Genomic DNA, 55,567 nt, shown 5'->3' with positions numbered 1-55,567 from the left:
TGGAACGGGGCCAAGCAGATCTCTTCAATTCGGCCTCGGGCCTTGGCCGCGCCGCGGCCCGTGCGGGCAAACGGGGTCAGCACCATGCGCAGGCGCAGCTGCAGGGCCGATTTGCCCTCCGGCGCCGGCAGTGCCATCGCCGGTACCGGCACGGTTGGACTGGGCAGGCTTGCTTCAATGCGGTCCCGGGCAAACGGGTCACGCCCGTCCAGGTAACGCATGGCCGACTGCACATCGCGCCAGCCCACGTACTCCATCAAGGCCTTCATGTCCCAGCCTTGGTCGTTGGCCCAGCTGGCAAAGCCGCGGCGCAACGAATGGCTGCTGTGGAGCCCCGCATCGGCAAAGCCTGCACTGGTCAGCAACTCGCGCAGCAGGCGCACCAAGCTGTTGGGATGCAGGCCTTCGGCGCTCACCTGGCCCCATTGGTTGACTGCCCGAAACACCGGCCCTTCTTGCAGGTCGGCCGCCTGCAGCCACGCCTGGGTCGCCTCCACCGGACATAACCGCGACAGCGCCGGCACCTTGTAGGTGACGCCGGCTGCTTGGCGATCACCCTTGCTGCGTGGCAAGAAGCAGGTCATCCCCTGTCCCGGCACCAGCGTGAGATGGGCCACGTCCAGACGCAGCAGTTCATCGCCACGGAATCCCCGCCAGAACCCGAGCAGCACCAGCGCTCGGTCTCGTTGATGGCGCAGCGCCGCCGGCCCATCGCCCCGGGCATGTGCCGCAGCGATCGCCGCGGCCAGCCAGTCATCGAGCTCGACCAGCCGCCGAATCTGGAGCGGCGCGGCTTGCTTGACCTGGCCCGGGTGCAGGGTCTGGATGCCTTTGAGCACCTTGCGCACCAGCGGCGATCGGGTCGGGTCGACAAAGCCGTGGTCGCGGTGCCAAGAGGCGATGGCCGCCAGACGTTGGCGGAGGGTGCTGGTCGCCAAGGTCTGCGCATAAGCGGCCAGGTACCGGGCCACGCTGTCAGGTGTCGCTGGGAGGTGGCCTTGCCATTCAACCTCGAAGTGCCGCAGCGCCGACGCATAGCTGCGCACCGTGTTCTGGCGCGTGGCCGCATCGAGGTAGCGGTCCAGTTCGGTCACTGGCGCGTGGCCTCCACCGAGGTCGTCTGGCGCAGCGTCGACAGGATGGTGCATTCCGCCCGCTGCCCGCCATGGCAACTGGCAATCACCCGTTCCAGCTCGCTGGCCATGCGCTGCAGGTCGGCCATGCGGGCGCGCACGTCGGCCAGATGGCTGCGGGCCAACCGGTCCACGTCCCCGCACGAAAGCTCCTCATCGCCGGCCAGCTGCAGCAGGCTGCGGACCTCCTCCAGGCTGAAGCCCAGGTCCCGGCCACGCGCAATGAAGCGCAGCCGCTCGATGTCGGCCGGGCCATAGACCCGGTAGCCGTTGCCCGTGCGCCCCGGGCGCGGCAGCAACCCGATCCGCTCGTAATAGCGAATCGTCTCCAAGTGGCATCCGCTGGCGTCGGCAGCCTCACTGATTTTCATTCGTAGTACGCTTGACTCCGTAGTAGCTACGGACTTTACGCTGAACCCGTATCCGCCGCCACTCCGGCCGCGGCGCTGCATGTGACGACCATGCCACTGCCCATCGCCTTGATTCGCTACTGCCTGATTGCCTTGCTGATCGGCTGGGTTCTGCCCGCTTCTGCTCAGGCGGAGCCTGCCGCAGCAGACCTGCGCCAAACCTGGCAGATGCTCGATTACATCGCGGTCGACTACCCCGGCGCGGTCCAGGCCGGTCGCGTAATTGCCCCCAACGAATACGCCGAAATGAGCGAGTTTGCCGGCGCCGTGCGCAGTCAGCTGGCAGCATTGCCCAGTGGCCAGAACCAGCAGGAGCTGACGGCCCAGGCCGACCGCCTGGTCCAGGCGGTGGCAGAGAAGGCCGACCCGGCGCAAGTGGCAACGTTGGCGCGCGGGCTCGGCACGACGCTGTTGGCCCGCTACCCGATCGGCGCTGTTCCGGCGAGCGCGCCGAAGACCTCCCAGGCCGCGTCCATCTACAGCCAGCAGTGCGCGGCCTGTCACGGCCCCACAGGTCACGGTGATGGCCCCGCCGCGCAAGCGTTAAGTCCGCCGCCGATCGCGTTCACCGATGCCACTCGCGCCGCGCAGCGAACGCCGCTGTCGTTGTACGAGGTCATTTCCCAGGGTGTGCCGGGTACCGGCATGGTCAGCTTCTCTGGGCTGTCAGAAAGTGATCGCTGGGCGTTGGCATTCTATGTGGGCAGCTTGGGGTACTCCTCGCAAGCCAAGGCTCAAGGTGAGGCGTTATGGCGCACCAGTGCCGAGGCCCATACGCACATTCCCTCGCTCGAAGCGCTGACACGCACGCGAGAGGCCGATCTTGCCACCACGATGCCCGCCGATCAGGCAAACGCGATCATCGCCTACCTGCGTTCGCAGCCACAGGTAGTAAACGAAGCGGTACCAGGAGCCGATCGCTTTGCGGTGGCGCGGCAGCGACTGGCCGCCAGCCAGCGCGCTTACGCTGATGAGGACCTGGCTCAAGCCAAAAAGCTTGCGCTCTCGTCCTATCTGGATGGTGTAGAGCCGCTTGAACCCACGCTGGCCACGCGCAATCCGTCATTGCTGCGAGAGATCGAGACGGCCATGGCTGGCTACCGCGCGCAGCTGGATCAGCATGCGCCCGCGGCTGACGTTGCCGGGCAGGCAGCGCAAATTGCCCAGCTGTTTGATCGCGCGGACGTGGCGCTGCAGGACACCCGAATAGGCGCCAGCACCGCGTTTCTAGGCAGCTTTACCATCTTGGTACGCGAAGGACTGGAAGCGCTGCTGATCGTGATTGGTATCGTGGCGTTCTTGCGTAAAGCCGAGCGGTCTGATGTGTTGCCGTATGTGCATGCGGGTTGGATCTGCGCGTTGTTGGCAGGCGCAGCTACCTGGGCGGTGGCCACTTACTTTGTTGATATCAGCGGTGCGAACCGGGAAGTCACTGAGGGCGTCTCGGCCTTGTTCGCTGCCGCTGTCCTGCTCAGCGTAGGCATCTGGATGCACCAAAAGAGCCTTGCAGGGCGGTGGCAGGAGTACCTGCACGCCAAGCTGACGACTGCGCTGACACGGCGCTCGGCTGTTTTCCTGTTCATGCTGGCCTTTGTCGCGGTGTACCGCGAGGTGTTTGAGACGATCTTGTTCTACATCGCGATGTGGAGCGATCAGGCGTCCACCGCCATCCTCGCAGGCCTGGCGGCGGGAATCGCGGTGTTGGCTGCGGTGGCGTACTGGATGCTGCGCATGAGCAGGCGGCTGCCGATTGGCCGGTTCTTTTCGATCAGCTCGATTCTCATCGCGGTGATGGCGGTCATCCTGATCGGTAAAGGCGTGGCCGCGTTGCAGGAAGCGGGCTGGATCTCTCAAACACCGCTCGCGTTGCCGCGCATCGAGTGGATCGGCCTGTATCCCACCTGGCAGTCGCTGCTGGCGCAGGTATTGGTAGGCACCGCCGCCATCGTGGGGTTCCTCGCCAATGCCCGTTCCGGTGTGCGTAGACAGCCAGGCGCAAACAAGCAATGAAACAACACAGCAGAGGACCAAGACATGAGTGATTGCGGGTGCCACCACGAAGCCAAGAACAAGGAGGAGCGACGCATCCTCTGGATCGCCTTGGTCCTGAATGCAGCGATGGCCGTGATCGGCGGCATTGCCGGCTGGATTGCCCATTCCACCGGGCTGCTGGCTGACGCGCTGGACATGCTGTCTGACGCCACCGCCTATGCCATTGGCCTGGTCGCTATCGGGCGCACGGCGCGCTTCAAGGCCAACGCCGCGTGGGTCAGTGGCAGCGTGCTGCTGGTGCTGGGCGTAGGCGTGCTGGTCGAAGTCGGCCGCCGGGTGATGTACGGCGCCGAGCCGGTCAGCGGTTGGATGATCGGTACCGCTCTGGTCTCGCTGGCCGTGAACCTGAAGGTGCTCCGTATGCTCGCCCCCTTGAAGTCTGGCGAAGTGCATCTGCGAGCGACCTGGCTGTTTACCCGCGCCGATGTGGTGGCCAACGTTGGGGTGATTCTGGCCGGCCTGTTGGTGTGGTGGCTGGCCAGCCCCTACCCGGATTTCGTGATCGGCGCCCTGATCGGCCTGTATGTGATCAAGGAGGCTTTCGAGATCTTGGGTGATGCTCGCCGGGCGCGTGCCGACGCGCGCAAAACGCCTGCATGACAGCGCTTGGCCGGCTGAGCTGTGGCCTGCGCTGGCTGCTGCTGGCGCACTTGGCCGTGGGCCTTGTGACGCAGCCGGTGCTGGCAGTGGTTGGCGAGCTCCATGCTCAAACCCATCTGGCCGCGGCCGACCATGACCCGGCAGTGGCATCACCAGCTTCCGAGCGTGGCGTAGACGCCGCGCTGCACCGGCTACAGCAGCTGGTGCTGTGCTGTAGCCAGGCCGCGCCGGCTCCAGAAATAGTGTTGGCCATTGCTCATATCGGCCGGCATTGGCCGTCGGCGACAGCCCATGCGGACAGATATCGGCATGAGCACCTGCTCGCGCCGTTCCGGCCGCCGATCGCAGGGTGATGCGCGCCGGCGTGCGCCGGATCCCTGTTGGCTATCGAAAATTCTGGAGTACTTCATGCATGTGCGATTGGCGGCCCTGGCCGCGTGGCTACTGTTGAGCGCGGCGGCAACGCCGGCGACAGCAGAAGAGCTGATGACCTTGGACGACGCGTTTGCACGCGTGGCCCAAACCCACCCCGAGCTGCGCCTGGTCGATGCGCGAGCCACGGTGCTCGCTGCCGAGCGCGACCAGGCCGTGCAGCGGCCACCGTGGACGTTGGGGGCGGAGGTTGAAAATGCGCTGGGCACGGGCGCGGCCCGTGGCCTGGACAGCGCGGAGTTGACCTTGAGCCTGAGCTCGGTCCTGGAGCGCGGCGGCAAGCTCGACGCCCGCCGCACCTTGGCCCAAAGCCGGATTGATGCACTGGCCGTGCAGCGCGAGACCAGGCGGCTGGACCTGCTCGCCGAGACGGCGCAGCGCTATTTGGCCGTTGTCGGTGCCGACCGGCAACGCAGCCTGACGAACATGGATGTCGGCCAGCGCCAGCGGACCGTCGCCGCTGCCCGGCAGCGCCTGCAGGCTGGCGCGTCTCCCGAATCGGTGATGCTCACCGCACAAGCAGCACTGGCGAGAGCAGAGTTGACCCGTGATCGGGCCGAGCAGCAGCGCATTGCCGCCCGGCAGCACCTTGCTGCCCTCTGGGGCGAACGTGCTCCGAGCTTCGAGGTGGCCGCGGCGGATCCCATGACCCTGCCGGCGATCGCGTCCATGCAGTCGCTGGCCGAGGAATTGGAGCGCACTCCCGAGTTGGCGCAGTTTGCCGATGCCCGCCGGATCGCGCAGGCACGACTGCAGCTGGCGCGTTCGGCGGCCTCGCCGGACTTGTCGTGGCAGCTGGGCGTGCGCCGCCTGCAGGAGACTGACGACACCGCGCTGGTGGCCAGCCTGTCCATGCCACTGGGCAGCCGCAGCCGCGCGCAGCCGGAGATCCGCGCCGGCGAAGCCGAGCTGGAGGTTCTGACGATCGAGCGCGAGGCCAAGGGCCTGTCGCTGTATTCCACGCTGGTCGAAGCCCATGGTCGCTACACCGTGGCGCAGGCCGAGGTGGCACGGCTGCAAGGCGAGGTGCTGCCGAAGTTGGCCCGGGCTGAGAAGGCCGCCGAGCGCGCCTATCGCGCCGGCGCGATCAGCTACCTGGAATGGGCACAGCTGCAGTCCGAACGCACGGCCATGGCCCAGCAGCAGCTGGACGTGGCGCTCGATGCGCAGCGCGCCCTGATCGAAATTCAACGCCTGACCGGCCAAGCGCTTGTCGCGCCGCCGGCGGCTGCTTCCACCGGAGAGACCCCATGAATCGCTTTTCTTGGACCGCACTGGGCATGGCCCTGATGATGCTGGCCGCCTGCAACGCGTCGGCCCCCAACGAAGCGTCCGAAGGCGGCGCCGCCGCTGAGGGCGAAGAGCACGGCGAGCACGAGGAAGCGCCGCTGGAAACCAAGATTGCCGCCAAAGCTGCGCAGGCAGCGGGTATCCAGGTCGCACCGGCAGGCCCCGGTGAGATTGCTGACGAGCATGAGGTGCAAGGGCTGTTGACCCCGATTGACGGTCGCATCGCGCAGGTCACGGCACGCTTCCCCGGACCGGTCCGCTCCGTGCGTGCGGGCGTGGGTGATCAGGTACGGGCCGGCCAGGCACTGGCCACGGTAGAGAGCAACCTGAGCCTGACCACCTATACCGTCACCGCGCCGATCAGTGGCGTGGTCATGGCGCGCGCGGCCGCCGTAGGCATGGCCGCCGCTGAGGGCGCGCCGCTGTTTGAGGTCGCCGACCTGTCCACGCTGTGGGTGGACCTGCACATCTTCGGCGCCGACGCCCAGCACATCGGTGCTGGCGTGCCGGTGACGGTTACCCGCTTGAGCGATGGCGTCACCGCACAGACCACCTTGGAGCGCGTCCTGCCCGGCACCGCCACCGCCAGCCAAAGCACCATTGCGCGCGGCACGGTGGCCAACACCGATGGCCTGTGGCGGCCGGGGTCGGCGGTCAAGGCGCGGGTCACCGTGGATCGCCAATCGGCAGCGTTGGTGGTGCCGATCACGGCGCTGCAGACCGCAGAAGACCAGGACGTGGTCTACGTGCAGCAGGGCGAAACCTACCACACCCGGCCGGTGAAGCTGGGGCGCCGCGACGCCGAACGCGCCGAAGTGCTGGAAGGCCTCAAGGCCGGTGAACAGGTGGTGGTGGCCCAAAGCTTCCTGATCAAGGCCGACATCGAAAAGTCCACCGTGGAAGAAGAATGAGGCCCGCCATGCTCGAACGCCTCATTGGGCTGTCCATCCGCCATCGCTGGCTGACGCTAGTGCTCACCGCTGCGCTGGTTGCGCTGGGCGTGTGGAGCTACCGTCACCTTTCCATTGACGCCACACCCGACATCACCAACGTCCAGGTCCAGATCAACACCCAGGCCCCGGGTTACTCGCCGCTGGAGGCCGAACAACGGGTCACCTTTGCCATCGAAACGGCCATGGCCGGTCTGCCCAAGCTGGACTACAGCCGCTCGCTGTCGCGCTACGGGCTTTCGCAGGTCACCGTCGTCTTCAAGGACGGCACCGACCTGTACTTTGCCCGCCAGCAGGTCGCCGAGCGCCTGCAGCAGATCGCCTCCCAGCTTCCCGAAGGGTTGGACCCGGAAATGGGGCCGATCTCCACCGGGTTGGGCGAGATCTTCATGTACACCGTGGAGGCCGAGCCCAACGCTCGCAAGCCCGACGGCACCCCGTACACGGCCACGGACCTGCGCACCCTGCAGGACTGGGTGATCCGGCCGCAGCTGCGCACCACGCCCGGCGTCACCGAGGTCAACACCATCGGCGGCTTCGAGCGGCAGATCCACATCACTCCCGATCCAGCTCAGTTGGTGGCGCTGGGCTTCACGTTGAACGACGTGGTCGCCGCGGTCATGCGCAACAACCAGAACATCGGCGCCGGCTACATCGAGCGCAACGGACAGCAGTTCCTGGTGCGCGTGCCGGGCCAGCTAGCCAATCTGGAGGCAATCGGCAACATCGTGCTGGACCGGCGCGATGGCGTGCCCATTCGGGTGCGCGACGTCGCTAGCGTGGGCGAAGGCAAGGAGCTGCGCACGGGCGCGGCCACCCAGAATGGCCACGAGGTCGTGGTCGGTACCGCCTTCATGTTGTTCGGCGCCAACAGCCGGGAAGTCTCCCAGGCGGCCGCGGCCAAGCTGGATGCCGCCAACGCCAGCCTGCCTGCCGGCGTCCATGCCAAGGCCGTCTATGACCGCACCGCGCTGGTGGATCGCACCATCGGCACGGTGTCCAAGAACCTGATCGAGGGCGCGCTGCTGGTGGTGGTGGTGCTGTTCCTGCTGCTGGGCAATGTGCGCGCCTCGTTGATCACCGCGGCGGTGATCCCGTTGGCGATGCTGTTCACCATCATCGGCATGGTGCGTGGCGGCGTGTCGGGCAACCTGATGAGCCTGGGCGCGCTGGACTTCGGCCTGATCGTGGACGGGGCGGTGATCATCATCGAGAACTGTCTGCGCCGGTTCGGCGAGGCGCAGCACGCGCTAGGCCGCCAGCTCAACGATGAAGAGCGCTATGACCTGACCGCCTCGGCCACCGCCGAGGTGATCCGTCCCAGCCTGTTTGGCCTGGGCATCATCGCCGCGGTCTACCTGCCGATCTTCTCGCTGTCCGGGGTAGAAGGAAAAATGTTCCACCCGATGGCGATCACGGTGGTGCTGGCCCTGACCGGCGCCATGGTGTTGTCGCTGACCTTCGTGCCGGCGGCGATCGCCAGCTTCCTGCGCGGCCGTGTGGCTGAGCACGACAACCGCCTGATGCGCTGGTCGCGTGCCCGTTATACGCCGCTGCTGGATTGGGCCCTGCGTCGGCGCGTGGTGGTGCTGGCCGGCGCGGCCGTGCTGGTGGTGGGCTGTGGCGTGCTGGCCACCCGCTTGGGTTCGGAGTTCGTGCCGAGCCTGGATGAGGGCGACATCACCTTGCAGCCCATGCGTATTCCCGGCACCAGCTTGGAGCAGTCGGTGGCCATGCAGGAAACGCTGGAGAAGCGCCTGGCCCAGTTCCCGGAGGTGGCCAACATCTTCTCAAAGATCGGCACCGCCGAGGTGGCCACCGATCCTATGCCGCCGTCGATGGCCGACACCTTCCTGATGCTCAAGCCCCGCGACCAGTGGCCCGACCCGCGCAAGCCCAAGGCCGAGCTGGTGGAAGAGCTGGAGGCGGCGGCCAAGGAAATCCCGGGCAGCAACTACGAGTTCACCCAGCCCATCCAGATGCGCACCAACGAGTTGATCTCCGGCGTCCGTTCGGACGTGGCGGTCAAGGTCTACGGCGACAACCTTGACCAGTTGACGCGCCTGGCCAGCCGGGTCGAGCGGGTCATGCGTAGCGTCCCCGGCGCCGAAGACGTCAAGGCCGAGCAGGTCTCCGGCCTGCCGCTGCTGACCATCACGCCAGATCCGGCGGCATTGGCACGGTATGGCCTGAACCCGGGCGATGTGCAGGAAACGGTGGCCACCGCCATTGGGGGCAGTGTTGCCGGCCAGTTGATCGAGGGCGACCGCCGCTTCGACCTGGTCGTGCGCCTGCCCGAAGCGCAGCGCCAAGACCCCGCTGTGCTGGCAGATCTGCCCATTCCGCTGCCGGCAAGCACCAGTGTCGATGAGTCCAGCCGTCTGGCCGCCGGCGCCAATGGGGGGCCTCGCACGGTGCCGCTGCGGGAAGTGGCGAAGATCCAGGTAGAGCGCGGGCCCAATCAGATCAACCGCGAGAACGGCAAGCGCCGCGTGGTGATCACCGCCAACGTGCGCGAGCGCGATCTGGGCGGGTTCGTCGGCGAGTTGCGCACACGCATCGGCCAGGATGTCGCGCTTCCAGAGGGCTACTGGATCGATTACGGCGGCACCTTCGAGCAGCTGATCTCGGCCACCCAACGCCTGGGCGTGGTCGTTCCGGTGACACTGGCGTTGATCTTCGCTCTGCTATTCATGGCCTTCGGCTCGGCCAAGGATGCGGCCATTGTGTTCAGTGGCGTGCCGCTGGCGCTGACCGGCGGTGTGCTGGCACTGGCTCTGCGCGGGATTCCGTTGTCGATCTCTGCCGGCGTGGGCTTCATCGCGCTGTCGGGCGTGGCCGTACTCAACGGGCTGGTCATGATCGCCTTCATCCGCCGTCTGCGCGAACAGGGCGATCCGCTAGACGACGCTGTGCGCGACGGCGCCCTTGGACGCCTGCGACCGGTGTTGATGACCGCCCTGGTAGCCTCGCTGGGCTTCCTACCCATGGCCTTGAATGTCGGTGCTGGCTCGGAAGTGCAGCGGCCGCTGGCCACTGTCGTCATCGGCGGCATCGTCTCATCCACCGCATTGACCTTGTTGGTGCTGCCGGTGCTCTATCGTTGGCTGCATCGCGACCGAGCTCCCCGCGCCGGTAGCACTGCTTTGGAGTCCCCATGAACGAGCTCAACCTGGAACAGGTCCGTGCGGCGATGTTTACCGACCCGGGCGTGAAAGCGGTGGACGACCTGCGCCTGGTCGCCGGTGAGCATGGCCGTGCGATCGCGGCCACCATCACGGTCGCGGCGCCCTCGGTCGACCTGGACCTGGTGCATGCTGTGATTGCCCAGGTCCTGGCCGATCAATTCGGCATCGATCAGATCATGCTGTGTTTCAACGACCCGGGCCCGGTACCGCCGCCGCCCACCGCGGCGCCGTTAAAGAAGATGTGATCGCAGCCCCTGGCTCTATGCGTCTGCGCTGGCAGGCGCATAGAGCTGATGACCCGGCAACGCGCACGCGCCGGCATACACAAAGGCCACGCTTTGCCGCGCCCGGGTGAAGGCCACGTAGTATTTCGGCGGCGCGGTGATACGCGCTGCATCGGCCGTGCGCAGGTACTGCGTCAACGGCCCGTTCGGAAAGATGAGGACCCGACTGTAGGTGCGGCCCTTGCACTGCCCAAAGTTCACCGCCGGCAGTCCGTCGCACGCCTGCCGCCGGTCATGCCGGAGCACGGTGGGGGCGAACTCCTGCATGTACGCGGCCACATCCCCTGGAGCGACGAGGTAGATGCCATCGTGTCCGGTGACCTCGCCATTGCCTGATTGGGTCCGCGGCATCTGCGGATAGAGCGTGTCAGCCATATCGCACAGGGCCTGGACGCAGCGCAGACTGGTGAGGCGGTGATCCAGCCGGCATAAGCCGTCGGCCTCCCAAATCTGAAACAGCGCTGCCAGATTCGGACCACGGTATTGGCTGTACCTTTGCGCATAGTTGGTCGCATACGTGGCTTGGCGCGTATCGCCTACCAACGTGATGGCAATCTCGCTCTTCAACAGCCGTTCGACCAGATCCAGATCAAAGCCGGCCAGATCCTGGACTTCGTCGATGTAGAGCTCGTCGTACATCGCCGCCAATCGCGCCACGACCTGGCCTTGGGTCAGCTCATCGCAGCGCACAGCGAAATCGGCCGCTCGGTCCGAATACATCCGGTTGCCCGCCAGGTAGTGGCGCGCCACCTGGGTGCGTGGGGCGCGGTTGTTGGTGACACCTTCTACGAACAGGATGGTCTCGATGCGAGGCTCAGGGCAAAGCGCAGCCTGGTACGGGCGAATGCACTGGCGCAGCAGAAAGCCATACCAGCTGTGCAAGGTGACATGCGCGGGGACCGCGCCTGCGTGGGCCTCAAACGAGCGCCGGATCTCTTCCAGGTTTTCCAGCGTGTAGGTGACAATCGCGATGCGGCGCTCAGGTCGCTCCAAGGCCTGCCGGACCAGCAACGTGGTCTTGCCCGAGCCGGCTGCCGAGAGCAGGACCCGGTTAGGTGATGGCACGCTGGACATAGTCCGGGAACCTGATCGAGTGCGGGCTATTGAAAATCGCCAAGGCCGTATCGGTCTTATGGCCCTTCATGTACTTGAGCAGCGCCACCTCATCGGCAAAGGCCTTGCCCAGCACGGTATTGAGTTCGGCCAGCGAGTTGGCTTTGATCAGCTGCTCTTCCAGCGAAGGGGCGCTCTCGTCGGAATCGTAATAGATCGCGTTGATGTGCTCGGCATAGCGCTCTTGCACAACTGCGATATCACCGTCGTTGTCGGTGATCACCTTGGCCTGAATCCTCAGTCGATCGGCAATCTGCAAGAAGCGTTTGAATGCCAACGACTTGACCGAAATGATGTCTACGCCGTGAGCCATCGGCGCCACGCCGTGATGGTCACTGTAGGCACGCTGCACGATCAGTTCGTCGGAAGGGCCTTCCACCAGGATCGCCTGCTTGGCCAGGATCAACCGCAGCGTGTCGTGGCCCGGCAGCTTCATGAAATAGTCGTGGGTATCGCTGGGCAGCTGGTCCAGCTTCATCTGGCCTTGCGCGCTGAACAGGATCACGTTGTCCACGCCCAGCTTGTTCAACACGAAGCTGCTGTGGGTGGCGATGATCACCTGCTGGGCGGTGGAGAGGGCCGCAATCTTGTCGATCAGCTGGGTCATGCTGGAATAGGACAGATGGTTCTCCGGCTCCTCGATCAGCAGCACGTGAGCCGCGCCGGCCGCGTGCATCGCCAGCTTCATCTTCACCGCGCTTTGCTCGCCCTTGCCGGCCTGGGTGAACGGGAGCTCATCCAGGTAGGGTGACAGGCTGGTTTCCCACGTTGAGCGCGGCGATGTGTCCACGCCTACCGTCAATGCCCTGTGGCTGATGTCCCCGGTGTGCTCGGTCAAGTAGGCATTGATCGCTGCCACATCCGCTTCTTCGGAAAAGCTCTGCCGCATGCGGCGGAAGCTCAGCGACAGCGAGACGCGCTGCGCAGGCGTCAGTGCCTGCTCGATGATGCCGGCGATATAGCGATCGGCACCGGACAAGGTCTTGATGCCGTGCGTGTCGATGATGGTCGAGTCGAACGGAATACTACGGGCGGTGACGCCATTGTTGGCGAAGGAGTACCAGCGCACCGTGTAGTACTCCACCGGCAGGCTGACCGCGCCCTGGTGCTGCTGCAGGTAGGCGTTGAACTCCTCGCGGTAGTCGTCGTTGAGCTCGACCAGCAGCCGGATGCCGGCGGTATCCAGACGCAGGGAGTTGTTGGTGCCGCGTAACGACGCCAGCGCGGCGTCGGCGCCCAGATAGGCTTCGATGGAGATCCGTGGCGGCGAGGCCGGCGTGCCCGTGGCAAGCGCTCCCAAGTACTCCTGCACCGTGGGCTGGTGGAACAGGTAGGGCGTGAGCTCGTAGGCAAGATTGCGCCCATGCAGCTGGCCGGTGACCACCGCGTGGATGGCCTCCAGCAGGGTGGATTTACCGACCTCGTTGTCGCCCACCACCAGGTTCATGTGGGCATTGAGGGGCAGGTCCAGATGGCGAAACGACTTGAAGTTGTCGATGACGATACGTTCGATCGGCATGCACAGTCCTATGATGGCCAACGGGCTCGGTGGCGGAGCCTGCCTGCACCCTGGCTGGCCTCCTTTCCGCTCTGGGCCATACTACCCAGCGATCGCCGGCCCTGGGCGGTTTCGTACTGCTTGGGACGCCGGGAAGGGTCAGAATCCGCCTTACGCGGGATAATTCAATATTATCCCGTATAACTATTTTCGCCGACGAGCGGTCGTCTACCTGCTTTAATAGTATGTAATTACATGGTATGTAATACATTACGAAATAAAGTGAGGTGGCACGATGGCGCGCGCAGGACTCTATAAGAGTGACGTCCAGAAGGCGCGCGACGCGCTGCTGGCCCAACGCAAGAAGCCGTCAGTCGACGCGGTGCGAGTGGCCTTGGGCAACACGGGCTCCAAGACCACGATCCACCGCTACTTGCGTGAACTGGAAGGAGAGGAAGGCGGCGGTCCGGCGAGGACGGTAGCCGTTAGTGATGCTTTGCAGGACTTGGTTGCGCGCTTGGCCTCGCGGCTCCAGGAGGAAGCAGAGGCCATCCTCACCCAGGAGCGTGAGCGCCATCAGGCTGAGCTCCACAGTCGGCAACAGGCGCTTTCCGGTGCCCAAGAGGAGGCTGCCGCCTTGAGCAGTCGGCTGCAGCGCACCGAAGCAAGCCTGCACCAAGAGCAAGCTGCTCACGCCCTCCTTCAACAGAATCTAGGTGACAGGATCGCGGAAATCGCCCAGTTGAACGAGCGCATCGCTGGCATGACGGTGCGGCTGGCTGATCATGAGGCGCATACGCGTTCTCTGGAGGACAAGCATGCCCATGCCCGGGAAGCGCTTGAGCACTACCGCACTTCAACCAAAGAGCAGCGTGAGCAAGAGCTTCGCCGTCACGAGCATCAGGTCCAAGAGCTGCAAGTAGCCTTACGTCAGGCCAATGAAGCCTTGGGCGCGAAGAATCAGGAGCTGTTGGTGCTGAACCGCGACAATGGTCAATGGCTGGAGCGCCACGGGCGGATTGAGCGTGAGCTTGCCCAGCTACGACAGGCCCACGAAGGCCAACACAGCGAGGTCGTGGCGTTGCGCCAGACCGCGACGGACTATTTGGCACTGCAGGAGCGCTGGAAGACTGACGCCAAGACCTTGGATACCATGCGCAACGAGCTAGCTCAAGTTCAAGACACCCTTGCGCGGGAGCGTGAGCGCCGCGAGAGCGCTGAAGCCGATGCGTTGCGTGCCAATGCACGTCTTGAAGCGCTAGAGCCTCTACTGAATCAACTGACGCCAGCACAAAATGCGGTGAAGAAAACTCGGCGCGGCCATGCGCAAGATGGGGGAGCCGACTGACGAGGCTGCTCGTTTGTCTGCTAGCGGCTGGGGTGGCGCTCACCTGTCCAGTACGCCCATTCCATAGGGACGACCCAATCTACAAACAGTTTGGCTACTGAGGACTCCGGTGCCAAATGATAGGGCTTGAACATGCCTTGCTCGGGCGAACTGGTCATCAGGTAGCGCAGGCGCTTCTGGACCTCCTGAAAGATGGCTTCCCGCACATGGGCGCTGTCGTGCACGCCAAGACGCATCGCCACCGAGGCACCTTGGCGTACCGCCGCCCAGCAGCAGTAACGCCACCGCGCGATCGGCAAGCCCCGCGGTCCGGATTGAAAGACGAACCCCACATCACGTGCCCAGCCTGGGTCGAAGTGATGTTTGAGCAATTGCTGCTCCAGAAACTGCTCGGTCTCCCAGAGTGCAAGTTCATCCCACAGCTCCAGTTTCGCGTCCGCCAAGTCTACATCGTGTGCCATATCGCCGAGTTGGTCTTCCAGCACCGGGAGCAGGTGCCTGCGCTCGTGGGTAGACCAGGCGAAAGCCCATTGCAGATCTTCGATGGGCGTGACCTCGGCATCGGGGCGGATCTGCCATCGATCCGCTGGCCAGGGAACTTGGATCAAGGCCAAGTCTCGCAGCGTGTCCAGCACCAGCAAGGTGGAGCGGCGTGTGGGCGCCACCGGTAGGCGTCGTAGCTGCGCGGCTAACAGTGCGGCTAGGAAAAGGGTGCCACGAAGGCCCAACTCCTCGATGCTGGCGACCCCAGATGGCGTCATTGACGAGGTTCCGGGCATGCGGTTTCCGGGGATGAGGGAGCGGCGTGGCTCCTGGGGGGGGGGGGGCGGCGCTACCGGTGTCGCCGGTTGCCTCAAAGCTAAGAATATCTTAGTATGCAAGGCTGGGTACATCCGCCATCCTTATGGGGTCTCCATGGGGTGCGCGCGTGACTTTGTCCGTCGACTCAACACCGACCTTCGCTCGACGCCTCAAACAAGCCCGCCTGCACACGGGTTTGTCGCAGAAGGAGTTGGGCATCCGGGCCGGTCTGGATCCTCACGTGGCCAGCCCCCGAATCAACCAGTACGAGCGTGGCAAGCACGAGCCCATGCTGGAGATTGCTGAGCGGTTGGCCCAAGCGTTGGGGATCCCCGCCGCCTTCCTTTACACCGACGATGATCTGCTGGCCAAGTTGCTCCTGCGCTGGGGCTCGCTAAGCAAGCAGCAGAAGCGCGAGTTGGTGAAGCTGATCGAGGCCACGCCCGAGAAGTAAACCGAACAAGCGCTCGCCCTATGGGCAACTCTTCGCCTCAACCCGCCCTTTGGGCGCTTCTGGAGGGAGCTGCAGTGTCCGCGGCTAGTGCGACTGACAAGTCGCGACATCTCAGGCTTACTTGAGATTTTGTTCACGACCGATACACACGCGCCTTGTCTAAAGTGATATACCATGTCGCCCGTGTCAGCCTCCTCACTTCTACTGCGACTGTTCCTGATCGCCATGCTCGTGCTTAACGGCGCGTGGTCGGCGTTTGCGTCCGTCAGTATGAACCCGGTCATGGAAGAGCAGGCCAGCGAAGTGGCTGCCGCGGTGCAAGTCGACGAAGACTGCTTCGCCCATCACAGTGCTGAGCATCATCCCGATGCCACATCGATTGAAAAGGCTGGCACTGGGCATGGCGACCATGCCGGTCCCGACTGTTGCAAGTCTTCTGCGTGCCGGTGCGCCTGCGTACACGCTTGCGCGAGCGCACTTCCTGCGCGCCTGCATGTTTCGGTGCAACTGGCCTTGGGCCTGGATGTCATGCCGCTGCCCCTAGGGCATGCGGCACCTGCCTTGCCTCATCTGATCCGACCACCGATCGGCTAAGCGTCCCTAGGCGCCGCAATGGCGCCGTTGGTGTGGCTTGCATGCCTGTTTAGGCCAGCCGCCCGCTCTGTACCACCGCCCGCCGGTGGCAACACGACGCTTGGAGCATTTTCATGTCGCATGATGATTTTCGTGGTCCACGCGGTGGACCGCTGCTGCCTTCGCGGCGGCGATTTGTCCAAGGCTTGGCCTTGGGAGGCGCAGTCGCAGGATTAGGTTTCTGGCCCAAAGCCAGTTGGGCGCTCAAGGGGCCGGGACAACCCAACGTACTATCGGGCACTGAGTTTGACCTGACCATTGGCGAGACGCCGATGAACTTCACCGGCAAGACCCGCACCGCGATCACGGTCAACGGGTCCGTTCCGGCGCCGTTGCTGCGGTGGCGGGAAGGCACCACGGTCAACTTGCGCGTCTCTAATGCATTGCCCGCTAACTCCATCCATGGCGCGGACACCTCCATCCATTGGCACGGCATCATTTTGCCGGCCAACATGGACGGCGTGCCGGGTCTGAGCTTTGACGGTATCGGACGTGGTGAGACCTACCACTACCGGTTCACCCTGCATCAGGGCGGAACCTACTGGTACCACAGCCACTCAGGGTTCCAGGAACAAGCCGGGCTCTATGGCCCGATCGTCATCGACCCATTGGAGCCGGAGCCCTTCAGTTTCGATCGCGACTACGTCGTGATGCTGAGCGATTGGACAGACCTGGACCCGACGGCCCTGTTCGATCGTTTGAAGAAGATGCCGGGCCATGACAATTACTACAAGCGCACGGTCGGCGATTTTGCGCGCGATGTGAAGCGCAACGGCCTGTCGGCCACGTTGGAAGATCGCAAGATGTGGGGCGTGATGCGGATGACGCCCACGGACCTGTCCGACGTCAACGCCAACACCTACACCTACCTGATGAACGGCACGACCTCACTGGGCAACTGGACCGGTTTGTTCCGCAGTGGCGAGAAGGTGCGCCTGCGTTTCATCAATGGCTCTGCCATGACGTACTTCGATGTGCGTATTCCGGGGCTGAAGATGACCGTGGTGGCGGCAGATGGCTTGTATGTCCATCCGGTTTCCGTCGACGAGTTCCGCATCGCGGTAGCAGAAACCTTCGATGTGATCGTGGAGCCCTCCGGGCAGGACGCATTCACCATCTTTGCCCAAGACTCCGGTCGCACCGGCTACATCAGCGGCACGCTCGCTGTGCGCGAAGGATTACGCGCGCCCGTTCCGTCTGTGGATCCCCGGCCGCTGCTGACGATGGCAGACATGGGCATGGATCATGGGTCGATGGATATGTCTGGCGGCAGCAAGGGCATGGAAGGCGGCTGTGGTGCGGCCATGGGCATGCCTGGCATGACCCCACCTGTCAGCGGTAACGCGACCTCGGCCCATGCAGGCCATGCGATGCCCGCCGCCGGCGATGGTGCCATGGCAGGCATGCAGCACGGGGGCATGCAATCACACCCTGCTAGCGAGACCAACAATCCCCTGTTGGACAACCAAGCCATGAGCGTGAGTTCGCGCTTGGATGATCCGGGCAATGGCCTGCGCGATAACGGCCGTCATGTGCTGACGTATTCCATGCTCAAGAGCACCTTTGAAGACCCTGACGGACGCGACCCCGGTCGCGAGATCGAGCTGCATCTGACCGGACACATGGAGAAATTCTCCTGGGGCTTCAACGGTCAGAAGTTTTCCGATGTCGAGCCGCTGCGGCTGAACTACGGCGAGCGTATGCGCATCGTATTGGTTAACGACACGATGATGACCCATCCCATCCATTTGCACGGCATGTGGAGTGACGTGGAGGACGACAACGGCAACTTCATGGTGCGCAAGCACACGGTGGATATGCCGCCAGGTAGCCGACGCACGTATCGCGTGCGTGCCGATGCGTTGGGCAGCTGGGCGTTCCATTGCCACCTGCTTTATCACATGGAAGCCGGAATGATGCGCACGGTGAGGGTCGACGAATGAACATCAATAGACGCGATACCACCCTGACTGCGCTGACGGCTATCTCGCTGGCCCTGGCCAATGCGGCCAGCGCCCAATCTATGCAGCACGGCTCCATGCAGATGGAGCAGGGCGCGCAGACCCAGACTCAGGATCACTCTGCACATCAGGCACCGACATCAAAACCTGCGCCAGCCCAAAAGCCTGCAACACCGGCCAAGACGAGCGAAGCGACGATCGATCATGCGGCGATGGGCCACGCCGAGCCGCAGGCTAACGCAGCCGAGCCTGCCATGCAGGGCATGGACCATTCGCAGATGGGGCACGGCTCGCCCGCGAGCACACCTGCGGCGCCCACAGCGCAGGCGCAGTCGATGCAGGGCATGGATCACAGTCAGATGGCACAGCCCGCTGCAGCCGACACCTCCGGCACGGCCACGCCTGCGATGCAGGGGATGGACCATTCGCAGATGGGCCATGATTCGCCCGCGCCCGCTACACCAGAAGCGGGAATGCAATCGATGGAGGGCATGGACCACAGTCAGATGGGACACGGGCCTGCAGCGCCAACGCAGCCGCGCACCCCGATTCCCGCGGTGACGGACGCGGATCGCAAGGCGGCCATCGCGCCGGAACACGCGCATCCGGTGCATGACAACTCGATCAAGAGCTACGTGCTGCTCAATCGCCTGGAAACCTGGGATGCCGATCCGGGCACCGGGCTGGGCTGGGAGGGCCAGGGCTGGATCGGTACGGACCTCAATCGCGTCTGGCTCCGCAGTGAAGGCGAACGCACGGATGGTCAGACCGAGTCGGCTGATCTGGAAGTGCTTTACGGCCGCAGTATCTCCACGTGGTGGGATGTGGTGGCCGGTGTGCGTCATGACTTCAAGCCTGGGGCATCGCAGAACTTCGCCGCTATCGGTGTACAGGGCTTGGCGCCGATGAAGTTCGAAGTGTCCGCCACAGCCTATCTCGGCGAAGGGGGCCAGACTGCCGCCAATGTCGAGGCCGAGTACGAATTGCTGCTAACCAACCGGCTGATCTTGCAGCCGCTGGTGGAAGTCACCGCCTATGGCAAGAACGATCCATTGCGCGGGATAGGTTCGGGTCTGAGTGCCGCTGAGGCGGGGCTACGACTTCGCTATGAGTTCACCCGAAAGTTCGCTCCCTACATCGGCGTGGTGTACGAGCGCGCGTTTGGCAATACCGCAGACATGCGACGCGAGCATGGCGAGTCCTTTGAAGACACGCGCTTGGTCATCGGCCTTCGTACCTGGTTCTAAGGGGAACTGACAATGAAATCCAACAAAAAGATGTGGGTATGGCTCGGTGCCGGCGTGGCATTGGTTGCGGTGGTCGCAACCGCCACGCTCTCTCTGGGCGTGTACAACGTGGCCGCCGACGATCCGCATAGTCGCCCGGTGTATGCGCTACTTGAAACGGCGCGCGAGCGTTCCATTGAGGTGCGCGCCGCCAAGCTTCAGCTACCCACGAACCTTGATGATCCTGAGCGTATCCGCCAGGGTGCGGGCAACTACAACGCCATGTGCGTGACCTGCCATCTTTCACCAGACGCGGCGGCCAACGAGATGAGCAAGGGCCTGTACCCCGCGCCACCGAACCTAAGCAAACAGCCGGTCGCTCCAGCTGAGGCGTTCTGGGTGATCAAGCACGGCATCAAGGCCAGCGGCATGCCCGCTTGGGGCGGCAGCATGGACGATGAGTTCATATGGAACATGTCGGCCTTCCTGCAGAAGTTGCCCACGCTGGACGCGACTGCGTACAAGGAACTTGTCGACAGCAGCGAGGGCCATTCGCATGGCGGCGGCGAGACGCAAGGCCACCATGACGACGAAAAGGCCGAGGATCACCCTGCCTTATTCGAGCCGGGCAACAACTCCATGCCGCATGCGCACCCGCCGGGCGTGGACGACGATCACCACGGCCCGACACCCAGCGACACGGAAGTCGGGTTGGTGAGCCACGGCCATCCCGACGGCAAGGTGGAGTCGCACCCTGCACCACACACGCCCGTGGCCGATGACGGCCATGCGCACCCCCATTGATCTTCTTGGAGCCCACGCAATGAACGCAACAGCAATCTCGTTCACCCTCGCACTGGCACTGGCCGTCGTGTCCCCCGCAATGGCGCAGGCGACACAGCCGCACGCACATCACCCCGCTGCCGCGGCATCTGCGGACGTCGACGTCCCAGTCACTGCAGAGGCCGCGGTCGCCGTAGCGGAGCGTTTCAACAGGGCCCTGTCTAGCGGCGATCTGGCCACGGTCGAAGCCCTGCTCGCTGCCGACGTTCTCATCCTCGAGTCCGGGGGCGCCGAACGCAGCCGCGAGGAATACATGGGCCATCACGCAGTCAGCGATGCGGCGTTCCTCAAGGGCGCCCATCGCCAGCTGCTCCGTCAGCGCGCACGAGCCGCTGGCGAGTTCGCGTGGGTCGGAACCGAAAGCGAGTTGCATGCCCAGAAGGACGGCCAGCCACTGACCGTCCAGAGCGACGAGACGATGGTGCTGAAGGAGACCGCGGACGGCTGGCGGATCGTCCACATCCACTGGTCCTCGCGGACCAAGCGCTGAGTCGAGAGATTGAAATGACTACGCTCACATTGCACCGTCTGACTTTTGTGGTCCTTGCCGTGGCTGGTCTGGGTGCTTGCACCCAGGATGCTTCATCCGCGCAACCCACAACCTCGCCCTCCGCACAGGTTGTCGTCCAATCAGCCGACGCGACTCCAGCAGCCCTGCCACGCATGACCGTCCACAAGACCCCGACCTGCGGGTGCTGCGGTGTCTGGATCGACCACGTGCAGAAGGCGGGATTCACCGTGGATGTGCACGACATGGATGACCTGGGTCTGGTCAAGGAGCGGTTGGGTGTCCCCTATGCAAAGGGCTCCTGCCACACGGCCGAGATCGGCGGATACGTCATCGAAGGCCACGTTCCGGCCGCGGACATCAAGCGTCTCCTCGAAGAAAAGCCGAACGCACGCGGCCTGGTCCTCCCAGGGATGCCGCTTGGTTCTCCGGGCATGGAGGTCCCGGAGGGACGCCAGCAGCCGTTCACGGTCGAGCTGATACATCGCGACGGAACCACTGAACCGTTCGCACAGCACTGATCCGTCGCAGCAACAGGGGACGGTGTTGCGGGCGCGCCGATTCTCGCCCGCGAGGAAGAAGGAGAACTACATGACTCACCATTCCGCAGCACACCGGCCCCAGGCCATGAACGAGTGCATCGACAACTGCACGCAATGCCATGCGATCTGCCTGGAGACCATCAACTACTGCCTGACCAAAGGAGGTGTTCACGCGGCCCCGGAGCACATCGCCCTGTTGGCGACGTGTGCCGATACCTGCGCAACCAGTGCCGACGCGATGCTGCGCGGTGCCAGCGTTCACGACGTGGTTTGCGGTGCCTGCGCGGAGATCTGCCGCCAGTGCGCCGATGCATGCGACGCCATGAACGACCCTGAGATGACGCGCTGCGCCGAAGTTTGTCGCCGCTGCGCGGAAAGCTGCAGCGCCATGGCAGCGTAATGCGTCGAGGATCCCGCCTGAGCCGGTGGGATCCTCGTCTCGCGAAAGCGGAAGTATCAAGAAAATCCGACAAATCGTGGTTTCAGTGACAGTCCGACATCTAACGCTTGTCGCATCGAACACAGCGCGGCCCCTCCCGAACGGGCTTTGCATCACATTCCAATGAGGATTTATCCATATGAAGTCGTCCAACGTCATTCGCTCCTTCGCGCTCGTCCTCGCAATCGCGGCCGGGCAGTTTTCGCTGCAGGTCGCGCACGCCCACGCCGCGCTGCAGCAGTCCACACCGGCGGCAAATGCGGTGGTGGCCTCGCCAGGCCAGATCGATCTCGTGTTCAACGAGACATTGATTCCGCGGGCGTCGCGTCTCAAGTTGCTCATGAAGCACGGCAGTTCCACCATGCCGATCGAGAATTTCACGACCGAGATCGTCAACAACGGCAAGACCCTGCGTGCCAAGTTGCCTGGACCGCTGGCTCCGGGCGTCTATACCGTGGAATACCGCGCCGTCGGTGGTGACAACCACCCCATGCCGGGCAGCTTCAGCTTCACGGTGCGCTGAGGAGTCGCGAATGTTCGACCTGTCGGCTTATGCACTGAGATTCTTGGAATACCTTGTCATCATGGTTCTTTTCGGGGTTCCACTCTTCGGTTGGTACGGGTCGCGTCGATCGGCACTCGCCGACGCCTTGGCCGGGTGGTCACTCATGGGCGTTCTATTGGCGGGTGCCGTAGCCGGTCTCGTGCTCACCGGGCTCGATGTCGTCTTCAAGACCGCGGGCATCATGGGAATGCCGCTTGCCGAGGTTGATCGCGCATCGCTTGGCTGGTATCTGCTCGAGACGTCCGCGGGCCGGGCAGCCATGGCGAGAGGCGCGCTGCTGGTCGCCCTGATGTTCGTGCTCGGATGGCATCGTCGCCGCGGGAAGGTGGAGACCGCCTTCCCGCTGGGGGCGATGCTGGCGGGCGGCGCACTCGCTTCGCTGGCATGGAACGGCCACGCCGCCGCTGGCGAGGGCTTGGCAGGCGCGGTCCGGCTTGCTGCAGGCATCGTCCATCTTCTCGCGGCAGGCGGCTGGATCGCAGCGGTCCTGATGTTCCTTGCCATGCTGCTGCGCGGCAAAGAGACGAACGGCAGCGGGCGTCTGCGATCAACGCATGACTTTCTGCATGGTTTTTCGACGCTGGGAACGATCTTCGTTGGTGCGCTCATCGTGTCCGGCATCGCGCACTACGGGGATCTCACCGCGTGGTCGTTTTCGGCCCTGTTCCAGAGCACCTACGGGAAGTTGCTGCTTTTCAAACTGGCCCTGTTCGCTGGAATGCTGGGTTTGGGAGCGCTGCACCGATGGACGCTGGTGCCGCGCTTGGAACGAGCGCTGACCAGCGGAGATCCCGCGCAGGAGGTGCGGGCTTTGCGGCAGAGTGTTACGGCTGAGGCCGCGCTGGCCATCTTGATCCTGATTGTTGTTTCAGTGCTCGGGACGCTCAGCCCCGAATAGCTGTGTAACCCGCAATGGCACACTGCCTTGGCAGTCCATCCCCACTAAAGCGAGCATCGGCATGAACTCACCGTCGTCCCATGACCATCACCATTCTGCAGGCGCAGCCCCTGTCGAGGCTGCGGATGGACGGGTCATCACCAATCCCGTCCGCTATACGGACGATGCTCCCCAGCAAGTTGAAGTGACCGCCCCAGCAGCGGTGGCCCAACCCAGCGGTACCCACGCCACGGTCTACACCTGCCCGATGCATCCGCAGATTCGTCAGCCAGGTCCCGGCACCTGTCCGATCTGCGGCATGGCGCTGGAGCCGGAGATGCCCTCGCTGGAGGAGGACGACAATCCAGAGTTACGCGATTTCACCCGAAGGTTCTGGTGGACGTTGCCTTTGACGTTGATCGTCCTGGTCTTGGCCATGCTGGGACACCGTCTGCCCGGCTTGTCCACGCAGGCGCGCACCTGGATTGAGCTCGTGCTGAGCGCCCCGGTGGTGCTCTGGGCGGGGTGGCCTTTCTTTGAGCGCTGCCTACAGTCCATCGGCAATCGCAGCCCCAACATGTGGACGCTGATCGGCATCGGCGTGGCCGCCGCGTTTGGCTACAGCGTGGTGGCCACCGTGGCACCGGACCTGTTTCCGGACTCTTTCCGCGAGCATGGACGGGTAGGGGTCTACTTCGAGGCGGCAGCGGTCATCGTCTCGCTCACCCTGCTCGGACAGCTGCTGGAACTGCGGGCGCGTTCCAAAACCTCGGCGGCCATCAAGTCCCTGCTGGGATTGGCGCCCAAGACGGCTCGCCGCGTCAAACCCGATGGGGGCGAAGAGGACGTTGCGCTGGATCACGTGCACGTGGGTGATCTGCTTCGCGTACGACCGGGCGAGAAGGTGCCGGTCGATGGGGAAGTCATCGAAGGCCGCGCCAGTGTCGATGAGTCGATGCTGACCGGTGAACCCATTCCGGTGGAGAAGGCTGTCGGTGATCACGTTATAGGCGCCACGCTCAACGGGACGGGCGCCTTAGTCATCCGGGCGGACAAAGTCGGATCCGGGACGGTACTGGCGCAGATTGTGCAGTTGGTAGCCCAAGCCCAGCGCTCCCGCGCGCCGATGCAGCGTATGGCGGACAAGGTGGCGTACTGGTTTGTCCTGGCCGTGCTGGCCACGGCGGTGCTCACGTTCTTCGGATGGGGTCTGTTTGGACCCGAACCGTCCTGGACCTTTGCCGTCCTCAATGCCGTATCGGTTCTGATCATTGCTTGCCCGTGTGCCTTGGGTTTGGCTACCCCCATGTCGATCATGGTCGCCACTGGCCGCGCTGCGCAGGTCGGGGTCCTGTTCCGCGATGCTCAGGCGATCGAGCAGCTACGTCTGATCGACACGTTGATCGTGGACAAGACCGGTACGTTGACCGAGGGGCGTCCAGCCTTTCGCGACACGCTCTCCAACGCCGGCTTCGACGCCGATCAGATCCTTTGTTTGGCCGGCAGCTTGGAGCAGGGCAGTGAGCACCCCTTGGCCGAGGCCATCGTGGCTGAAGCCCAGCGACGTGGCTTGAACCTGGTGGCCGCCCAAGATTTTGATTCGCTCACCGGCCAAGGCGTCCGCGGGCGCGTGTCCGATCAGGATGTCGTGCTCGGCAACCAAAGCCTGATGGCGTCGGTTGGCGCCGATGTAGCACCTTTGCAAAGCAGCGCCGAGCGTCTTCGGAAAGAAGGCGCTAGCGTGATGTTCCTGGCGGTCAATGGTCGGTTGGCCGGCGCCATTGCGGTGGCTGATCCCATCAAAGCCACGACCTTGCCTGCCTTGAACCTGCTACGTGCCGATGGCCTGCACGTGGTGATGGCCTCCGGTGACGCACAGGCGACGGCCGAGGCCGTGGGGCGCACGCTGGGCATCGAGGATGTGCGTGGTGGCGTCAAGCCGCAGGACAAGGCCGACCTGGTCCAGCAACTCAAAGCCCAGGGTCGTCGCGTGGCCATGGCTGGCGATGGCATCAACGATGCGCCGGCCCTGGCGGCAGCCGATGTGGGCATCGCGATGGGGACGGGCACGGATGTGGCCATGTCCAGCGCCCAGCTCACCCTGGTCAAGGGTGATTTGAGGCGCATCGTGCAAGCCCGTGCCATCTCGTCTTTGACGGTGGCCAATATGAAGCAGAACCTGGGCTTCGCCTTCGTCTACAACGCCATCGGCGTGCCTATCGCCGCCGGCTTGCTGTATCCCAGCTTCGGCCTTTTGCTCAGTCCGATGATGGCGGCCCTGGCCATGAGCCTGAGCTCGGTTTCGGTGGTCACCAATGCCCTGCGTTTGTCCGGCTCCACCGTTGTTGCCACCCCCCACCCTGACCGCGCCGATGAGCCTGCGCGCGGCCATTCCTGTCACTGATGGCTCATATCCCACAAGGAGTACTGCAATGAAGCGTTATGCCTCCCTCTCGATGATGGCCTTGTTCCTGATGGCGGGCGCGGCCTTCGCCGGCGGCCAGACCACCACGCCCACCACCGACCACGGTCAGCACAAGCCGGCGGCGGCCGATGCCGATTTCACCAAGCTCGATGCCAACAAGGACGGCTCGCTGTCCAAGGAAGAACTGGCCAAGCACAAGCTGGCGCCGCACTTTGGCATGCTCGATAGCAACAAAGATGGCAAGCTGAGCCCGCAGGAATTCGCTGCCGGCAAGGGTATGTAAGTGTTCTCAGCCCGGGAGCTGTTCCAACAGTTCGCGGGTTCTTCCGCCGTTCTGCCATTCCCACGGAGATTGTTATGTCCTCTTCGCACGGTACGCACGAAAACGCGCAAGACCCGCAGTCCCAGCACGCAAAACCGCACGCCTCACACCAACCTGCCCACCAGGCACAACAAGGGCATCAAGGCCATTACGGCCGCCTGTTGTTGATGATGGGCCTGTCTTTCGTGGCCATGTACGCATTGATGTACGCAATGGTCGATCAGTGGGCTAACGTCTATAACAACGTGAACCAGTTCTACATGGCGGGCCTGATGGCCGCTCCCATGCTGCTGATCGAGCTGTGGCTAATGTCCAGCATGTACCCCGATCGCCGACGCAATCTGATTCTGGCTGGTCTGACGGTGGCGTTCATGCTGTTCTGCTGGTGGGGCATTCGCACTCAAGCAGCGGTCACTGACAAACAGTTCATCCGTTCGATGATTCCCCACCACGCTGGCGCCATCCTGATGTGTGAGGAGAATCGTCTGAAGGATCCTGAGTTGGTGAAGCTCTGCCAGGACATTATTACCTCGCAGACACAGGAGATCGCGCAAATGAAGCAGTTGCTGGCTGAGCGTTCCCATTAGCTCACTGCCTTTTGCCAGCCGATATCACTTCACTGAGCCTGCGCACTGACCATTCGGTGGATCAAACGCGCGGCCACACGTGCGGTGGCTTGATCCGGATCCAGGGGCGGACACAGTTCCGCCACGTCGACCACACGTACCTTGCCCGAGGCCATGACCAGATCCAGCAGGGCTTCCAGGACCTCCAGACTCACCCCGCGTGGGTTGGGGGCGCTCACGCCCGGGGCCACCACCATTGAGTACGCCGGCAAGATCACCAGCGGCTTGGGTAGCTACACCCAGTGGCGTGGCTTGGGCTCACTGCGTATGGGCAAGAACCGTTGGACCGGCGTCTATTCGGCGCAGTACATCGGCAGCGCGGACGACATCATCGCCGTGCCCGACACGATCGGCTCGCATGTGTCCAGCGTGGTGTACCACAGCCTGCAACTGAGCTACGGCATCAAGAAGAAGTGGGATATCTCCGCCGGCGTTGAAAAAGTGCTCGATAAGAAGGCGCCGTTCGTGAAGAACAACCCCAACACCGACACCGACACCATGACGTACGACTTGCTGGGTCGTCGCTGGAATGTCCGCTTTGGTTACCACTGGTAAGCCACGATCACGAGGAGCTACACATCATGAGAAACACGCAACTATCCGCCACACTACTGCTGTTCGCTGTGGCCGGCAGTGCCGGTGCGCACGACCTGTTTGTCGCTTTCTCCAAGCCTGGCACCGCAGCGGGCGAGGCGAACACAGCGTTGGTGAACAATGGCACCTTCGATGAAAGTGCAGGTGCAGTCACCCGAGCGCGTCTACAGGACGTTTCGCTGAGTCAGGGCGGCGCTAAGGCTGCACCGGACTTGGCCAGTTGGAAAGAGGTCGGCAAGCAGAGCCAGCTCACCGTGCATCCGGCGGGCGAGGGCACCTATCTGCTGGGGGTCTCGACGATGGCCTCCACCAGCACGCGTACGGCCAGCGAGTTCGGCAAGTACCTGGAGTTGGAAGACTTGCCCGATACCCTGGCCACCTATGATGCGAGCAAGTTTCCCAAAGGGGTCACCTATAGCTATACCAAGCATGCTCGTACCATTGGACAGGTGGGCACAAAACTGACCGACGATTTCGCTGCCTCGCTGGGCTATCCGCTGGAGATCCGCTTGGCCCGCAATCCTGGAAGCGTGAAGGTCGGCGAACAGCTGTCGTTCCAGGTGCTGCAGCAGGGCACGCCAGTGCCCAACCTACGCGTGTACGTCGGTCATCGTGCTGACGCACCGGTCAAGGGTGGGCACGGTAGCGCTACGCTCCTGCGCACCGATGCCCAAGGCCAAGCCAGTTTCCAGGTGACCACCGCCAAGACCTGGTACATCCACACCAATCACATTGTGCCCTCTACACAAAAGGGTTTGGATTTTGTGTCGGATCGGGCGTCGCTGAGCTTTGAGATTTCCCCGCACGCCGGGCACTGATAAGTAAGCATGTAGGCGGTACTCTCCCCTTTGACGCCAGTCATGACTTCTTCCATGACTGGCGTCTTTTTGTGGGGACTTACCTCAAGTGCTCAGTCTGTCTCTCATTGGTCGCCCCGCGCCGCGCGCAATCCACGTCGCCGCACTAGATAGAACGCTGCGGGAATCACCACCATAGAGAGCACCGGTGCGGTGAGCATGCCACCCAGCATCGGCGCGGCGATACGTTGCATGACCTCCGAGCCGGCACCGGCACCGACGAAAAGCGGAAACAACCCGGCCAGGATGACGGCTACCGTCATCGCCTTCGGGCGCACCCGTTGCACGGCGCCTTCGTAGATAGCCTCTTGCAGGGTAGACACATCTTCCGGCGCACCGCTGGCCAAGCGCTGCTCCCAGGCATGACGCAGGTACAGCAGCATGATGACGCCGAACTCAGCCGCAACGCCGCCCAGGGCGATGAATCCGATCATGCTGGCCACCGAAATCGCATGGCCCAGCCCCCAGATCAACCAGAAACCGCCCACCAACGCCAAGGGCAAGCTGAGCAGGATGATGGATACATCGCTAAGCCGGCGAAACACCATCCAGATGACCAGGAAGATGATCGCCAACGCCGCGGGCACCACCCATTGCAGGCGTGCCAAAGCCCGTTGCAGATACTCGTACTGCCCCGACCACGCCAGACCATAGCCGGCAGGCAAACTCACCTGGGTCTGCACCGCGGCTTGCAGGTCCTGGACCACCGATCCCAAGTCGCGATCGGCCACATCCACGTAGATGTAGCCCACCAACCGGCCGTTATCGCTCTTGAGCATCGGCGGGCCTGGGCTGATTGACAGCTCCGCCACCTGGCTCAAGGTCAGTTGCACACCGCCTGGCGCGATCAGCGGCAGATCCTGCAAGGCCTGCAACGAGTCACGCTGGCCACGGGGGTAGCGCAAGACGATGGGATAGCGTTCGCGCCCCTCGATCGTTTCCCCGATTGGATCACCGCCAACGACCGTGGCAATCAGTTGCTGGAGTTGGCCTTGAGTGAATCCGTAACGTGCAGCGATTTCCGGGCGCACCTGTACATCGACATAGCGCCCACCCGTGACGCGTTCGGCCAGTGCCGAACTCACGCCGGGCACAGTCTTGGCCACCTGCTCGATCTGCTGGCTCAGGCGCTCGATCTGCTCCACATCGGGTCCGGAGACCTTGATCCCAATCGGGCTCTTGATGCCGGTGGCCAACATATCGATGCGATTGCGAATGGGCGGGACCCATAGGTTGGTCAGACCGGGAATCTTGACCGCTGCGTCCAACTCCTGGCGTAGCTTCTGGGGGGTCATGCCCGGGCGCCATTGATCCCGCGGCTTGAAGGTCACGGTGGTCTCAAACATTTCGATCGGTGCCGGATCGGTCGCACTTTCGGCACGGCCCGCCTTGCCGAACACGTGCTCAACCTCCGGTACGGTCTTGATCATCCGGCCCGAGAGCTGGAGCAACTGACGGGCCTTGTCGGCGGACAGGCCGGGCAGGGCCGTGGGCATGTACAACAGGCTGCCTTCTTCCAAGGGCGGCATGAACTCACTGCCCAACCGGCTAAAGGGGATCAAGGTGAGCACTAGCAGCAGGCCGCTGAGCAGCAAGGTGACACCGGGATGTTTGAGGACCCACAGCAGGATGGGCCGATAGCCAGCGATCAGGATGCGATTGATGGGGTTCTGCTGTTCCGGGCGGATGCGGCCGCGGATCAGGTAGCCCATCAAGACGGGGATCAAGGTCACCGACAACCCTGCTGCGGCGGCCATCGCGTAGGTCTTGGTGTAGGCCAGAGGCGAGAACAATCGCCCTTCCTGCGCCTGCAGGGCAAAAACCGGCACGAAAGACAGGGTGATGACCAGCAAGCTGGCGAACAGGGCCGGTCCGACCTCGGCCGCCGAGCGGGCCATCAGCTGCCAGCGCTCCTCACCCTGAGGTTCCCGGCCGTGCGCCTCCCGCCAGTGCTCCAGATGCTTGTGTGCATTTTCGATCATCACCACCGCTGCATCGACCATCGCACCAATGGCGATGGCGATGCCGCCTAATGACAGCAAGTTGGCGGAGATCCCCTGGGCGTGCATCACGATGAAGGCCGCCAGGATACCCAAAGGCAGGGTGATGACGGCCACCAACGCCGAGCGTAGGTGCCACAGGAACAGCAGGCATACCAGCGCTACGACCAGAAACTCTTCGCCAAGCTTGTGGGTGAGGTTGCGTACCGCATCCTGGATCAGCTCGGAGCGGTCGTACACCGGCACCACTTCCACGCCCTCGGGCAAGCTGGATTGCAACGCCTGCAGTCGCGCTTTGACGTTCCGAATGGCCCCCAAGGCATCCTTGCCGGTCCGCAGGACGATCACGCCGCCGGCCACCTCACCTTGACCATCCAACTCTGCGATACCACGACGGAAGACCGGCCCGCGACTGATCGTGGCCACCTCGCCGAGCAGGACGGGGATGCCGTCGTTGCCGGTTACCGGCACCTGTTCGAACGCCTCCTGTGTGCGCAGGTAGCCTTCGCTGCGCACCATCAGTTCGGCTTCGCCTTGTTCGATCACCGAGCCCCCGGTAGCGCCGTTGGCCGCATCCACCGCCTCGATGAGCTCGGCCACCGTCAGTCCACGGGCCGCCAACGCCTGCGGATCGGGCTGGATCTGCCAGGCGCGCACCGCACCGCCCACACTGGCTACTTCAGCCACGTCCGGCACGGTTTTTAGCTCATAACGAAGAAACCAGTCCTGCAACGCACGCAGCTGCCCCACATCACGTTGACCTGTCCGATCCACCAAGGCGTACTGGTAGATCCAGCCCAGTCCTGTCGCATCAGGACCCAGCGCCGGATTCACATTCGGCGGAAGTCGATCGCGTACCTGGCTCAAGTACTCGAGCACTCGAGAGCGCGCCCAGTAAAGATCAGTGGCATCGTCAAACAGGATGTAGACGAATGAATCACCGAAGAAGGAGAAGCCGCGTACCGCCTTCACGCCCGGCACGGACAACATCGTGGTGGCCAACGGGTAGGTGACCTGGTCTTCGATGATGCGCGGGGTTTGCCCCGCCCATTGCGTGCGGATGATGACCTGGGTATCGGACAGGTCCGGCAGCGCATCCAGCGGCGTGTTCTTTACCGACCAGATACCGACCACCGCCAGCAGCGCGGCGGCAACCAGCACCAGCACGCGATTGGCGATGCAAGCATGGATCAGGCGCGCGATCATGGTGTGCCCTCCATCGCTTCGGACATGACCTCGCTTGCCTGGCAATCAGCGGCTGCGGCGGGGCCGAACTTGGGTACCAACTGCATATCCATGAACGGTGACTTGCCCGGCTTGTCGAAATGCTTCTCCGGCACCATCGGGTCATACCAGTACTGCACCGGGCAGCGCGGCGGCGTAGAGGTGGAGGTGTCTGGCGCGACAGGCGCCGGCTGTCTGGACGGTGACGGCACGACAGTGCGTGGTTCGTGCCCGGCGTCATGGCGCTCGTGCACACCTGATGCGCTGGCAGGGCGTGTCGGTTGTGCAGCACCCAGGCGCTCCAACGCACCGGAGAGACTGGCTTCGGAGTCGAGCAAGAACTGACCCGAGACGACCACGCGTTCACCACCGGCCAAGCCTGCCACGATCTGCGTGCGCCCTTGCACGCTACGTCCCACACTCACCCGCACTGGCCGGAAGCTCCCGTCCGGATCCTGCACGATGACCCGGCTGTCCCGCCCGGTGGCGATCAGCGCCTCCGTGGGAACGACTGGCAGGGCCTGCTCGGCGTCGGGCTGCACCAGAACCTCGGCGAACATGCCCGGCACCAGCCGACGCTGCGGGTTGCGCAGCACAATTCGCGCCCGCTGCGTGCGACTAGCCATGTCGACCTGGGGAAGCAACGCCTGGATCTGTCCGGCAAAGCGCTCTGCCGGCCAGGCACTGACCGTGGCCTGCACTGAGGTCCCCGGCCGCAAGGTGCCCAGCGCTGCCTGGGGTACCGAGGCCTCCAGCCACAACGTGTCCAGCCCATTGATCTTGAACAGTGGCGTACCGGGCATCACCGTCTGTCCCTCGCGTGCCAGGATCTCGGTCACGACACCACTGTGGTCTGCGCTAAGCACGACGCCACTTCTGGCCGAGGCGCCAGAAGGAACACCCAACGAACGCAACCGTTGTTGCGCCGCACCCTGCAGCTCACGCGCGCCCGCGGACTGAGCTTGGCTCAGGGCATGTGCTTCGGCGATGGCCGCGTTCCATGCCGGGGCCTGCACGGTGGCCAGCGTTTGACCACGACGAACCTCGGTAAACGGCGCCTTTACCTGCACGTGGGTGATCAAGCCTTCCATGCGCGCACTGATCACGCTTTCCTGGGTCAGATCCCACGTCAGTGTGCCCGGCACGCGTACGGCAGTCCCTAGTAACTCTACCGTCACTTCCTGAGTGCGTATGCCCACGTTCTGCTGCAGGCGCGGATCGATCTGCGTTCCGCCCCCTATGGCCTCATCTGCGTATTTGGGCAGCAACTCCATATCCATGAACGGAGATTTGCCCGGCTTGTCGAATCGCTGCTCCGGCGCCATGGGGTCGTACCAGTACAGCACCTTGCGTGCTTGATCTGCGACGCTCGTGCCGGGGGGCGGGGTGGTATCAGAGGTTCGAGTCATCCAGGCGTAGCCGCCGGCAAAGCCGAGCGCCAGCAACCCGAGGGCCACGGCGAGCTGTGTGAGACGCGTCTTGGTCGGGCTCATGGCGTGTTCTCCTCATGGGGTAGCAGATAGGCCAGTGCCGCCCAGGCACGGCCCTGTTCGCCCAGCAGACGGGCGTTCTCCAGGTGCAATTCGATCTCATCGCGCCGCGCTTCCAGCCACGGCTGCAGGTCGGCACCGGCGCCGTAGGCGGCCAACGCCGTGCGTGCACGATCGCGCGCCAAAGGCAGGCTCTGCGTGTTCTGGCGCTCCAACTGGCCGGTTAACCCGCGCCATCGCGCTATCGCGCGTTGCACCGACTCGGCTTGGATGCGCCGGGCCTCATCGCGCTCTGCGGACACCGCCTCCAGCTCGGCCCGCCGTGCCGCGATGCCTCGTGCTTGGCGGTTCTTCTGGAACAGCGGCAGGCCCACACCCACTTCCACCATGAGCATGTCGCTGCGCGCCATGCCGTCGGGTGCGCGCTCGCGACGTCCGTAGGTGAGCTCCACACTCCAATCCGGGCGGGTTTCGGCCACGGCCGCATCCACCTGGGCCTGGGCTAAGCTCTCGCGTGCCTCCCAGCCCAGTAGTGGCGTGTGTTGGTCCAGTTTGGCCAGCAGTTGGGTGGGCTCCAATGGCAACTGCGAAAAATCCGGTGCCGCACCACTGGCCAAGATCGCCTCTGGTGCAATACCCAACCACCGCGCCAGGCCGGCCTGCGCGGCGGCGTGCTCCGCATGTACCTGCTCCAGGCGATTGTCCAACTGCAGTAGGGCGGCCTGGGCGGCAAGCACATCACTGGCCCCGGCCGTGCCGCCTGCCAAGCGAGCACGCGCCGCACGCTCGGCTATACGGGCCGGCTCGCGCAGACCTTCCAACGCATCTACGGCTTGCTGCGTACTCCACAGCTCGATCCAGGCCAGCGCGGCCGCTTGGGCCACCATCTGCTGTTCGGCCATCGACAGTGAGCGCGCTTGCGCCAGCGTCGCTTGCGCCAACGCGTGCTCGGCACGTCGTTTCGCACGCGCAGGAAACTCCTGCATCAGACCGATTTGCTGGGTGGTCATCTCATCGGCCCGCAAGCTGAAGGCATCGGGTCCGCTGACGGGCCAGTTCGCCAGCCCCACGATCAAACGTGGGTCGGGAAGCGCGCCAGCACGCGCGGCTTCTTCGGTACTGGCATCGATCTGCGATCGGCGCACCTGCAGGGTTGGGGCGTTAGCAAGCGCCCGTTGTAGGGCTTCTGTGTAGCTGATCGGGATAGCGGGCGATGCCGCCAGCACAGGACCACTGAGCGCCAGGGCAAACACGAACCCACACGCCATCTTGCGCCTTGCACGCAAGAAGAAAGACATCTCCATAAGACCTCCGGGAAACGACAACGAGCGCGCTGCAACGCATGCAGCACGAGCACGGGTCAATCCAGGAGGGGGCTTAAATCAGCAGGCTACAGAAGCGCTGCAGGGGAGGCGGATCGGACACGCACACCGGAACATCCCGATACAACTGCGCGTGTACCGGTGGCAACAGAGCCTGCACCAGCGCGAAGGCGGCCAGCGCGGGCTGGTAAGGCACTTGAGGGGCCTTCGCATCGGCCGTGGCGATGTGATCGCGCTGGCAATGCTGGTCGCACAACGCCGGAGCATCGGGATCCGGCGTGGACATCTCTTCGCAACCGACCATCAGGGTCGCTTGTCCAGCTTCCACCGATTCCAGCGGACAGGCGTAAGCCACCAGCGCGAGTTGCTGCAGCAGCAGCGCCCACAGTCCCAGCCATGCCAGTCGGGCACGAGAACGGGGTCGCCGCCATCGCCTCAGCAGCCTCACCATGACAGCTCCCGCACGCCCGAAGCAGCGCCTGCGGACGCTGGGCAGATCAGGGCAGGGGACGTGCGAGCTCTCATGATGGCCAGTCTAGCCCTCTTGGGGCCGACTGTCATTGATCAGGATCAAGCCCTCGCGCGGACTCAGCGGTGGCATCCGCCGCAGCAGGAGGATGCGACGGCCGGGGCGGCCGGCGTACCAGCCTCAGAAGGGAGCACCGCAGCGATCACATAGCCTTGCCGCTGGATAGCCTCAACCGCCTGTTCTACGGCAAGCAGGCCCTCGATCTTGACCACGCCACTGCCCAGATCGACGTCCACCTGGGCGTGGGGGTCAAGGGCCTGAATGGCTTGGGTGACCGTTCGGACACAGTGACCACAGGTCATACCTTCAACAACGAGATTCATGGACAACCCTCCAAAAGCATCGGCGGTTTGCCGACGGCGTGACGATGAGCCTTCCCACGGTGGGAAGGTCAAACGACAGGCAAGTTGAGTGGTAATCCGTCCCGCGTTGTTGACCTTCCCATCATGGGAAGGCTCAGGCTACCTGCTCGTTCCTATTGGCCCTCACTCCATGGACAGAACGCTCACTTATGCGAATTAAGTTATTGATTATATTACATTAATACAGGAATCGCAAGGTCTGTAGTTGCACCGTGCCCTGGCCGGCCACAAACGCGATAAGCTAAGCATTCCTTAGTGCTAGTCATTCTTGATGTCATGACGATGCCATCTGAGCGCACCCGCAATGTGCTGCAGGCGGGCGCGTTCCTCAGGCAGCTAGCGGCCAGCCAAGCCGTGCCTAAAGAGGTGCGGCAAGAGGCATATCGACTGCTGCGGCACTATCCAACCGTCAGCGACATCGAGGCGATTGCTGAGCACGAAGAGCGGCTGCGAGCGCTGACCCAGTCGGCCTTCGTACGACCCTACCTGAGCAGCGAGATCGAGGCGGATTGGTTCTCCGGGTACCCGCTCGGCCCTCATCGCATCTGACCATGAAGCAACCGAGCAGGCCGCGTGGAAGAGGGACTACGTCTGCGGAGACAGCGCTGGAGGCTTCCTTTGAACGGGCCCGCGACAGTGCGGCCGAGGAACGCGCATTCTTCAAGCGACTGATGGATGCGATCGTGTACGTGCATGCGCCCATCTCGGACGACGCGCAGACACTGCGGCTGGTCCAGTTCCGCCATCCTGACGGTTTCGATGCGATCCCTTTCTTTACCTCGCTCGACAAGGCGCAGGCGGCCAGCTCGTCTGCTGTCAGAATTCTGGGAGTTTCAGGCCGTGAGCTGCTAACCGGTACTCGCGGCGCGACGTTGATGCTCAATCCCAACTACGGCGGCGTTGTCCTGTACCCGGAAGAGGTTGCGACATTGTTGGATACGGGCTTTCTGGCCAGGGTGGAACGTCTGGCGCCGGCGGAGTTCGCGGTGAGACCTGCCCAGGCCGCGCCGGCTTGGCTCGCTCCGGCCATCAGCGGCAGCCTTGAGCACGCCGACTTCGTCTCGTCGGCCTATCTCCTGGAAACTCACTCGTCAGGGGGCGTCGAACAGCCTCCCGGTCTGTTGATCTGGCTGGTGGTGGACCTGGCTTTCGCCGAGCGGGCGGCTCGTCTGGTGACCACCGCCATACAGCCCTTATGCTCAGATTTGGACGTCATCATCGACTTGGCGGTCCACGACGTATCGCTGCCTTTGCCGGCGGGCTTGGATGATCCCCAGATCCTGCCCATATTTTTTCACGAGAATCAAGCCAACTTGAGCACAGCTCATCGGCCTATGAGCCCTGAAGATAAGCTACTAGCACTCCTTCCGGGATTGACCGAGGAAGAGAAGGAACGGCGGACCCGCGAGGGTATGGCCGACGTCGACGCTGGACGTACGATCCCGCACGAGGAACTACTGCAATGGATCAGGCGACGGTCAGAGCCTTCTTGAAGGTTTCCGTTGGGTCAGGAGCGTGGAAACTCTTGAATCCAATATTCAAGAAGGGCACGCGTGCCTGAGCAGTACTCCAGGAATGCCTGTGTCACGCGGCTTCTGGTTCAATCAAGCCTAGGTCTGTAATCCACGAACTGCCTGACGTCGAGGGGTGTTTCCTCGTTGAATCATGGTGTTAGAGACGATTCGGCTGTTTTTCTCACGAATCCCTGCCGACCTTCTTGAAAAACTGAACCAGACCTACCCAAACGCTTCCGTAAGGCAGGTGGTGAGAGGGCAGGTTAAGCACATCAGGGATAGCAATCCCAAGGAGATAGAAGCGCTACGACAGGAGGCCAACGATCAACTTCCTACTATCGCCGAGCTAAAGAGGGTCAGTGCGGTTGATCCAGAGTTCCGGATGGAAAACAGCTTCTTTGGGCCCAAGCCAGTCATCACCGCCCGCATCATCAACCGCTCAACACTGCCATTGAGCGAAGCGAGCTGGAATGCGGCGCTGTACATCAATGGCGATGTACAGCCTGTAGCCACGTCGAAGGTGCGCAGCGATTTCCGTTCCATCGAAGGCCTCAAGCCCGAACACCATGTTACGGCTCGATTCACTGTCGGATTCGTCAAGGGCGATAAGGCCTGGACCACCTTGGCGATTCGTCAAGCTACATCCACACGCGTCGAGCTGGAGATGATCCCTGAGACAGCAATGGACTTTACGGACAAAGCCTATCTAAGTGCCGATCTTCAGAAGCGCATTGATTTCCTTGAGAACCAACTCAAGCAAGCGAGCGAGTTCGAAGATGTCTGATGCTACCAAGCCCCGCCGGCGGATCACCCTCCGGCGGGGCTTGGTAGCGGTACCGACGTTCACCCCCGCCAAAGAGGACCATTACACAATGCGCCCGTCCATCCTCGCCTTGGACTTAGAAGGAACGCTGATTTCCAACGCTGTAAGCCAGATCCCGCGCCCGGGCCTCTACGAATTTCTGGAGTCGGCAAAGTCGCTCTTTGAGGGTCTAGTCATCTTCACCACAGTTCCGGAGCCTAGATTTCGCGAGATTGCCGACCTATTGGCTTGCGAAGGAGCGGCCCCGGGTTGGTTTGCCCGCTTGCCATACATAGACTGGACTGGGCCGACGAAGGATCTTGCCAACGTTTCCCAGCCCATCGGCTCTGCATGGCTACTAGATGATTACGCCCCCTATGTACAACCGGGACAGGAACATTGCTGGGTCCCGGTTCAACTGTTTTGTTCTCCTTACCCCGAGGACGACGCGGGACTGGACGATGCCATCGAGGCAATCCGTAAGCGACTGAACGAGTACTAGAGGGCCATCTCTTGGCCAGCGTCCAATGGGCCACAGGCTCGCCGGTCAACCAAGGTCCAGCGCTTCGTTGGAGAACCGTCGATATAGACCTGGGGGGGCGTTTACCGCGATAGAGTCCTGAGCCCCCTCAAACCATCTCATGGACCCGTGGCAGCTGGTCGGTCTACTCAGACTAGAAGCTAAAGCTGCCAACTGCCGCTAGGTTCCAGCCAGTACGCCATGCCCAGCGGCAGGAAAGTCTCCATTGCAACGTCCAGGATCAACGGCTGACGCCAACCCTGACCAGGCAAGAAGCAAAAATCCTTCCGGGCGAGGGTTCCAGCTTGCTCGCGTCCAGCTAACCAGATGCATCTGCGTTTTATCTCGCGATCAAGTGCTCGCCTCGCGGCATGCTCATCCAAACCGCTTTGTATGAACTCCGAGGCAGAATTTCGCATGCTCGCCCACAGCACGTAGCGCTTACGCCCCAAGCTGAGCGCATTCCATTCAGGCGATCCAATCGACTGAAGCCCGTCGCCTAGCTTCGGGTCCAACCGATGCTTCCGCAGAAGGTTTGCCAAGTACGCTCGAGCTTCGGTGGATGCCAGTGAAATTCCGAGATTCCGCCTCGCACTGGGCGTGCACTCAGCCGCCCACTGGGTGAGCGACCGGGTCAATGCCGACTCAAGGTTCAAGTCACTGCGAGACCACGGAGATTTGTAGGACCAAGCCAGGGGCTCATACAGAGATCTTGCGGCAAGCCGAGAACATTCGACTGGTTCGCGATGGAGGACGCGCAGCGTCGCAAGCGTGTCAAGTGCCTGCGAGGCCAACCCCTCAGCAGCTACCGGCGAACTAGCCGTTCTTGAGCGCTCTAGCGCGCACCACGCGCACGCAAGAAAGGGACCTATTGAACGAACGAAATTGTCCAGTTCTGGCCAGGGCGCGATGAGGGTCGGTTGGCTAACGACATAGGCCACACAGCCCTCAAATCGCGATACCAGTTGTCAGGATATCAACCTGCCCACAGACTGTCTATCTGACTTTCCGATATTGACCCTTAGGTGTTCTCTCCAGTTCAACGATATCTGAACATCCGATATCCTAGCCGTGCAGCGAATGAGCGGGGAGCGCCCCGGCGCACGACGCAGAACGTTACCGCATGTTGGGAGAGCCGAAATGATGCGCACCAGCGCTAGCCACCCGTTACTGATTGCAGAGTTGCCTGTTGGAGCCCATGGAGGCGGCATAGGGGTGACATTTGCGCCAGGCAAGTACCAGGAAGTCGCCATGACTGGAGCATGGGCGAGAGACCTAGATGTGGACGTCTCGGCTATTCAGGACTGGGGTGCCACTCACCTAGTCACCTTGCTTGAGCCTTGGGAGCTCAAGGACCTTCGAATCGAGAGCTTACCGGCGATAGTGGCGGGGAAGGGCATCTCTTGGCATGGACTGCCAATCACTGATGGAGCCGCACCAGACGACAGACTCCTCAAAGATTGGCTACAGCTAAGTGCTGAGCTCGTCGCTGACATGCTGAGCGGTCAAAGGATCGTGGTCCACTGCAAGGGGGGGTTGGGACGCGCGGGAACGGTCGCTGCCATGCTTTTGCTGCAGTCTGGCGAGGCCAAGCGGGCATCGGATGCCATCCACATGGTGCGGCATGCCAGGCCAGGCGCAATCGAAACGATTGCTCAAGAGGAGTTCCTAGAGTACTGGGCGCAGAGCCTTCACCCGGGCGGAGCTTGACCACTCAGGTGCGCAGTCAGGAACTCAAGGACGAGTTGCCTGTGGATCCAGAACTCGAGGGCTTCTTAGGTCTGGATCCAGAAATCGACGGCGTCTCCATAGTGGATCTTCGCGAGGGTTCAGGGCACATCAAAAATTCGCTGCCTCGAAAGCTAAGAACCTTGCTGTCGCACGAATCAGGGTCTTGTGCTGGGGCCGGACCAGCGCTATCGCTGACTAAGGCAGGGCAACCTCCAGGGACTGTACTGCGACGGCGCGATCAATAGACATCTGTCAGATGTATCGCCACCACTATCGATCTAATGAATGCTGACTCAGCCGATGCGTGCTGCCTTAGGAGTTACGATCTGACTGCACTCGTGGCCGAGGCGAAACGCCACGACGTACAGGACCGTGGCATCCATCGGCATACCTGAGCCCATCCGAATGACGACCTTACGCTGACCGTGCGACAGTGATACTCCCAGTTCCCGCAGGACCTCAATGCGCTGCTGCAGCCCGTCGTAGATGTCTAGCTTGTCGACTTCTGAATACAGGTCTTGGCAGTCGCGATACTCACGGTAGTAGTCGACCAGTGCAGCAAACTCGCTCGCCGCCTCGCGCGACAGCTCGAAAGCCGGTTCGGACAGATCCATGTCGCACGAAACGATCAGGCTGGCCAGCTCGCGCCCAGCAGCAAGCGGGGACACCGCCAGGGTGATGTAGTCGCGCTCAAACTGCGCTTGCGCCGCCTGCAGTTCCTCGTCTGTCGGCAGCGAGAAAGGCTTGTTGAGTGCATCGATGTCATTGAAATCGAAGGCGCGCGCCAGTGCGCGACGGGTGTCGAAACTGGCCGAGTCACCCTGCTCAACCCGCTGAACTGTTCGCACGTTCAGGCCCGAGATCTCGGCCAATTGTTCTTGCGACCAATGACGCAACTGGCGGAACTGGCGAATGCAGGCGCCAACCTCAGCAGCGGTAAGCAGGCGAGGCGGGGTCTTGGTGGTCATAGAAGATAACTCCGGAGGGGTAGGGAGCCCAGATTAGGAGGGTGCCGAACTTGGAAACATGACAGTCGCCCGACAGGCCCCCGACACAGTTCAACTGCCAGGACTTGCCCCAACGAGAAATCCGGGGCAACTGCTTATGCGCCCGTGATGTTCTCCCCGTGCCCCCAGAGGGGGGCGAGGCCCAACTGCCTAGTCACTCACCACAGACCCCACCCTAGACGCGCAGGCGATCCGGGACAGCTCTATGGCGAGGGCTGATGGGGGGTCAATGGCTCCAACTCTGGCAAAACACCCCCAAATTGATGATGCAGTGCATTCATCCATGCCAGAACTGGTTCGCCTGGCCACAGGTGCGCCAGATTCAGAAGGGTTAGCATGGCAAGCGCATTGCTGTTCATGGCCACCCCCGCCAGAAGCGCGCCCGGGTAGCCATTTAACTGCCTTGCCAAGGGGTGAATCCCGGCATGGAGATAGGAGTTCAAGCCGACATAAAGGCATTGTCTGGCTCTGCCCAACAACTGTGATGCTCCTCGGGGCCCAGAGGACTCAAGCTTTACGAGCATGTCCTGAACGCCAGGGAGCCTCTTTGCCGCTTGCTGACTCTCCAGAGTCAGGGGCGCAAGAAGCTTCTCGATGTCGGTGTCGGTAGCTGCATAACATGCCCAGGTTGCACGCACGAGGGCCTCATACTGGGGCCGGACCAGCGAGATTGCTGACTGGGGCAGAGTAGCGATCAGGGACTGTACTGCCACGGCGTGATCAAGGGACATCTGGCAAAGTGCCGCCACCGCCGTCGATCTTCGGTCACGTCCATGCTCTATCTCCATCCAAGCGGCTCGAATTTCACCCAAGAGCTCTAAGGAGCCCTCCAGCACAGACGCCCGATCCTGGTCAGCCGATTGAGGCACAAGTCATCCTAGAATCGTGATCTGCAGGCAAGAGTAACGGCTCGTCCATCGGGCAAAGCCCTCAGTTGGCCGGCTGGGCTGCAGCATCTGTTAGCCGGTAATCTCTGCATTGCATCATCCGTGCATCAGCAATTTCTGCGTTGCGTCAGTCGCAAGTCAAATTTTTCTGCAATGGACCGTCTTGCACTGAAATTTTATTCCTCAAAAGCTGAAATCTCTGCAATGGCACCCTAAGAATGTCTGCGATGAACAGCGTTCTGGTCCGCGCGCGATTGCTTCCTATATTGCAACCATACGCTCAGCCAGCCAACCGCCGGGATCCATGATCGCGCGAGCGGACGATCCCGGTCGCAAATGGCTGGCTGCCGTCACTCTCGTGGCTTTGAGCGATCAAGGGGAGCAGTCTGGCCCACGTGTCGAACAGAAGCCTTGGATCTTGGTGGATCAGAAGCGAAACCCGCAGCGCATCTTCCATTGCCTTGAGGTAGCCGCGGCGTATCTCAAGTGCGTTCTCGCAAGCATTGGGGCGACCAAGAATATGTGTGATCGCGGAGGCCATAGCAGTCTGGACAGGAGGGGAGGGGAAGGCGATAGTCTGCAAACGTCTAGACGATCCCGCAATGAGCATCCTCAACGTTCTCCTCACTCGTGACCACCTCGTCGTCGCAGCGGATACCCTGGCAGAGGATGCTCTCACAGGGGCGTATTCCGCGGGGGCAAAGCTGCTGCTGATCCCTCAGCACAACGTAGTGCTTGCTGCGCGCGGGTCTACGCAATTCTTCCTGGGGGGCTCGCAGAATTCGGAAAAAATCGTACGCTAAGGTTTTCCGGGCATCCGTAGGGGCCGAAACTTCCCGTCTTCCAGTCTGCGGCTCTGCCGCCAGACGTAATCGCCGGTGAGGTTGATGTGCTCCCAGCCCAGCGGCGACAGGAATTGCAGCAGCTCGCCGTCCACCGGCTTACCGGCCTCGACCAACCCCTGGGTGGCGCGCTCCAGGTACACCGTGTTCCACAGCACGATAGCCGCCGTCACCAGGTTGAGGCCGCTGGCCCGGTAGCGCTGCTGCTCGAAGCTCCGATCCCTGATTTCCCCAAGGCGGTTGAAGAACACCGCCCTGGCCAGCGAGTTGCGCGCCTCACCTTTGTTCAGGCCGGCATGCACGCGGCGGCGCAGCTCAACACTTTGCAGCCAGTCTAGGATGAACAGCGTGCGTTCGATCCGGCCCAGCTCGCGCAGGGCCACGGCCAGGCCGTTCTGGCGCGGATAGCTGCCGAGCTTGCGCAGCATCAGCGAGGCAGTGACGGTGCCCTGTTTGATCGAGCTGGCCAGGCGCAGGATGTCGTCCCAATGGGCGCGGACGTGCTTGATGTTCAGGGTGCCGCCGATCAGCGGCCGCAGCGTCGGGTAGGTCTGCACGCCCTGCGGCACGTACAGCTTGGTTTCGCCGAGGTCGCGGATGCGCGGCGCGAAACGGAAGCCCAGCAGGTGCATCAGGGCGAAGACGTGATCGGTGAAGCCGGCCGTGTCGGTGTAGTGCTCCTCGATCCGCAGGTCGGACTCGTGGTACAGCAGGCCGTCGAGCACATAGGTGGAATCGCGCACGCCGACATTCACCACGCGGGTGCTGAACGGCGCGTACTGGTCGGAGATATGGGTGTAGAACAGCCGTCCCGGCTCACTGCCGTACTTCGGGTTGACGTGTCTGGTGCTCTCGCCCCGGCCGCCAGCCCGGAAACGCTGGCCATCGGAGGATGAGGTGGTGCCGTCGCCCCAGTGGGCGGCGAAGGCATGCTGGTACTGGTGGTTGACCAGCTCGGCCAGGGCCGCCGAATAGGTCTCGTCGCGGATGTGCCAGGCTTGCAGCCAGGACAGCTTGGCGTAGGTCAGACCGGGGCTCGACTCGGCCATCTTGGTCAGCCCGAGGTTGATCGCATCACCGAGGATCGCGGACAGCAGCAACGTCCGGTCTTTGGCCTCGGCCCCGTCCTTCAGGTGGGTGAAGTGGCGGCTGAAGCCCGTCCAGTCGTCCACGTCCATCAGCAGTTCGGTGATCTTGATGCGCGGCAGTAACTGACTGGTCTGGTCGATCAGCGCCTGCGCCCGATCCGGCACCGCCGCATCCAGCGGGGTGATCTTCAACCCGGACTCGGTGAGGATGGCATCGGGCAGCTCGTTGTCCTTGGCCAGGCGGGCGACAGTGGCCAACTGCTCGTCCAGCAGCTGCAAGCGCTCTTCCAGATACTGGTCGCTGTTCGGGTTGATCGCCAGCGGCAGGGCCTGTTCCCGCTTGAGCGCGGCGAACTTCTCGGCCGGCAGCAGGTAGTCGTCGAAGTCGCGGAACTGCCGCGAGCCCTTGACCCAGATGTCGCCGGAGCGCAGGGCGTTCTTCAGCTCGGACAGGGCGCAGATTTCGTAGAAGCGCCGGTCGAGGCCTTCCGGGGTGATCACCAGTGGCTTCCAGCGCGGCTTGATGAAGGCGGTGGGAGCATCGGCCGGCACCTTGCGCAGGTTGTCGGCGTTCATCTCGCGCAGCGTCTGCACGGCTGCCAGCACGCCCTGCGCGGCCGGGGCGGCGCGCAGCTCCAATACCTCCAGCAGAGCCGGCGTGTAGCGGCGCAGGGTGGCGAAGTTCTCGCCGACCAGGTGCAGGTGGTCGAAGCCCTCCGGCCGGGCCAGCAGCTCGGCTTCGCTGACGCTCTCGGTGAACTCGTCCCAGGGGATCACCGCCTCGATGGCGGCATAGGGGTCGCTGCCGGCTTCCTTGGCCTCCAGCAGCGCCTGGCCGATCTTGGAGTACAGGCGCACCTTGTCGTTGATCGCCTTGCCCTGCTTCTGGAACTGCTGCTGATGCTTGTGCTTCGCGCCGCTGAACAGCTTGACTAGGATGCGGTCGTGCAGATCCACCAGCTCATCAATCACGGTTGCAGTGCTCTCCAGCACCACGGCGGCCAGGGTCGCATAGCGCCGCTGCGGCTCGAACTTGCCGAGGTCTTTGGGCGTCATCTGCCCACCCTCGCGGGCCAGCTTGAGCAGGCGGTTCTGGTGGATGTGCCGGCCCAGGACTTCGGGCAAGTCCACCAGCTGAAATGTCTTCAGCCGCTCGATGTGCTCAAGCATGTGCCGAGAGTTGGGTTTCAGCGGTGCCTGGCGCAGCCAGGTCAACCAGGTGATGCTGCTGCCGGCCTTGAGCTTCAACAGCTCGTCCAGCTTGGCCCGATGCGAGTCCGTGAGCGGTTCAACCAGGGCGCGGTAGACCCGCCGATTGGCCCGTGCAATGGCCTCCGAGCAAGCCCGGTCGATCACGCTCAACGCCGGCAGGATGCGTCGCTTCTGCCGCAGGCTCTCCAGCGCCTGGCCGGCCAGCAGCAAGCCCTTGTCGGTCTGCTGGGCCAGTTCGGTCAGCTCGCGCACCAGGGCGCGGAAGTCGGACAGGCCGAACGGGGCCAGTTGAAGGTAGGTGCGCAGTTCCTGGGCGTGCTCGCGACGGGTCACATCGCGCTCGCCGTACTTCGTCCAACTCGCCGGATCGGTCTGGACTTGCTTGGCCACCCACAGGATGACCGGTTCGGGCAGCTCGCTGTCAGTGCCCAACGCATAGCCGGGGTAGCGCAGCAGGCAGAGTTGCACGGCGAAGCCGAGGCGGTTGGCGTCGCCGCGCCGCTGACGGATCAGCGACAGGTCGGAGTAGTTGAAGGTGTAGTAGCGGATCAGGTCATCCTGGCTTTCTGGCAACGCGAGCAGGGTGCCCCGCTCCGTGGCCGAGAGGATCAAGCGACGCGGCATGTGTCAGTCGTCCGTGCGGAGGTACTGGTAGAGGGTTTCCCGGCTGATGTTGAACTCGCGGGCAAGCTGCGCCTTGGGCTCGCCGGCCGTCGCTCGCTGCCGCAGGGTAGCAGCCTGCTCATCGGACAGGGCTTTCTTGCGGCCCCGGTACGCGCCACGCTGCTTGGCCAAGGTGATGCCCTCACGCTGCCGCTCGCGGATCAGGGCGCGCTCGAACTCAGCGAAGGCCCCCATCACCGACAGCATCAGGTTGGCCATCGGCGAGTCCTCGCCAGTGAACACCAGGCCCTCCTTCAGGAACTCGATGCGCACGCCGCGTTGAGTCAGCTTCTGTACCAAGCGACGCAGGTCATCGAGGTTGCGGGCCAGCCGGTCCATGCTGTGCACCACCACTGTATCGCCTTCGCGGACGAAGCTCAGCAGCGCTTCGAGCTGGGGGCGCTGGGTGTCCTTGCCCGATGCCTTGTCGGTGAACACCTTGCTCACCTGTGTCTGTTCCAGCTGGCGTTCCGGGTTCTGGTCGAAGCTGCTGACCCGGACGTAGCCGATGCGGTGCCCCTGCACGATGTCTCCTTGGTTGAAGGCGGCTTAAGTGCTCCTTCTGTTCCGTTGTGCCTCAAACCCCGTTTCTGTCAGGCTGAAATCTATGACCTTCGCAGGCATGTGTCAAAAAATGCGAAAGATGACTCTATTCTGACTAAGCGGCGCGGCCCTGCCTGACATCCAGTTAGGGTATGCCTCAATCTGACGGTAGCGAGTCGCAGGCGTTCGGATCGGCATCGGTTTCGTTCCCTGTCTTGGCACGCGCTTCGAAGCGTTGATAACACTCCAACCCGCAGAAGTGCTCGACGTATTCCGCGCCTTCCGGGGTGAAGGCGGCATCGAGCGGGATTTCCTTGCAGCACACGCAGCAACTGGTGGTGGTCGAGTCACTTGCATTCATGGTGGCACCCCTCCATTGACTGACGAAGACGGCGAATGCCGCCGCCGGCATTGGCTTCGCGAACAGGAAGCCTTGTCCTGTGTCGCAGTCCGCTTGTCGCAATAGATCAAGACTCGCCGATGTTTCCACGCCTTCAGCCACCACATCCATGCCCAGCCCGTGCGCAAGCTGAATCACGGTGTGCACGATGGTTTGGTCGCGGCGGTCGTTGGCGAGCCCGGCGACAAACGATTGGTCGATCTTGAGCGTGCTGATTGGGCAGCACTTCAGATGTTGCAGACAGGAATACCCCGTCCCGAAGTCATCGGCGGCGAAGCGCACACCGATCTGCCGCAAGGCGTCCAGGGCGGGGAAGATCGCCGGATCACCAAACGCGACCGATTCGGTCAGCTCGATTTCGAGATACTCGGCGGGCAACTCGGCATCAGCCAGCACGCCCTTTACCCACCCGTCGAAGTCCGGTCCCACTTGGCTCGCCGAAACATTGACGGCCAGCCGGAACGGTCGCCATGCCAGCATTCGCCAGTCACGCATCTGGCGGCAGGCTTCGCCCAGCACCCAAGCGCCGATTTCAGGCATCAGGCCGGACGATTCGACCACGGGCAGGAACTGGCCCGGTGGCAATAGTCCAAGCGTCGGATGACGCCAGCGCAACAGGGCTTCCGCGCCGACAATCCCACCACTGCGCAGATCGACGACGGGCTGGTAGTGCAGTTCAAGCTGCCCGCGCTCGACCGCTTGGGCCAGTTCCGGCGTCGTCCATCCATCCGGCCGGAAAGCGCTCATTCTCTTTCCCTGAATGCCCGCAACGCCCGCGACAGGGACAGAAGGAACAGGCCGGTCAAACCGAGCGCCGCGATGACCCAATGCTCGCCGAGGAAAGCACCGGCGGTTGTGCCGGCCAGCACGACAGCGAGGATGGGCAGGTGGCAGGGGCAAGTCAGCACAGCCAGTCCGCCCCACAGGTAGCCGGTGATCGGTTTGTGCGTCTCGGACGGCAAGCGCTCGGGGTTGTTCATGGCAGACTCTCCGCGTGCTGTGCCGGCTCGGTCGGCAGGGTGGCCAACTGCACTTCCAGATCGGCCAACGCTTCGCGCCGACGCTCGACGAACTGACGCAGCAGGGCAAGCTGCGCGGCCGCTTCGTCGCCGTCCGCCGCATCCAGCGCCCGGCACAGCCGCGCCAGCGCGTCGAGGCCGATGCCCGCCTCGAAGGCCGCCCGCACGAAGCACAGCCGTTGCAAGGCGGCGTCATCGAACAAGCCGTAGCCGCCTGGTGTGCACGCCACCGGGCGCAGCAATCCGCGCAGCAGGTAGTCGCGCACGATATGCACGCTCACCCCGGCATCAAGAGCCAGCCGGGACACCGTGTAGGCGTTCATTGAACACCTCCTTTTTCTCACCCGGCGCAGCAGGAAAGCTGCTTCACATCCTTGTTGAAGGTCTGCGCCGCGAGCTTCAACCCCTCGACCATCGTCAGGTAGGGGAACAACTGGTCGGCCAGTTCCTGCACCGTCATGCGGTTGCGAATGGCCAGAGCCGCCGTCTGGATCAGTTCACCCGCTTCCGGCGCGACCGCCTGTACGCCGATCAGCCGATGGCTGCCTTCCTCGATAACCAACTTGATGAAGCCGCGTGTGTCGAAGTTGGCGAGCGCACGCGGCACGTTGTCCAAGGTCAAGGTGCGGCTGTCGGTCTCGATCCCGTCGTGGTGGGCTTCCGCCTCGCTGTAGCCCACGGTCGCCACTTGCGGATCGGTGAACACCACGGCCGGCATTGCGGTCAGGTCGAGCGCCGCATCGCCGCCGGTCATGTTGATCGCGGCACGGGTGCCGGCCGCTGCCGCCACATAGACGAACTGCGGCTGGTCGGTGCAGTCGCCGGCCGCGTAGATGTTCGGGTTGCTCGTGCGCATGCCTTGGTCGATGACGATGGCACCTTGCGCATTGACAGTGACCCCCGCTGCGTCCAGCGCGAGGCTGCGCGTGTTCGGTGTCCGACCGGTGGCAACCAGCAGTTTGTCGGCGCGCAATTCACCGTGCGTGGTGGTCAGCACGAATTCACCGTCCATATGGGCGACCTGGCTGGCTTGCGTGTGCTCCAGCACCTCGATGCCCTCGGCACGGAAAGCGGCTGTCACCGCCTCGCCGATGGCCGGGTCTTCACGGAAGAACAAGGTATTGCGCGCCAGGACCGTGACCTTGCTGCCCAGCCGGGCAAAGGCCTGCGCCAGCTCCAGCGCCACCACCGACGAGCCGATTACGGCAAGGCGTTCGGGAATGGTGTCGCTCGCCAGGGCCTCGGTGGAAGTCCAGTAGGGTGACTCTTTCAAGCCCGGAATCGGCGGGACCGCCGGGCTGGCACCCGTGGCGACCAGGCAGCGGTCGAACATCACGACGCGCTCGCCACCCTCGTTCAAACGGACGGTAAGGCTCTGGTCGTCCTTGAAGCGCGCCTCACCGTGCACAACGGTGATGGCCGGATTACCGCCCAGGATGCCTTCGTACTTGGCGTGCCGCAGTTCGTCGACGCGGGCCTGCTGCTGGGCCAGCAGCTTACTGCGGTCAATCGTAGGCACAGTTGCCGCAATACCGCCATCGAACGGGCTTTCCCGGCGCAGATGGGTGATGTGGGCGGCGCGGATCATGATCTTGGACGGCACACAGCCGACATTGACGCAGGTGCCGCCGATGGTGCCGCGCTCGATCAGCGTGACCTGCGCGCCTTGCTCGACGGCCTTCAGCGCCGCCGCCATCGCGGCTCCACCGCTGCCAATGACCGCTACCTGCACCGGGGGCTCGTTGCCACTGTGCTTTTCGGCGGCGGCCATCCATCCCCGCACCTTGTCGAGCAGTCCGACGCGGTTGTCCGCCAGTGGCGCATCGGCTAGCGTTGCCTTGTAGCCCAGTCCGGCCACGGCGGCAGTCAGCGCGTCCGGCGATGTGCCCGGCACGATGGCGAGTTGCGCTGTGCCCTTCGGATAGGACACCAGCGCCGACTGCACGCCTGGCACTTTTTCCAGCGCTTCCTTGACGTGCGCCGCGCACGAGTCGCAAGTCATGCCGGTGATTTTTAGATGGGTCATGCAACAGATCCTTTATCGTTTGTGGCGCCAGACAATGACGTCCGTTGTGCTGCGGTGCCGTTTTCAGTGACTCACTGCTTGACGCTGGACGGATAGCCCGCGTCTGCGGTTGCCTTGGTCAGCTTCTGCACGCTGGTCTTGGCATCGTCGAAGGTGACGACCGCTTGGCGTGTCTCGAAAGTCACGTCAACTTTGCTGACGCCTTCGACCTTGGAAATCGCCTTCTTGACAGTGATCGGGCAGGCGGAGCAGGTCATGCCCGGTACGGACAGCGTGACGGTCTGGGTGGCGGCCCAGACGGGGGCAACAACGGCGGCGAGGGCGAGGGAGGCAAACAGTTTCTTCATGGTGAACTCCGATCAGTAGAAAAATGGCATGACGTAGGGAAATCCGAGCGCGACCAGAACCAGCGCGGCCACGATCCAGAAAATGAGCTTGTAAGTAGCTCGCACTTGGGGAATCGCGCAGACCTCACCCGGTTTGCAGGCCGCTGCCTGCCGGTAGATGCGCCGCCAGGCGAAGAACAACGCCACCAGCGCCACGCCGATAAAGATGGGGCGATAGGGTTCCAACACCGCCAAGTTGCCGATCCAAGCGCCGCTGAACCCCAAGGCGATCAGAACCAACGGCCCGAGGCAGCAAGCCGAGGCGAGGATGGCGGCAAGCCCTCCAGTGAAGAGCGCGCCGCGCCCGGTTTTTGGTTCAGACATGCGCTTGTCCTTTCGAATTGAAATTGGATAGCGTAACCTTACTTCCGTACTCATGTACGGAGTCAAGCGATATGGAAAACAATTTGGAGAACCTGACCATTGGCGTTTTCGCCAAGGCGGCCGGGGTCAATGTGGAGACCATCCGTTTCTATCAGCGCAAGGGCTTGTTGCTGGAGCCTGACAAGCCCTATGGCAGCATCCGCCGCTATGGCGAGGCGAATGTAACGCGGGTGCGCTTCGTGAAATCAGCCCAGCGGCTGGGCTTCAGCCTGGATGAGATCGCCGAGCTGCTGCGGCTGGAGGATGGCACCCATTGCGAGGAAGCCAGCAGTCTGGCCGAGCACAAGCTCAAGGACGTGCGCGAGAAAATGGCTGACCTGGCGCGCATGGAGGCCGTGCTGTCTGAGTTGGTGCGCGCCTGCCATGCGCGAAGGGGGAACGTTTCCTGCCCGCTGATCGCGTCACTACAGGGTGGAGCAAGCTTGGCAGGTTCGGCTATGCCTTAGCGTGCTTTATTTTCCGTTTTCTGAGACGACCCCTTAGAAAGCCTAGTCAAAGAGCTGTCACGAGAACACCGTTAGCTTAGCGTACGATTTTTTCCGAATTCTGCGGTTCCCCCTTCCTCCGCATCTACGAGCTTGCACTGCAGGCCAGCTTCCGCGCAGATTTCACAATAGAACAGCTATCTGCCGAGCTAGGGCTGGTGGTGGACCAACTCTGGCCGAACTTTGAGAAAGCGGTTAGCGAAGCGGGATTGCCGATCGAGCAACTCGGGACCGAGTTGGTGCTTGGTGGATGGTCGTTGAAGAACGGCCGGATGATGGCCACGGCGTATGCGAAGAGTGACAGCCGGCGCCCTTGCGTTGTCCAGCCGATCGGGGGGCAGATGGCGTCGCCGGGCGAACCGCTCCAGGCCGCGACCCCTAGCATGGCCCAGGTGGATCTGCTGGCCCATGCGCGTCTCCAGGTCAGCTACCTCAATGGGCAATTGGGCCGGAAAGTAGCAGGAGGTCGACTGCTAGTTGGGTTTCTGCAGAAGGGGCAAGCCCTGCTCAAGGATCTAGGAGAGATCTAGGTCGCGGGAGTCAAATACGCTAGGGGCTGAAATCGAAGTTCAGGTCTGGCCCTAAGGCAGAAGGCCAAAGCAGACCAAGGTCGTCCGTGGATTTGGGATGTTTATCGAGGGCAGGGTGGATGTCCGCTTCTGGCCGGAAGCGGACATTGGGCGGCGACCGGCCCGGTGATGGCATCCGCCTTCGACCCAAAGCGGGCATCGTTCTCGACACACCTGAGTTGATCCGTACTCCAAAGCCTGTTTCCGCTACCCCTTGTAGTGCTCGACGTAGAGCCCCAAAGCTGCCAACGACGCATACACGGCGGACCCAGCGTTGGTCGCGTACAAGGCAAAGGGAACCGGAGGATCGCAGGGAACTGTTGCGATGAACCACGGAGCTGAGCTCGTCAAGCTCGTCCTAGGTGATGTGAGGAATCCTAGCTCCCTACGCATACCTAGCGCCTCGCGGACGTACGCCTTGTTCCAGCCGCCAGTCTTGCACGAGACCCCAAGAAGTAACTCCGTAAATGCGGGATAGCGACGGGTCTTAATCGGACGATATACACCGACGTCAATCTCGTGACGGTCAGCCGCTTTGACCACCGTCGTGCCTTTCCAGCTATGGCTTAGTGTGGTGACCTGCACTGAAATCCTAATCTCGAGCTTCTCAGTAGACGTAGATCCACTGATGTAATCGTGATCCGGATGGTTTGCTTTGCATGGAGATCCTCCAAACGTCAGGACGCCTGCCATCTTGGGGGTACACGTGAGCTTGTAGCCCGCACTATCGATGATTCGCAGAAGCCTAAGCAGCACCCGAAGTTCGTAAGCCTTTCCTTGCGCGTAGGGAGACCCGCTCGCCTTAGCACGCGAAATGGCTGCTTTCACAGCGTTGAGGATTGCTAACTTACTGATCGTCACAGTCGCGGTCCTCGTGGCGCGTGTTCCTCGCGAGGGTCGTCCGGTGGCAGATATCGAGCGATATAGGCCTCAAGATCTGCCTGCTCGTGATCCGTCAAACGCTGGGGTGATACAGTTGGTAGATGTGACCGGATTGAGCGAACTCGGCGACCTTCTGGTGTCTCAACAGTGTAATGAACGTCCTCCAGTCCGGTGAGACCTTGGACCAGCTTCCCGATCTCACCCAAGGTTTGCGAGAGGGCGTCTTGGGTCGTCACAGGTCTAAAATCGAGAACCGCCGCAAGTGCGGCTGCAGCTTGTGCATTCGTGTCGTCCTCGTAATCAGACATCGCCTGAACAATCGCGGAGCGAAGCGATCTAACAATTTGTGGATCAAGCTCAGACGCAAGGGCTAGCGCCTTCCCTATCTCCCTAATTACCTCTTCACCACCTTGATCTTCTGCCATTCACAACTCCACAGCTGTAGACATTAACGGGCCGCGCGGGATGAACCGCCCGGATTCTCTAAATTCAATTGCCGAAGGTTGCCGTTGGCAATGTTCCTTAAGAGTAAGGCACAGTGCGGTTTGGTTCCATAAGCGGATCGCGCTGGCTGTATCCCGAAGTGTGCGATGACGCCGAAGCTGGATAGTGTCGCTGAATTGGACCATCAGGCACTTAGGTCTGAGCCCTGATACAGATTGATGATATGACTCCAAGTCGCGTACGGGCTGCGAAGAGCACCGGCTACTTTGGTCCGCTTCTGACCGAAAGCGGACATTCGTTTAACCAAGGGTGAAGGAAACTTTTAGGGCCAGGATGGACTTCAACTCTCTCGTTCGCTCGCTTCTATCCGATGCGAAGATGCGCCGTAACAAGCCTCTGCGAGACTAGTGCGCGAGCCAGGTCGCTGACATTGCTCCATGGCCTATGACGTGCCCCGCACCCGCTGGTCAAATGGAACCGCCCTCGGCACCATGGGCACGACCATCTAAGGAGTTCTTCATGCTCTACCAAGATAAGTACGTCGCCTTCATCGACATGCTCGGGTTCTCCGCACTTGTCCAAGAGTCGGCAGCCGACATGAGCAAGCTTGATGAAATAGCAGAGGCCATCGACAGACTAAAGAACACAGCGTGCTGCAACCCAGCAACAGGACTTTTGTTCACTTACTTCAGCGACTGCATCGTCATATCAAGCAGCCGCTCTCCTGCTGGCCTTGCCGACATCCTGAGCTGCATCAGAATGTTGGCCGAGAACCTGCTAGTGGTTGATATATTGATACGTGGAGGGCTCACAGTTGGAAGCATTCATCATGATTCTCAGATGATCTTCGGACCGGCGATGCTGGACGCCTATCGCATGGAATGTAAGGAAGCACGCAATCCCATGGTGCTCGTGAGCGAAGAGGTGCGATCGGATGCTCGCGCTGCGGGGTTAAGCAACCTGTTGACGTGGGATGACGAAGAGCCAGACCGCCACTATGTCCACTATCTGATCTCGTACAGCGCTTATGACTCTAATCCAAGGGCGGGCGTCGTGATTCTCGATAGCCAGGCCGCTCTCATCCGGCATTTCATCGCCAAGAGGCTGCTAGGCGCTCCGGGTAAGATCCTGGATAAAGCCGAGTGGATGGAACGATATTGGAACGAGAAGGTGGCGACAGGTGGAATTCTCGGACGTGTTGACAGGGTCGCAGACCTTGTTAGGCCCAATGCGCGACCATTTCGCAGCAGACTCGCCGTTCTAGCACCGCAACCGGGCGCCACTAGTGTGGACTAGCGAATCAGGCAAGCAGCTGCCGATTCCTTGCAAAGATTCAATTCAATTGGCCATACGGAAGCACGTGCAATCCCTGATGGCAGTCGGGACCACCATCTCCCCATTGCCAGCCGCGTCTGAACCAGCGCCCGGAACGCTTCAGCGGAAGGGGCTGGTCCCTTCCGCTGGTGCCTGCCCTGGTTGCACCGGCTATGCGCGGCCACCACGTTCCCGGACACGTCTCTGCCCCCGTCCTGTTGGGCCACCAGGTGCTCGGCGGTGCATTGAAAGGCTCGGGCCTTACTGGCCTTCAGCCCGAGCTCTGAGGGTGCAGTGAGCCACATCGGCAGGCCGCAATAGAAGCAACGGCCCGATTGGGCGTAGAAGGCAGAAGTGCGAAGGGATCTGCGGCGTTTGGCGGTCATGGATGGCTCCGGAATCGAAGGATTCCCGTGCCCCCATTGGGTGGACCTCGGGCACCCGGAGCCTATTGGCTATGCGGGCACAACACCGGCGCTTTATAGCGACTGGCTAAGGCGTTATAGCTCAGCGCTTGAGCCGCTACAAGGCCCAGATGCCGACCAGAACGGGAGGGAGTCACCGACGCCCAGTTAAGGTCAAAGCTTGGTCAGGGGGCGAGCGACGCGCTTGAGCAGGTGGAGCGGGGCGTGGCGCGTCACCCAGGGAAGTCGCGGTGTTGTAGTCCTGCTCAACCCGCTGAACTGTTCGCACGTTCAGGCCCGAGATCTCGTCTAATTGTTCTTGCGACCAATGTCGCGACTGGCGGAACTGGGAAGTGCAGGCGACAAGCTCTGACCGATCAGGTGCGCAGTTGGGAACTCAAGGGCGAGCTGGATGTGGAGCCAGAAATCGAGGGCGTCTTAGGTGCGGATCCAGGAATCAAGGGCATCTTTGGGGGAGATCTGGAAATCGCGGGCGTCCTTGTGGGGAAATACGGGCGGACAGCTGTGGGATCTGGGGCGTTTCCGTTGTGGCAGTCAGTGCGGGTCAGGGTGGCGATGATGCCGCCACCGTTGACCCGCTTTTTGTTTGCCCGTTGGGGCAAGAACTGCCAGCGGTTGCAGCCGCTGGTTCACGCAATGCCGCACTGGAGGCGGCCCGCCAATGAAATCACAGAACCCAGCTTTTCGCAATCTTGGTAGGTATGTTTAGTGTTGCATCAGTAACGGACTAAATTTAAAAGCGTTTTTGCCGATATAGCACATTAATCTGTTGCGCCTTTTGCATCGAGCCTTGTGTTGCGCGACTCAGGCTCCTAAGCGCAACAGGCCAACTCGTGGTCCGCAACACCCAGAACAGTCGCTGCAAGGCTTCTGACTAGTGGCCAGTCCCCCTCGCCGCTTGTCCCCTCTTTGAGCTTCAAAGCTTGCGGCTTCATGGGTCAACGCATTTTTTTATCGGTGGGGCTGAAAGAGGTCGCCATTACCGTCTCCATGAACCAGCTCGACGTGGAGACCTTGCCTCCCGACAATGATCGAAAGCTGCGGTCGCTTGTCTTTTCTCCCCGTAGCCAGTCGGCGCCATTCCGAGCGGTCCAATCCGGACGGGGTCGGGTAGTCCTCCGGGTGGGTGTGCCATTCGCCCAGATATCGTACCGTGCCACGTGAGGCGCGCCAGCGATCAAGGGCAAGCTTGGCATGACCGAATGGGGAGCGGTGAAAAAAGGTGCGCAGCCTGAGGTCCCAGATAGTTGGGGCTGTGGCCTGTTCAATGATCAGATGCTCGCCATGAACTGTCCCAAGAAGTAGCCCGCCTGACTCGGGAGCTTGATCGCCGTCTTGCACGTAGCGGGCAAACACATCCAAAGTGGCCGGCGAGAGATGAATGAGCTCGCCCAAGCCCGCCAGGTCATCGCCGACTGGCGACGCGACTACAACCAGGTGCGACCACACAGCAGCTGCGGTCGAATCCCGCCTGCCCAGTTCGCTGCCAACCACCGAGCACAACAAGCCGACAACGCAGTAACCTT

56 protein-coding genes and 2 pseudogenes (1 of these 58 cut by a window edge) are annotated in these 55,567 nt (G+C 62.6%); 33 read left to right on the top strand and 25 right to left on the bottom strand.

What is annotated here, in order from left to right; translation table 11 throughout:
• On the bottom strand, positions 1–1,094 hold the 5' portion of the coding sequence (locus AC5P5V_RS14215) for a site-specific integrase (RefSeq protein ID WP_005413373.1). Its footprint begins 178 nt before the window's first position; only the first 1,094 of its 1,272 coding nucleotides appear in the window; it begins with the start codon at positions 1,092–1,094; its stop codon lies off the left edge, out of view.
• Positions 1,091–1,504, bottom strand: coding sequence for a MerR family transcriptional regulator (locus AC5P5V_RS14210; protein WP_012480230.1), 414 nt, complete (start codon positions 1,502–1,504; stop codon positions 1,091–1,093). The genes AC5P5V_RS14215 and AC5P5V_RS14210 overlap by 4 nt, the downstream gene beginning before the upstream one ends.
• Before the next feature lie 90 nt (positions 1,505–1,594).
• On the opposite strand from AC5P5V_RS14210, the gene AC5P5V_RS14205 reads away from it, so the two are divergent.
• From AC5P5V_RS14205 to AC5P5V_RS14175, 7 genes are read left to right on the top strand one after another with little or no spacing between them, the layout of a single operon-like run.
• On the top strand, positions 1,595–3,553 hold the full coding sequence (locus AC5P5V_RS14205) for a cytochrome c/FTR1 family iron permease (protein ID WP_043033508.1): 1,959 nt from the start codon (positions 1,595–1,597) through the stop codon (positions 3,551–3,553).
• Positions 3,554–3,577: 24 nt separating this feature from the next.
• A complete protein-coding gene (locus AC5P5V_RS14200; RefSeq protein WP_005413376.1) occupies positions 3,578–4,195 on the top strand; it encodes a cation efflux transmembrane domain-containing protein in 618 nt (205 codons plus the stop codon).
• The gene (locus tag AC5P5V_RS14195) at positions 4,192–4,548 is read left to right on the top strand and encodes a hypothetical protein (RefSeq protein ID WP_012480228.1); all 357 of its coding nucleotides are present in this window, start codon (positions 4,192–4,194) and stop codon (positions 4,546–4,548) included. Before AC5P5V_RS14200 ends, AC5P5V_RS14195 begins: the two co-directional genes overlap by 4 nt.
• A 55-nt stretch (positions 4,549–4,603) precedes the next feature.
• Positions 4,604–5,881, top strand: coding sequence for a TolC family protein (locus AC5P5V_RS14190; protein ID WP_043033510.1), 1,278 nt, complete (start codon positions 4,604–4,606; stop codon positions 5,879–5,881).
• Positions 5,878–6,828, top strand: coding sequence for an efflux RND transporter periplasmic adaptor subunit (locus AC5P5V_RS14185; protein ID WP_134967680.1), 951 nt, complete (start codon positions 5,878–5,880; stop codon positions 6,826–6,828). The genes AC5P5V_RS14190 and AC5P5V_RS14185 overlap by 4 nt, the downstream gene beginning before the upstream one ends.
• A gap of 8 nt (positions 6,829–6,836) precedes the next feature.
• A complete protein-coding gene (locus tag AC5P5V_RS14180; protein WP_049402758.1) occupies positions 6,837–10,028 on the top strand; it encodes an efflux RND transporter permease subunit in 3,192 nt (1,063 codons plus the stop codon).
• Positions 10,025–10,300 carry a hypothetical protein gene (locus tag AC5P5V_RS14175; RefSeq protein ID WP_019184735.1) on the top strand — a complete coding sequence of 92 codons (276 nt, stop codon included), beginning with the start codon at positions 10,025–10,027 and terminating at the stop codon, positions 10,298–10,300. Before AC5P5V_RS14180 ends, AC5P5V_RS14175 begins: the two co-directional genes overlap by 4 nt.
• 15 nt (positions 10,301–10,315) lie before the next feature.
• On the opposite strand, the gene AC5P5V_RS14170 is transcribed toward AC5P5V_RS14175, so the two are convergent.
• Both AC5P5V_RS14170 and AC5P5V_RS14165 read right to left on the bottom strand, forming a co-directional pair.
• Entirely contained in the window at positions 10,316–11,413 is a 1,098-nt protein-coding gene (locus AC5P5V_RS14170; protein ID WP_043033512.1) for a UvrD-helicase domain-containing protein, read from the bottom strand.
• Positions 11,391–12,971 (bottom strand): ATP-dependent nuclease, encoded by a 1,581-nt coding sequence (locus AC5P5V_RS14165; protein ID WP_026070029.1) that lies wholly within the window; start codon positions 12,969–12,971, stop codon positions 11,391–11,393. Before AC5P5V_RS14165 ends, AC5P5V_RS14170 begins: the two co-directional genes overlap by 23 nt.
• A 274-nt stretch (positions 12,972–13,245) precedes the next feature.
• On the opposite strand from AC5P5V_RS14165, the gene AC5P5V_RS14160 reads away from it, so the two are divergent.
• Positions 13,246–14,298 carry a DNA-binding protein gene (locus AC5P5V_RS14160; protein ID WP_021201903.1) on the top strand — a complete coding sequence of 351 codons (1,053 nt, stop codon included), beginning with the start codon at positions 13,246–13,248 and terminating at the stop codon, positions 14,296–14,298.
• 20 nt (positions 14,299–14,318) lie between these two features.
• On the opposite strand, the gene AC5P5V_RS14155 is transcribed toward AC5P5V_RS14160, so the two are convergent.
• Positions 14,319–15,077, bottom strand: coding sequence for a hypothetical protein (locus AC5P5V_RS14155; RefSeq protein WP_223224790.1), 759 nt, complete (start codon positions 15,075–15,077; stop codon positions 14,319–14,321).
• A 125-nt stretch (positions 15,078–15,202) separates the two neighbouring features.
• Here AC5P5V_RS14155 and AC5P5V_RS14150 point away from each other — a divergent pair, with 125 nt between their 5' ends.
• The 13 genes from AC5P5V_RS14150 to AC5P5V_RS14090 all read left to right on the top strand — a co-directional run bounded on the left by AC5P5V_RS14150 (position 15,203) and on the right by AC5P5V_RS14090 (position 26,481).
• Complete coding sequence (locus AC5P5V_RS14150) at positions 15,203–15,553, top strand: helix-turn-helix domain-containing protein (protein ID WP_043033515.1); 351 nt, start codon at positions 15,203–15,205, stop codon at positions 15,551–15,553.
• A 174-nt stretch (positions 15,554–15,727) separates the two neighbouring features.
• Complete coding sequence (gene copL, locus AC5P5V_RS14145) at positions 15,728–16,147, top strand: transcriptional regulator CopL (RefSeq protein ID WP_012480218.1); 420 nt, start codon at positions 15,728–15,730, stop codon at positions 16,145–16,147.
• A gap of 113 nt (positions 16,148–16,260) precedes the next feature.
• The gene (locus tag AC5P5V_RS14140) at positions 16,261–18,129 is read left to right on the top strand and encodes a copper resistance system multicopper oxidase (RefSeq protein WP_012480217.1); all 1,869 of its coding nucleotides are present in this window, start codon (positions 16,261–16,263) and stop codon (positions 18,127–18,129) included.
• On the top strand, positions 18,126–19,394 hold the full coding sequence (locus AC5P5V_RS14135) for a copper-binding protein CopB (protein WP_005413421.1): 1,269 nt from the start codon (positions 18,126–18,128) through the stop codon (positions 19,392–19,394). Before AC5P5V_RS14140 ends, AC5P5V_RS14135 begins: the two co-directional genes overlap by 4 nt.
• 12 nt (positions 19,395–19,406) lie before the next feature.
• The gene (locus tag AC5P5V_RS14130; protein WP_231352090.1) at positions 19,407–20,177 is read left to right on the top strand and encodes a c-type cytochrome; all 771 of its coding nucleotides are present in this window, start codon (positions 19,407–19,409) and stop codon (positions 20,175–20,177) included.
• On the top strand, positions 20,161–20,706 hold the full coding sequence (locus AC5P5V_RS14125; RefSeq protein WP_223224792.1) for a nuclear transport factor 2 family protein: 546 nt from the start codon (positions 20,161–20,163) through the stop codon (positions 20,704–20,706). Before AC5P5V_RS14130 ends, AC5P5V_RS14125 begins: the two co-directional genes overlap by 17 nt.
• A gap of 14 nt (positions 20,707–20,720) precedes the next feature.
• Positions 20,721–21,245, top strand: a complete 525-nt coding sequence (locus AC5P5V_RS14120; RefSeq protein WP_012480214.1) for a DUF411 domain-containing protein — start codon at positions 20,721–20,723, stop codon at positions 21,243–21,245.
• A gap of 70 nt (positions 21,246–21,315) precedes the next feature.
• Entirely contained in the window at positions 21,316–21,666 is a 351-nt protein-coding gene (locus tag AC5P5V_RS14115; protein WP_012480213.1) for a four-helix bundle copper-binding protein, read from the top strand.
• 178 nt (positions 21,667–21,844) lie between these two features.
• Entirely contained in the window at positions 21,845–22,228 is a 384-nt protein-coding gene (copC, locus tag AC5P5V_RS14110) for a copper homeostasis periplasmic binding protein CopC (RefSeq protein ID WP_005413416.1), read from the top strand.
• Between the two features lie 10 nt (positions 22,229–22,238).
• Positions 22,239–23,168: a copper homeostasis membrane protein CopD gene (copD, locus tag AC5P5V_RS14105; RefSeq protein WP_017354978.1), complete on the top strand. Its 930-nt coding sequence runs from the start codon at positions 22,239–22,241 to the stop codon at positions 23,166–23,168.
• A gap of 247 nt (positions 23,169–23,415) precedes the next feature.
• Positions 23,416–25,551 carry a copper-transporting P-type ATPase gene (locus AC5P5V_RS14100; RefSeq protein ID WP_024957401.1) on the top strand — a complete coding sequence of 712 codons (2,136 nt, stop codon included), beginning with the start codon at positions 23,416–23,418 and terminating at the stop codon, positions 25,549–25,551.
• Positions 25,552–25,579: 28 nt separating this feature from the next.
• Positions 25,580–25,855, top strand: coding sequence for a hypothetical protein (locus tag AC5P5V_RS14095; protein ID WP_005413412.1), 276 nt, complete (start codon positions 25,580–25,582; stop codon positions 25,853–25,855).
• A gap of 74 nt (positions 25,856–25,929) precedes the next feature.
• Positions 25,930–26,481, top strand: coding sequence for a DUF305 domain-containing protein (locus tag AC5P5V_RS14090; RefSeq protein WP_031269107.1), 552 nt, complete (start codon positions 25,930–25,932; stop codon positions 26,479–26,481).
• Positions 26,482–26,510: 29 nt separating this feature from the next.
• Here the strand turns inward: AC5P5V_RS14090 and AC5P5V_RS14085 are convergent, their stop codons facing one another.
• Positions 26,511–26,717: an arginase family protein gene (locus AC5P5V_RS14085; RefSeq protein WP_005413410.1), complete on the bottom strand. Its 207-nt coding sequence runs from the start codon at positions 26,715–26,717 to the stop codon at positions 26,511–26,513.
• On the opposite strand from AC5P5V_RS14085, the gene AC5P5V_RS14080 reads away from it, so the two are divergent.
• Entirely contained in the window at positions 26,635–27,075 is a 441-nt protein-coding gene (locus AC5P5V_RS14080) for a TonB-dependent receptor (RefSeq protein WP_229298439.1), read from the top strand. The two genes, AC5P5V_RS14085 and AC5P5V_RS14080, sit on opposite strands and share 83 nt — an antisense overlap.
• Positions 27,076–27,101: 26 nt before the next feature.
• Positions 27,102–27,932 carry a DUF4198 domain-containing protein gene (locus tag AC5P5V_RS14075; RefSeq protein ID WP_005413408.1) on the top strand — a complete coding sequence of 277 codons (831 nt, stop codon included), beginning with the start codon at positions 27,102–27,104 and terminating at the stop codon, positions 27,930–27,932.
• A 104-nt stretch (positions 27,933–28,036) separates the two neighbouring features.
• Here AC5P5V_RS14075 and AC5P5V_RS14070 read toward each other — a convergent pair whose 3' ends face one another.
• The 5 genes from AC5P5V_RS14070 to AC5P5V_RS14050 form a co-directional block, all read right to left on the bottom strand.
• Positions 28,037–31,177, bottom strand: coding sequence for an efflux RND transporter permease subunit (locus AC5P5V_RS14070; protein WP_005413407.1), 3,141 nt, complete (start codon positions 31,175–31,177; stop codon positions 28,037–28,039).
• Entirely contained in the window at positions 31,174–32,688 is a 1,515-nt protein-coding gene (locus tag AC5P5V_RS14065; RefSeq protein WP_005413406.1) for an efflux RND transporter periplasmic adaptor subunit, read from the bottom strand. The genes AC5P5V_RS14070 and AC5P5V_RS14065 overlap by 4 nt, the downstream gene beginning before the upstream one ends.
• Positions 32,685–33,983, bottom strand: coding sequence for a TolC family protein (locus tag AC5P5V_RS14060; RefSeq protein ID WP_024957398.1), 1,299 nt, complete (start codon positions 33,981–33,983; stop codon positions 32,685–32,687). Before AC5P5V_RS14060 ends, AC5P5V_RS14065 begins: the two co-directional genes overlap by 4 nt.
• Before the next feature lie 79 nt (positions 33,984–34,062).
• Entirely contained in the window at positions 34,063–34,458 is a 396-nt protein-coding gene (locus AC5P5V_RS14055; RefSeq protein WP_005413404.1) for a hypothetical protein, read from the bottom strand.
• Between the two features lie 137 nt (positions 34,459–34,595).
• Complete coding sequence (locus AC5P5V_RS14050) at positions 34,596–34,838, bottom strand: heavy-metal-associated domain-containing protein (protein WP_224482004.1); 243 nt, start codon at positions 34,836–34,838, stop codon at positions 34,596–34,598.
• Between the two features lie 315 nt (positions 34,839–35,153).
• Between AC5P5V_RS14050 and AC5P5V_RS14045 the strand changes: the two genes are divergently transcribed.
• From AC5P5V_RS14045 to AC5P5V_RS14025, 5 genes are all read left to right on the top strand, one after another.
• Positions 35,154–35,447 (top strand): BPSL0761 family protein, encoded by a 294-nt coding sequence (locus tag AC5P5V_RS14045; RefSeq protein WP_223224794.1) that lies wholly within the window; start codon positions 35,154–35,156, stop codon positions 35,445–35,447.
• Between the two features lie 2 nt (positions 35,448–35,449).
• On the top strand, positions 35,450–36,391 hold the full coding sequence (locus AC5P5V_RS14040; RefSeq protein ID WP_049401588.1) for an SseB family protein: 942 nt from the start codon (positions 35,450–35,452) through the stop codon (positions 36,389–36,391).
• A 175-nt stretch (positions 36,392–36,566) separates the two neighbouring features.
• Positions 36,567–37,196 carry a hypothetical protein gene (locus AC5P5V_RS14035; RefSeq protein WP_136191796.1) on the top strand — a complete coding sequence of 210 codons (630 nt, stop codon included), beginning with the start codon at positions 36,567–36,569 and terminating at the stop codon, positions 37,194–37,196.
• Positions 37,197–37,284: 88 nt separating this feature from the next.
• Positions 37,285–37,716, top strand: coding sequence for an NIF family HAD-type phosphatase (locus tag AC5P5V_RS14030; RefSeq protein ID WP_031269101.1), 432 nt, complete (start codon positions 37,285–37,287; stop codon positions 37,714–37,716).
• Positions 37,717–38,814: 1,098 nt separating this feature from the next.
• Positions 38,815–39,444, top strand: a complete 630-nt coding sequence (locus AC5P5V_RS14025; RefSeq protein ID WP_306341171.1) for a cyclin-dependent kinase inhibitor 3 family protein — start codon at positions 38,815–38,817, stop codon at positions 39,442–39,444.
• 314 nt (positions 39,445–39,758) lie between these two features.
• On the opposite strand, the gene AC5P5V_RS14020 is transcribed toward AC5P5V_RS14025, so the two are convergent.
• The 3 genes from AC5P5V_RS14020 to AC5P5V_RS14010 all read right to left on the bottom strand — a co-directional run bounded on the left by AC5P5V_RS14020 (position 39,759) and on the right by AC5P5V_RS14010 (position 41,900).
• A complete protein-coding gene (locus AC5P5V_RS14020; protein WP_005413401.1) occupies positions 39,759–40,433 on the bottom strand; it encodes a helix-turn-helix domain-containing protein in 675 nt (224 codons plus the stop codon).
• Positions 40,434–40,675: 242 nt separating this feature from the next.
• On the bottom strand, positions 40,676–41,203 hold the full coding sequence (locus AC5P5V_RS14015; RefSeq protein WP_395760189.1) for a DUF6988 family protein: 528 nt from the start codon (positions 41,201–41,203) through the stop codon (positions 40,676–40,678).
• Positions 41,204–41,639: 436 nt separating this feature from the next.
• Positions 41,640–41,900 carry a hypothetical protein gene (locus AC5P5V_RS14010; RefSeq protein WP_495215914.1) on the bottom strand — a complete coding sequence of 87 codons (261 nt, stop codon included), beginning with the start codon at positions 41,898–41,900 and terminating at the stop codon, positions 41,640–41,642.
• A 61-nt stretch (positions 41,901–41,961) separates the two neighbouring features.
• Between AC5P5V_RS14010 and AC5P5V_RS14005 the strand changes: the two genes are divergently transcribed.
• The gene (locus AC5P5V_RS14005) at positions 41,962–42,162 is read left to right on the top strand and encodes a hypothetical protein (protein ID WP_032966765.1); all 201 of its coding nucleotides are present in this window, start codon (positions 41,962–41,964) and stop codon (positions 42,160–42,162) included.
• Here AC5P5V_RS14005 and AC5P5V_RS14000 read toward each other — a convergent pair.
• The 8 genes from AC5P5V_RS14000 to merT form a co-directional block, all read right to left on the bottom strand.
• Positions 42,159–45,125, bottom strand: coding sequence for a Tn3-like element TnAs1 family transposase (locus AC5P5V_RS14000; RefSeq protein WP_134967683.1), 2,967 nt, complete (start codon positions 45,123–45,125; stop codon positions 42,159–42,161). The genes AC5P5V_RS14005 and AC5P5V_RS14000 overlap by 4 nt on opposite strands.
• A 3-nt stretch (positions 45,126–45,128) precedes the next feature.
• Positions 45,129–45,689, bottom strand: a complete 561-nt coding sequence (locus tag AC5P5V_RS13995) for a recombinase family protein (RefSeq protein WP_010921730.1) — start codon at positions 45,687–45,689, stop codon at positions 45,129–45,131.
• Between the two features lie 175 nt (positions 45,690–45,864).
• Positions 45,865–46,854: a DUF3330 domain-containing protein gene (locus AC5P5V_RS13990; RefSeq protein ID WP_003132006.1), complete on the bottom strand. Its 990-nt coding sequence runs from the start codon at positions 46,852–46,854 to the stop codon at positions 45,865–45,867.
• The gene (gene merE, locus AC5P5V_RS13985; RefSeq protein ID WP_003132004.1) at positions 46,851–47,087 is read right to left on the bottom strand and encodes a broad-spectrum mercury transporter MerE; all 237 of its coding nucleotides are present in this window, start codon (positions 47,085–47,087) and stop codon (positions 46,851–46,853) included. Before merE ends, AC5P5V_RS13990 begins: the two co-directional genes overlap by 4 nt.
• On the bottom strand, positions 47,084–47,449 hold the full coding sequence (gene merD, locus AC5P5V_RS13980) for a mercury resistance co-regulator MerD (protein WP_000995360.1): 366 nt from the start codon (positions 47,447–47,449) through the stop codon (positions 47,084–47,086). The genes merE and merD overlap by 4 nt, the downstream gene beginning before the upstream one ends.
• A 17-nt stretch (positions 47,450–47,466) precedes the next feature.
• Complete coding sequence (gene merA, locus AC5P5V_RS13975) at positions 47,467–49,152, bottom strand: mercury(II) reductase (RefSeq protein WP_235643245.1); 1,686 nt, start codon at positions 49,150–49,152, stop codon at positions 47,467–47,469.
• A 71-nt stretch (positions 49,153–49,223) separates the two neighbouring features.
• Positions 49,224–49,499 carry a mercury resistance system periplasmic binding protein MerP gene (gene merP, locus AC5P5V_RS13970; protein ID WP_003131987.1) on the bottom strand — a complete coding sequence of 92 codons (276 nt, stop codon included), beginning with the start codon at positions 49,497–49,499 and terminating at the stop codon, positions 49,224–49,226.
• A 12-nt stretch (positions 49,500–49,511) separates the two neighbouring features.
• Complete coding sequence (gene merT, locus AC5P5V_RS13965) at positions 49,512–49,862, bottom strand: mercuric ion transporter MerT (protein ID WP_003131974.1); 351 nt, start codon at positions 49,860–49,862, stop codon at positions 49,512–49,514.
• A 71-nt stretch (positions 49,863–49,933) separates the two neighbouring features.
• Here merT and merR point away from each other — a divergent pair, with 71 nt between their 5' ends.
• The 3 genes from merR (at position 49,934) to AC5P5V_RS13950 (ending at position 53,598) form a co-directional block, all read left to right on the top strand.
• On the top strand, positions 49,934–50,368 hold the full coding sequence (gene merR, locus AC5P5V_RS13960; protein WP_005413387.1) for a mercury resistance transcriptional regulator MerR: 435 nt from the start codon (positions 49,934–49,936) through the stop codon (positions 50,366–50,368).
• A gap of 197 nt (positions 50,369–50,565) precedes the next feature.
• A complete protein-coding gene (locus AC5P5V_RS13955) occupies positions 50,566–50,937 on the top strand; it encodes a hypothetical protein (protein ID WP_021201824.1) in 372 nt (123 codons plus the stop codon).
• Positions 50,938–52,821: 1,884 nt separating this feature from the next.
• Positions 52,822–53,598 (top strand): hypothetical protein, encoded by a 777-nt coding sequence (locus AC5P5V_RS13950; protein WP_032966761.1) that lies wholly within the window; start codon positions 52,822–52,824, stop codon positions 53,596–53,598.
• Here the strand turns inward: AC5P5V_RS13950 and AC5P5V_RS13945 are convergent.
• From AC5P5V_RS13945 to AC5P5V_RS13935, 3 genes and pseudogenes are all read right to left on the bottom strand, one after another.
• Positions 53,595–53,921, bottom strand: coding sequence for an HNH endonuclease (locus tag AC5P5V_RS13945; protein ID WP_323162603.1), 327 nt, complete (start codon positions 53,919–53,921; stop codon positions 53,595–53,597). The genes AC5P5V_RS13950 and AC5P5V_RS13945 overlap by 4 nt on opposite strands.
• 253 nt (positions 53,922–54,174) lie before the next feature.
• Positions 54,175–54,357, bottom strand: a pseudogene (locus AC5P5V_RS13940) (hypothetical protein); the annotation flags it as partial.
• 635 nt (positions 54,358–54,992) lie between these two features.
• Positions 54,993–55,382: a Mov34/MPN/PAD-1 family protein gene (locus AC5P5V_RS13935; RefSeq protein WP_229298564.1), complete on the bottom strand. Its 390-nt coding sequence runs from the start codon at positions 55,380–55,382 to the stop codon at positions 54,993–54,995.
• A 45-nt stretch (positions 55,383–55,427) separates the two neighbouring features.
• Between AC5P5V_RS13935 and AC5P5V_RS13930 the strand changes: the two are divergent.
• Positions 55,428–55,567: pseudogene (locus tag AC5P5V_RS13930) on the top strand (integrase core domain-containing protein); the annotation flags it as partial.

Source organism: Stenotrophomonas sp. YJH_SMC_130, assembly GCF_059369035.1.
Note: the sequence above shows the minus strand (reverse complement) of the source record. Positions and strands in the feature narration are given on the sequence as shown.

Coding starts and splice junctions, on each gene's coding strand:
- AC5P5V_RS14090 (WP_031269107.1), top strand. CDS start 25,930: ATGTCCTCTTCGCACGGTACGCACGAAAACGCGCAAGACCCGCAGTCC.
- AC5P5V_RS14135 (WP_005413421.1), top strand. CDS start 18,126: ATGAACATCAATAGACGCGATACCACCCTGACTGCGCTGACGGCTATC.
- AC5P5V_RS14195 (WP_012480228.1), top strand. CDS start 4,192: ATGACAGCGCTTGGCCGGCTGAGCTGTGGCCTGCGCTGGCTGCTGCTG.
- AC5P5V_RS14205 (WP_043033508.1), top strand. CDS start 1,595: ATGCCACTGCCCATCGCCTTGATTCGCTACTGCCTGATTGCCTTGCTG.
- AC5P5V_RS14130 (WP_231352090.1), top strand. CDS start 19,407: ATGAAATCCAACAAAAAGATGTGGGTATGGCTCGGTGCCGGCGTGGCA.
- AC5P5V_RS14075 (WP_005413408.1), top strand. CDS start 27,102: ATGAGAAACACGCAACTATCCGCCACACTACTGCTGTTCGCTGTGGCC.
- AC5P5V_RS13945 (WP_323162603.1), bottom strand. CDS start 53,921: ATGTGGCTCACTGCACCCTCAGAGCTCGGGCTGAAGGCCAGTAAGGCC.
- AC5P5V_RS14030 (WP_031269101.1), top strand. CDS start 37,285: ATGCGCCCGTCCATCCTCGCCTTGGACTTAGAAGGAACGCTGATTTCC.
- AC5P5V_RS14160 (WP_021201903.1), top strand. CDS start 13,246: ATGGCGCGCGCAGGACTCTATAAGAGTGACGTCCAGAAGGCGCGCGAC.
- AC5P5V_RS14120 (WP_012480214.1), top strand. CDS start 20,721: ATGACTACGCTCACATTGCACCGTCTGACTTTTGTGGTCCTTGCCGTG.
- AC5P5V_RS14165 (WP_026070029.1), bottom strand. CDS start 12,971: ATGCCGATCGAACGTATCGTCATCGACAACTTCAAGTCGTTTCGCCAT.
- AC5P5V_RS14085 (WP_005413410.1), bottom strand. CDS start 26,717: ATGGTGGTGGCCCCGGGCGTGAGCGCCCCCAACCCACGCGGGGTGAGT.
- AC5P5V_RS14115 (WP_012480213.1), top strand. CDS start 21,316: ATGACTCACCATTCCGCAGCACACCGGCCCCAGGCCATGAACGAGTGC.
- AC5P5V_RS14210 (WP_012480230.1), bottom strand. CDS start 1,504: ATGAAAATCAGTGAGGCTGCCGACGCCAGCGGATGCCACTTGGAGACG.
- copC (WP_005413416.1), top strand. CDS start 21,845: ATGAAGTCGTCCAACGTCATTCGCTCCTTCGCGCTCGTCCTCGCAATC.
- AC5P5V_RS14200 (WP_005413376.1), top strand. CDS start 3,578: ATGAGTGATTGCGGGTGCCACCACGAAGCCAAGAACAAGGAGGAGCGA.
- AC5P5V_RS14065 (WP_005413406.1), bottom strand. CDS start 32,688: ATGAGCCCGACCAAGACGCGTCTCACACAGCTCGCCGTGGCCCTCGGG.
- AC5P5V_RS14140 (WP_012480217.1), top strand. CDS start 16,261: ATGTCGCATGATGATTTTCGTGGTCCACGCGGTGGACCGCTGCTGCCT.
- AC5P5V_RS13990 (WP_003132006.1), bottom strand. CDS start 46,854: ATGAGCGCTTTCCGGCCGGATGGATGGACGACGCCGGAACTGGCCCAA.
- AC5P5V_RS14005 (WP_032966765.1), top strand. CDS start 41,962: ATGAGCATCCTCAACGTTCTCCTCACTCGTGACCACCTCGTCGTCGCA.
- AC5P5V_RS14180 (WP_049402758.1), top strand. CDS start 6,837: ATGCTCGAACGCCTCATTGGGCTGTCCATCCGCCATCGCTGGCTGACG.
- AC5P5V_RS14060 (WP_024957398.1), bottom strand. CDS start 33,983: ATGTCTTTCTTCTTGCGTGCAAGGCGCAAGATGGCGTGTGGGTTCGTG.
- AC5P5V_RS14185 (WP_134967680.1), top strand. CDS start 5,878: ATGAATCGCTTTTCTTGGACCGCACTGGGCATGGCCCTGATGATGCTG.
- AC5P5V_RS14055 (WP_005413404.1), bottom strand. CDS start 34,458: ATGGTGAGGCTGCTGAGGCGATGGCGGCGACCCCGTTCTCGTGCCCGA.
- AC5P5V_RS14010 (WP_495215914.1), bottom strand. CDS start 41,900: ATGGCCTCCGCGATCACACATATTCTTGGTCGCCCCAATGCTTGCGAG.
- AC5P5V_RS14015 (WP_395760189.1), bottom strand. CDS start 41,203: ATGTCCCTTGATCACGCCGTGGCAGTACAGTCCCTGATCGCTACTCTG.
- copD (WP_017354978.1), top strand. CDS start 22,239: ATGTTCGACCTGTCGGCTTATGCACTGAGATTCTTGGAATACCTTGTC.
- AC5P5V_RS14190 (WP_043033510.1), top strand. CDS start 4,604: ATGCATGTGCGATTGGCGGCCCTGGCCGCGTGGCTACTGTTGAGCGCG.
- AC5P5V_RS14040 (WP_049401588.1), top strand. CDS start 35,450: ATGAAGCAACCGAGCAGGCCGCGTGGAAGAGGGACTACGTCTGCGGAG.
- AC5P5V_RS14080 (WP_229298439.1), top strand. CDS start 26,635: ATGACCAGATCCAGCAGGGCTTCCAGGACCTCCAGACTCACCCCGCGT.
- AC5P5V_RS14100 (WP_024957401.1), top strand. CDS start 23,416: ATGCATCCGCAGATTCGTCAGCCAGGTCCCGGCACCTGTCCGATCTGC.
- AC5P5V_RS14050 (WP_224482004.1), bottom strand. CDS start 34,838: ATGACCTGTGGTCACTGTGTCCGAACGGTCACCCAAGCCATTCAGGCC.
- AC5P5V_RS14175 (WP_019184735.1), top strand. CDS start 10,025: ATGAACGAGCTCAACCTGGAACAGGTCCGTGCGGCGATGTTTACCGAC.
- AC5P5V_RS14020 (WP_005413401.1), bottom strand. CDS start 40,433: ATGACCACCAAGACCCCGCCTCGCCTGCTTACCGCTGCTGAGGTTGGC.
- merP (WP_003131987.1), bottom strand. CDS start 49,499: ATGAAGAAACTGTTTGCCTCCCTCGCCCTCGCCGCCGTTGTTGCCCCC.
- AC5P5V_RS14170 (WP_043033512.1), bottom strand. CDS start 11,413: ATGTCCAGCGTGCCATCACCTAACCGGGTCCTGCTCTCGGCAGCCGGC.
- AC5P5V_RS14070 (WP_005413407.1), bottom strand. CDS start 31,177: ATGATCGCGCGCCTGATCCATGCTTGCATCGCCAATCGCGTGCTGGTG.
- AC5P5V_RS14155 (WP_223224790.1), bottom strand. CDS start 15,077: ATGCCCGGAACCTCGTCAATGACGCCATCTGGGGTCGCCAGCATCGAG.
- merD (WP_000995360.1), bottom strand. CDS start 47,449: ATGAACGCCTACACGGTGTCCCGGCTGGCTCTTGATGCCGGGGTGAGC.
- merT (WP_003131974.1), bottom strand. CDS start 49,862: ATGTCTGAACCAAAAACCGGGCGCGGCGCGCTCTTCACTGGAGGGCTT.
- copL (WP_012480218.1), top strand. CDS start 15,728: ATGTCGCCCGTGTCAGCCTCCTCACTTCTACTGCGACTGTTCCTGATC.
- merR (WP_005413387.1), top strand. CDS start 49,934: ATGGAAAACAATTTGGAGAACCTGACCATTGGCGTTTTCGCCAAGGCG.
- AC5P5V_RS14150 (WP_043033515.1), top strand. CDS start 15,203: ATGGGGTCTCCATGGGGTGCGCGCGTGACTTTGTCCGTCGACTCAACA.
- AC5P5V_RS14095 (WP_005413412.1), top strand. CDS start 25,580: ATGAAGCGTTATGCCTCCCTCTCGATGATGGCCTTGTTCCTGATGGCG.
- AC5P5V_RS14000 (WP_134967683.1), bottom strand. CDS start 45,125: ATGCCGCGTCGCTTGATCCTCTCGGCCACGGAGCGGGGCACCCTGCTC.
- AC5P5V_RS14025 (WP_306341171.1), top strand. CDS start 38,815: ATGAGCGGGGAGCGCCCCGGCGCACGACGCAGAACGTTACCGCATGTT.
- merE (WP_003132004.1), bottom strand. CDS start 47,087: ATGAACAACCCCGAGCGCTTGCCGTCCGAGACGCACAAACCGATCACC.
- AC5P5V_RS14125 (WP_223224792.1), top strand. CDS start 20,161: ATGCGCACCCCCATTGATCTTCTTGGAGCCCACGCAATGAACGCAACA.
- merA (WP_235643245.1), bottom strand. CDS start 49,152: ATGACCCATCTAAAAATCACCGGCATGACTTGCGACTCGTGCGCGGCG.
- AC5P5V_RS13950 (WP_032966761.1), top strand. CDS start 52,822: ATGCTCTACCAAGATAAGTACGTCGCCTTCATCGACATGCTCGGGTTC.